Raw genomic sequence first — 57,482 nt, 5'->3', positions numbered from 1 at the left:
CTCCTACGTCGAGCAGATGGCGCTGGTGCTCGGCCGCCGGGTCTGGCGCTCGGCGGGCGCGCCCGAGGTGGATGGCGAACGTCTGGCCGTGGCCATCGGCACCGGCCTCGGCGGCGGCGACGCACTCATATCCGCGGTCGACGCGATGCGCGAGGGCGGGTACCGCAAGGTGTCACCGATGTCGGTGCCCATGGTGATGCCGAACGGGCCTGCCGCCACCGTCGGACTCGAAATCGGGGCCAAGGCAGGTATTTTCGCACCCGTATCAGCCTGCTCATCCGGTTCGGAAGCCATCGCCCACGCGTGGCGGCTCATCGCGACCGGCGAGGCGGACATGGTGGTCGCAGGCGGGGTGGAAGGCCACATCGACGCCGTGCCCATCGCGAGCTTCGCCATGATGCGCGCCATGAGCACCCGCAACGACCAGCCGGAACGCGCCTCGCGTCCATTCGACCGGGACCGCGACGGCTTCGTCTTCGGCGAGGCGGGCGCCCTGTTGGTGCTCGAGTCCGAACGACACGCGCGGGCCCGCGGAGCCACCGTGCACGGCCGTGTGCTCGGCGCGGGCATCACGTCGGACGCCTATCACATCGTCGCCTCCGAACCGGACGGGATCGGCGCCGCGAGAGCCATGCACAAAGCCATCCAGACCGCGGGATTGCGGGTTTCGGATATCCAGCACGTCAATGCGCACGCCACGTCGACGTCCATCGGCGATGCCTCGGAAGCCAATGCGATCGCGTCCGTCGTGCCCGACGCATCGGTCTATGCCCCCAAATCAGCATTGGGCCATTCGATCGGGGCGGTCGGCGCCCTGGAATCGTTGATCACCATGCTCACCCTGCGTGACCAGGTCGTTCCGCCCACGCTGAATCTCGACAACCGCGACCCGGCGATCGACCTCGACATCGTCGCGGGCGCCCAGCGGCCCCAGCGCATCGACTTCGCGCTGAACAACTCGTTCGGATTCGGCGGCCACAACGTCGCCCTGGCGTTCGGCCGGGTCTGACCGCGGCCCGGTCGGGACGCGGACTACAGTCGATACACAGCCGACCGATCGTCCCAAAGAACGGACAACGACGTGAGTGAGCGTCAGCGAGCGAACCGAGGACACAGCGCGCCGTCGCGCACGACGCAGCCGAGCGCCAGCGAGGCGGAGTCGTGAGTGAGCGTCAGCGAGCGAACCGAGGACACAGCGCGCCGTCGCGCACGACGCAGCCGAGCGCCAGCGAGGCGGAGTCGTGAGCGACGCCTTCTACCTGCCCGATCCGGAGCACCCGGACCGATTCGTCTCCACCGACCTCACCCGCGGACCCTGGTCGCCGGACGCCCAGCACGCGGGGCCGCCCTCCGCGCTGCTCGGTCACGTGATCGAGCGATGCGAGCCCCGGCCCGGGTTTCAGGTAGGGCGCGTCGCGGTCGAAATCCTCGGCCCGGTGCCGCTGGCACCACTGACGGCGACAGCCCGCGTCGCCCGCCCCGGCCGCAGCGTCGAGTTGATCGAGGCCACGCTGTCCACCGATCGCGGGCCGGTGATGCGCGCGAATGCCTGGCGCTTCAAGCTGGCCGAGCCGGAATTGCCAGTGCCGGAACGCTTCGTGCCCACAGGCGTGCGCCCAGGCCCCGAGCAGGCGTCTCTGCCCGCACCGTTTCCGTCCGCTCAACTGGTCGGCTTCCACACAGCAATCGAATACCGTTTCGTCACCGGCTCTTTCACCGAACCGGGCCCCGCGATCTGCTGGATCAGGCTCAAACACCCGATTGTCGCCGGCACCGATCCGAGCCCGCTGGAACGCACTCTCGCGGCCGCCGATTCCGGCAATGGCGTCAGCGCGGTGATGGACTGGTCGAAGTACCTGTTCATCAATACCGATTTGACGGTAACCCTGCATCGCCAGCCAGCAGGCGAATGGGTCTGCCTCGACGCCGTCACCTATCCCCAACCGCATGGCATAGGCATGGCCGAATCGTCACTCTATGACGAAAAGGGCCCACTTGGCCGCAGCACCCAAACCCTGTTCCTCGGCACCCGATAGCCGAGCAGCACCGAAACACTCGGCCGCGCAATCGTTTTCGACTCTGATCACCAAATCGATCCGCTGATCGACGGAACAGCGCGGACCGGTTTGCCATCGGCGATTGTCCGTGCCGGATTCGCTCAGGGACGGGTGGAGATCTGTTGGACGGCCCAGCCGTTTCCGTCGGGATCGGTGAAGAAGAAGAAACCGACGTTGTCGAGCGGGTCCGGCATGGGGGTCGGGTTCTCGCCGAGGACCTGGATCTCGGTCACCTCGACGCCGCGGGAGACCAATTCCTTGTGTGCCCTGAGCAAATCGTTGACCACCAGTTGCAGGCCCTGCTGTGAGCCAGGCTCCATGTCCGGCACGGCGCCCGCGCCGATGACGATCGAGCAGCCCGAACCGGGCGGGGTGAGCTGCACGATACGAACGCCGTCGCCGATCCTGGTGTCGTGGTCGACGGCGAAGCCCAGCTTTTCCGCGTAGAACTCCTTGGCTCGGTCGATATCCGACACGGGCACGATCACTACCTCGAGTGTCCAGTTCACGGCGCATCCTTTCGGGGGCGGACAGCGGTATTCGTACCAGTGCAGACCGGACGGCGACGCGAGATTCATCGGCAGCGGCAGGTCGGGGGTGGGTGAATGTCAGCCGACTCGCGTTCCATGCTGTCCACCCAGCCCGGAGTAACCGCCTGTCACGGAGGCCATCCAGCTCCACCGGGACTCCCGCAACGCACCACACAGGTGGAGGTCAGGCCCGAACACCTACCGGCTCGAGGCGCGCCCGAGCCACCCGCGAGGGACGCGGACAGTCTTCGTTCGGGACACCTCATCACCGGCATATTTCGTGATTCGACCGGCTTTTGCCGAAATAGTATCCCGTAAAGCAGAAATTCCAGTCGCGTCCTTCGAGTTTGCGAAACAGATCACCCGGCGCCGAGGATCATTTATCGCGGGATGACGTCGGGGGTCGATCCGTCTGACCTCAACATGCACGCAGGGAATTCGAGACCGTCGTGCTGCCGCCATCCTGCGATATAGACCTGATGAGGAAACCGAGCGATATGTTGTTATTTAGGAAAGCGAAGTACCGACCGGTTCATTCGCTCTGCTGCTTGCAGTCGGAGATAAAGCTCCTGGCTCAGCAGGCAAGCGCTGCGAGGCCTCCGGCAAACGGGGGGTACAGACCAGTTCGACGGGTGTACTAACAATGTTATGGAAGAACAAGAAATCCACCGGATTGCCCCGGCCGACATCGACCAAGGCGGCCAGATCTATTCGGATGATGCGTCGAATCATGTCCTTGGTAATTGCCTTGACATGCGGGCTTCTGCTATTCCTGGAAGGGCCTTTCGATGCGATTAGAGCCGATCCGTCGCTGATGTTGTTGATAGGAATATTTGCAGCGTTGGGTCTGGCAATTCTGCTGCGGATATGTTTGACACTGGACACCGCGGGAAAGGACATCGCGAGGGTAGATCTCCGAGACGCAAAGGACGACGACACGGAGCTTGCCGAGGCCGCGATTCGTGAGTTCAATGCGAAGTTCGCGCACGAAGAGACAATGCGGCTCCTTGATTTCGTAATCGATCCGAGTTTCTACATCATGCGTATCTCGGAGCAGATAGATCTCGGCGACGAGGCTTACGCCTTCAGTACGACACAGACCATCGTGGGCGCCGACGAGGGCGACGTCGACCGCCTGCTGGTGCCTATTCTGACACCGCCAAAAGGTGAACTGGTCGACAACTTGAGAATATCGTCGGGCGAGGGGGCCGTCCGCACGCTTTCGTATCGCGAAACACTGGGGGCGCTGCTGACGATCGGACAGATAATGGTCGAATTGGTGCTCGGTAGATGCCCGGAGGATTTGCGGATCACCATACGGAGTGAAATCCTTCGTGAGACCATGGCCGCCAGTGGGCGCAAGAAAAGCGTGTCGACCGCGCTACACGATGCGACAAAGAAGTTCGACAGTGCCGACAGCCGTATACTTCGTAACTTCTTGCACAATTTCATCTATGACGCGCAGACGATTTTTCCGATCATCGCCGTTGTCCCCGCGCGCAAAGAAGTCAAGCTGAAGGTCGGCTTCACAGAAGACCGGACGCGCGTGGGAGGTCGCCAACCTGGTGTGCCCATAAGCCTCTGGGAGTGGTTCTACTCTTATATCCGGGCATCATTCGGACTCGTACGCCGATCTCATATGATCCGACTGTCGCGAGCGACTCGTGCACAGAGCTACCATCTTCGTACCGAAGCCCCCGAAGGCATGTACGTTTACGATCTCAGTCTCGGAATGACTGAAGTACGAGAAACAGACTCTGTTCAAATTTCGTCCAGTAGCTACACACATCGGCCGATCGATCCCCGGTGGGACTGCGAGGATACGCGCGGCTTGACCTACGTCCATGCCTATGGGCGCGATCTGGATATCGTTGGCGTTTCCCATCATATGCTCCCCGGACCGAGGCGACGGGGATCCGGCACCGGTTCGACGCCGGATGAATTCTCCCTGCGTCCTCATATCCCTTCGCTGACGATCGAATTGAGGGAGAAGCCGCCGGGGCTGATGTTCGTACTGGTTCTGCTTTCCGTGTATCTGATGGCTTTGACCATCGGGGTGGGCTACTGGCACGATTTGATTTTCGGTATTGCTCCGCCATCTCGACTCTGCATGGACTTTCCCGACAGAGTAGGATGCGACCTGCCCCCCAGTCCGCAATCCTATTGGGCGACGATCCTCTTCGGAGTTCCGGCAATCATATCGGGGTGGCTGGTTTCCAGATTCACATCCGACGCCGTGAGTAGAATATCCGTTTCCACCCTGGCGGTAGCGGCCTGGTTCGTCTCCAACTCCGCGGCAGCGATGATCCTGTCCGCGCTGAAGCTCGCGCGTCGTCTGGACACGTCGGGCCCGGTGCCGATACTCGGCACAAACCAACCGCTGTGGAGTATTCTTATGATCAGTTCGACGGGATGCGCGATGATGGCAGTTCTCTTGCTCTCGCTACGCGTTCGACGTTACCGGAGGCGCAGCAGCGGAGCCATCAAACACAAGTTTTCTCGCAAGGATTGACGAGTCCATGTATTACCATATTGCTGAAAAGAATTTATGGGAGATGCTCACGAGTTTCTTGACGAGAGGAGGTCGCGTGCATAATCGCCCCGAGTCGGGAATAATCGAGGTTACGGTTACCCCCGAGGAGCACAGCATCGATGCCGTCGATAGAGCCATTCAACTGGAGGCGGCCAGAACGCTCGGTGAGAATGCCGACTTCTGTGGAGGCATGGAAGCATCTTTCACGATGAACCCGCCCATGAGCGACGAAATGAGGAGAGAAGTTCTGGCCAAGGCCGGCGAAATATTGACTCGGCTTCGCGATCGGCTCGAATTGCCCGATTGATTGATCGCGTCCAATCGACGAACTAGGCCCTCGGCTGTTTTCCTCTTCCCAAAGCAATCCAGCCGAGGGCTTTGCTCATGATCAACCGGAGTCTCGAACCTCGGCAAGGAGCGAGAGCGAACTAATGGGGTTGCCAGCGCCAGGCGAACTCGTCCGGTGCGGGCGGCGGCCCGGGCAGCTCACCGTCCGCGCTGAGCCCGGCCACCAGCATGGCGAGCACGCGACGGCGCAGCTGGACGGTGCGTTCCCGGTTCGGTAGCGCGATCGCGGCGCAGGACTCCAGGATCAGTGCGAGGTCCTGCGGTGTGACGTCCGGACGCAGCTTGCCGGTGGCGTGGGCGCGGCGCACGATCTCCTCGGTCACCTGTCCGGAGTGCTGGACGTCCGGGAGGATGGATTCGTCCGGGGTGAAGGTGCCCGCGAGATGCACGGTGAGCGAGTGCACGTCCGCGTCGACCACCCGCTCCAGGAAGCCGACCAGGCCGCGCCAGCCGTCCGAATCCTCCAGCGCCGCGTCTGCTTCCGTGTTGTACCGGCGAAGACCGTCGTAACAGAGCGTGCGCAGCAACGCCTCCTTGCTCGGATAGCGCCGGTACAGCGCGCTGATCCCGACACCGGCGCGGTCTGCGACGGCGGAGATCGGGGCCGAGGCGTCGGCGAGGAATACTGCGCGGGCGGCCTCCAAGATCAGGCCATCGTTGCGGGCCGCCTGCGCCTTGCGGCCGGGCAGACCCTTCTGAGCTGGGGCGTCGCATGTCTTCGGCATGGTTCTAGAGTAGCACTTGAAACGGAATGATCCGTTCTGATACGGTCTCATCTGAACAGAACAGAGCATTCCGTTTCACCGAGGAGCAGGACATGACCGCGATCACCCCCTTCCGCATCGACGTCGCGCAGGCCGACCTGGACGACCTGCGCGACCGGCTGGCCCGCACCCGCTGGGCCGAGCAGATCCCTGGATCGGGCGACACCTACGGGGTGAGCGTCGAGCGCGTCCGCCACCTGGTCGACTACTGGCGCGACGGGTTCGACTGGCGCGCGGTCGAGGCGTCGCTGAACGCCTACCCGCAGTTCACCACCGAGATCGATGGCCAGAACATTCACTTCCTGCACGTGAAAGCCGAGCAGGACAACGCCTTTCCGCTGATCCTCACGCACGGCTGGCCGGGCACCTTCGTCGAGTTCGTCGACCTGATCGAGCCGCTCACCGCGGCCGGATTCGATCTGGTGATCCCATCCGTGCCGGGGTATGGATTCTCCGGCCCCACCACCGAGGCGGGCTGGAACGACGCCCGGATCGCCCGCACGTGGGCGGAGTTGATGCGACGACTGGGCTACACCCGCTACGGCGCGGTGGGCAACGACGGCGGAGCGATGATCTCGCCGGAGCTCGGCCGGGTGGCGCCGGACAACGTGGTGGGCGTGCACGTCGCGCAGGTGTACTCGTTCCCGTCCGGCGATCCGGCCGAACTGGCCGACCTCACCGAGGACGAGCAGCAGTCGCTGGCCACCCTGGACTGGTTCGTGAAGAACAAGATGGGGTTCAACGTCCTGCAGTCCCAGCAGCCGCAGACGCTGGCGCACGCGATCATGGACTCGCCCGCCGGACTGGTCGGCTGGAACGGCCAATTGCTCGGCCCGGACCTGGACGACGATTTCGTGCTCACCAACATCGCGATCCACTGGCTGACCGGCACCGCGGGTTCGGCGATCCGGCACTACTTCGAGAAGGACAAGGCCGAGCATCCCAGCGCGCCCAGCACGGTGCCGCTCGCGCTCTCCGGCTCCGCCGGCGATTTCCACGGCATCCGGCGCTTCGCCGAGCGCGACCACAACATCGTGTCGTGGCGGACGCACGACGTCTTCACCCACTACCTGCACCATGCGGCGCCCGCGCTGATGGCGCAGGAGATCACGGAGTTCTTCGCGAAGTTGCGCTGACCGGTGCGAGACGGCCGCCGCCCCGGTGTGGGCGGCGGCCTTTGCGTGCACGGAGGCCGAGACAGTCTCTTATGTCATCGAGACTCACGGCCATGGTTCGTCTCGTTTCTCGCTGATGTACTGGATTCACCAACAGCACAACAGCTTTCGAACAAGGAGATGGACACCATGAAAATCGCGGTCTTCGGAGCCACCGGTACCGTCGGACGCCTGGTCGTCGAGCGGGCCCTCCAGGAGGGGCACGAGGTCACGGCATTCACCCGGAACGCGGCGAGCGTAAGGCAGCGGCACGTGCGGCTGCGCGTGGTGGAAGGCGACGTGCTGGACACGCACTCGGTGCAGCGTGCGGTGGAGGGGCAGGACGCGGTGCTGATCTCGCTCGGCAACGGCCGCAACGGCATCGTGCGGGCGAGCGGCACCGAAGCGATCATCAAAGCGATGAACCGCACCGGCGTCAAGCGGCTGATCTGCCAGACCACCCTCGGTGTCGGCGACAGCAAGGGCAACTTGAACTTCCTGTGGAAGTACGTGATGTTCGGGCTGCTGCTGCGTCCGGCCTACGCCGACCATGTCCTGCAGGAGGAATACGTCCGGGCCAGCGACCTGGACTGGACCATCGTGCGGCCGAGCGCCTTCACCGATGGACCGCGCACCGGCAGCTACCGGCGTGGATTCCCAGCGGGCGAGCGCGGTCTCACCCTGAAGATCGCCCGCGCCGACATCGCGGACTTCATGATCGAGCAGCTGACCGACACGACCTACCTCCATCAGTCGCCCGGCATCTCCAACTGAGAACGGCGCACTCGTGCGGCGGCAGTCTGCGGTGCGGCGAGCCCATCAGCACAGCGCACATCGCGTATGACGGGGTCGAGCGCCGCCGGGCGCAGTCATGAGTTCTCAGGTGCGGGGCGGCAGAGCAGCCGTGACCCTGGAGGGTCCCGGCTCAGGCCGGAAAAGACACGGCACGCGCGGTCAGCCCCCGAGGCGGCCCACGCCCCCGGTATCGGGGAAGTGGGCCGCAGCCGTTGCAAGGCAATAGGTTCAGACGTGGTCGTGCAATTCGGCCCAAGCCGGGAACGGGTCGGGGTACTCGGCCCATGCTCCCGCCCCCTCGGCGAACTCCGCGTCAGTGAGCAAGGCCGCGTCCAAGAGCGCGCGCACCGCATCGCAATCCAGCTTGATTCCGATGAGCACGATCTCCTGCCCCGGCGGCACCTCCAACGACGACCACCATGCGGCGGGTTCGAAGACCAGGTTCGGCCCGGCCTGCGACCAGACCGCGGCCAGCGTCGACCGGCTCGCGATCCAGCAGAAACCCTTGCTGCGCAGCAGACCACGCAGCTGGTCCAACGCTTCGGACAAGCGCAGCGGATGGAACGGCCGGTCGGCGGTGTAGGTGAGGCTGCGAATGCCGTATTCCTCGGTCTCGGGCGTGTGCCCGCCGGCGAGTTCCTCCGCCCAGCCCTCAGCTTCGGCCGCGACCAACGGGTTGTAGCGGCCGGTGTCCAGCACCTCCGCCAAGTCGACAACGCCGTTGCTCGTGCGCAGCACCCGGGCGCGCGGATTGAGCCTGCGCACCGTCGCTTCCACCGCACCCGCCGCCGCGGCGCCGACCAGGTCGGTCTTGTTGACCAGCAGGACGTCGGCGAATTCCACCTGGTCCACCAGTAGATCGGCGATCGTGCGGGTGTCACCGTCGCCCGCTTGCAGGTTCCGCTCGGCCAATGCCTGGCCGCGCGCAACTTCGGCGAGGAAAGTCGACGCGTCGACCACGGTCACCATGGTGTCCAGGCGCGCGATATCGCCGAGCCGGAATCCGTCCTCGAACTCCCAGTCGAAGGTCGCGGCCACCGGCATCGGTTCGGAGATACCGGTCGACTCGATCACCAGCTGGTCGAACCGCCCCTCGCGGGCGAGCCTGGCGACGGCCTCGATCAGGTCCTCGCGCAGTGTGCAGCAGATGCAGCCGTTGGTCAGCTCGACCAGTTTCTCCTCGGTGCGATCGAGGTGGCCCTGTCCCGCGACCAGCGCGGCGTCGATATTCACTTCGCTCATGTCGTTGACGATGACCGCCACCCGACGGCCTTCCCGGTTGGCGAGGATGTGGTTGAGCAGCGTCGTCTTGCCCGCACCGAGGAAGCCGGACAGCACGGTGACGGGAAGCAGATCGGAGTCCATGGCATAAATGATAACGATTTTCATTTGCTATCTGAGTGCGGGTTCCGGTTGCCGGTGGCGGCGCGCCCGGACCGCCGTAGGGTTTGTGGCGTGAAACTGCTGCCATTGCCCGCCGAGGGGCAGACCCCCGTCCGGGCGCTCACCATTGCCGGTACCGATTCCGGCGGAGGCGCCGGAATCCAGGCCGATACCCGCACCATGGCGCTGTGCGGAGTACACGCGCTGGTGGCGGTGGCGGCGGTGACCGTGCAGAACTCGGTTGGCGTCAGCGGCTTCCACGAGATCCCGCCGCAGATCGTGGCCGATCAGGTGCGCGCGGTCGTCGGTGACATCGGCGCAGGCGCGGCCAAGACCGGCATGCTGGCCTCCACCGCGATCATCGAGGCGGTCGCGGCGGTGTGCCAGGAGGTCGGTATCGGCCGCGACGGCCACATTCCGCTGGTCGTCGATCCGGTCGCGGCCTCGATGCACGGTGACCCGCTGTTGCACATCGAGGCGCTGGACGCGCTGCGCAACACCCTGATTCCGCTCGCGACCGTGGTCACGCCGAACCTGGACGAGGTCCGGCTGCTCACGGGTATCGAAGTGGACGACGAGGATTCGGCGCGCCGCGCGGCCGAGGCGCTGCACAAGCTCGGGCCGCGATGGACGATCGTCAAGGGTGGGCATCTGCGCTCCTCCGAATACAGCACCGACCTGCTGTTCGACGGCGAGCAGTTCCTGGAGTTCTCGGCGCCGCGCATTGCGACGGGCAACGACCACGGCGGCGGCGACACGCTGGCCGCCGCGATCGCCTGCGCCCTGGCCCACGGCTATACGGTTCCCGAAGCGGTGGAGTTCGCCAAGGAGTGGACCTACCGCTGCCTCGCCGCGTCCTACGATCTCGGAGCGGGCCACGGGCCGGTGTCCCCGCTGTGGCGGCTGCGCGAGAACTGACCAGGCCACCACTCAGCGAGACATCGACTTCCGGCAGGACCGCACAGTGCGGCACGATTTCTTGTCGGTGGGCGCTGCGATACTGAGGTCGTCGCAAACACAGGTGGCTTCAACGGCGAAGGCAATCGGAACAACGGCGTTCGGTGTGTATGCGACAACCGGCCTCGGCGTCCGCCCGGGCGGCGCCACGGTCACCTACGGGAAACGGCAAGGTGCAGCGGACGGCCGGCATCGATGCGGATGCCGTTGAGCCGTGTGTTCGCCGCTACCAGTGCGGAGATGATCTCGGCGAGGTAGGCGACGAACTGCTCGATCGGCATGATCGGTGTCTCCAACCGGTTCGCACCGAGCCACCAGTCGGTGGCCGAGGCCACCGCACCGAAAATCGAATAGATGACCAGTTCCGCGCTCGCGATCGGTACCGACTCGTCGCCGGATGCCCCCGCGAACAGTTCGGCGGCGCGCTTCGCCGACTGCCTGGCCGATTGCACCGCGCGGGCGGAGTCGTCGGATCGTTGCGCGAAGTGGCCGTGCAGGATGAACCGGAAGATGTTCGGGTGCTGTGACACCACCAGCACGTATTCGGACGCCCCGCGGCGGACGAGTTCGCCGGCCGAGTCGTTGGTCAGGTCGAAACTGGCCGTGATCCGTTCCCACAGTAGGTCGCGGATCCGGTCGACGATCGCGTTGTAGAGATCGGCCTTGTCCTCGAAATGGCGATACAGCTTCGGCTTGGCCGCGCCCGCCTCCTTGGCGATATCACCCATGCTGACGCCGGGGCCGTGCGTGTCGAGCGCACGAAATGCCGCGTCGACGAACTCTTCGCGAACTTTCCTGCGATGCTCGCGCCAGCGCTCGGTACGCGCGTCCACGCGTTTGCGCGGCTGGTCGTCTTCCGTCCGGCCGCTGAGCATCACGAATCCGGATGCTACCTGCAACCGGCGTTACCGCTTACCGCCTGTCTGCGTGAGACCGCGCTCAGGCCAGCATGCCGACTCGGTGCGATCGCGATGTCGAGCTTCCGGTGTGGGCGCCTGCCAACTCGGATCCACCAGTTGTCCCACTGAACGGCGTAGGCTGCCGGATCTTCCATCGGTCCTTCTCCGCACCCAGGTTTGTCTACCGCACCGTAGCTTTCGCCGAGTCGCCTGTCAGTCGTGGAGTTCCGTCTTTCGTTGGCAGGAACCTCACAGCTCGGGCCCAGTTTCGCACCAGCGTCGGCGTCGAGGGTGGTGCGCATGACCGAGACTGTGGCCGTCGCGGCGACGGAGCGAACCGAGAACACGGGGGCGCCCGTGCTGGACGTGGTGATACCCGTCTACAACGAAGAGACCGACCTGGGCGTGTGCGTGCGCAGGTTGCATGCCTACCTGCGCGACGGATTCCCGTTCCCGGCGCGCATCACGATCGCCGACAACGCGAGCACCGACGACACGCTCCAGGTCGCACAGCTGCTCGCCGAGGACCTGTCCGACGTGCGTGTAGTGCACCTGGCCGCCAAGGGCCGTGGCAGGGCGCTACGGGCGGTGTGGGAACGCTCCGACGCGCAGGTGGTCGCCTATATGGACGTCGACCTGTCCACGGATCTGAACGCGCTGCTCCCCTTGGTCGCACCACTGATCACCGGGCATTCCGACCTGGCCATCGGCACCCGGCTCGACTCCGCCTCCCGGGTGGTGCGCGGGCCGAAGCGCGAGATCATTTCCCGCTGCTACAACTTGCTGCTGAAAGCCTCAGTGCGAGCGCACTTCTCGGACGCACAGTGCGGATTCAAGGCGATGCGCGCCGACGTGGCGCGTCGACTGCTGCCGCTGGTCCGCGACGGGGAGTGGTTCTTCGACACCGAGTTGCTGGTACTCGCCGAACGGGTAGGGCTGCGCATCCACGAGGTGCCGGTGGACTGGATCGACGACCCGGACAGCCGGGTCGACATCATCGACACCGCGCGCAAAGACCTGCACGGCATCTGGCGGCTCGGACGGGCACTGGCCACCGGCGCGCTGCCGCTGGAGGAACTGCGCCGGGCGGTGGGCCGGGAACCGCTGGTGCCCGGCGTGCCGCTGGGCATGGTGGGACAGCTGGTGCGGTTCGCGATCGTCGGCGTGCTGAGCACGTTGGCCTATCTGCTGCTGTATGTCGTGCTGCAACCGTTCACCGGCGCGCAGGTGGCGAACTTCGCGGCGCTGCTGATCACGGCGGTGGCGAACACCGCGGCCAACCGGGCGTTCACTTTCGGGGTGCGCGGCTCGACCGGGGTCGTCTCGCACCAATTCCAAGGTCTGGTGATCTTCGGGGTCGGGTTGGCGCTCACCAGTGGGTCGCTGTTCGCGCTGCATCAGTGGGCGCCGGGCGCTGCGGTGCATCTGGAGCTGTTCGTGCTGGTACTGGCCAACCTGGTGGCGACCCTGTTGCGGTTCGTCGGTCTGCGGTGGGTGTTCCGCGACAGTGCTGGCGCGGGCGAACAACGCCGCTCCACTCCTGCGCCCGCCGAATCGCCTCGGACAACTCCCGGACGGCCCACCACCGAGCCCGCCCGCATCGCACTCGACCGCGAAGGACACGACCTGTGACTGCGACACTCACGACAACACCGGCCGCGGCCGAACCGCGGCCGAAGCCCGAGCGCCGCTGGGAGTACCCGGCGCTGGCGGTGCTCCTGATCGGCACGACAGTGGCGTATCTGTGCAACCTCAGCGCGAACGGGTGGGCGAACTCGTTCTATTCCGCTGCGGTGCAAGCCGGTTCGGTGTCGTGGAAGGCTTTCTTCTTCGGGTCGTCCGATGCGGCGAACTCGATCACCGTGGACAAACCGCCCGCTTCGCTGTGGTTGATGGAATTGTCGGTGCGGGCGTTCGGACTGAGCAGCGGGAGCATCCTGGTGCCGGAGGTACTGCTCGGCGTTGCCACCGTCGCGCTCGTCTGGGCTACCGTGCGCAGGCCGTTCGGACCCGCCGCCGGATTGATCGCCGGATCGGTGCTGGCGGCGACGCCCGTCGCGGCACTGATGTTCCGGTTCAACAATCCCGAGGCGCTGCTGGTGTTCTTGATGGTCGCCGCGGCTTGGGCGATGACGCGCGCGGTGGAGGACGGCCGCTGGCGCTGGCTCGTGCTGACCGGCGTGCTGATCGGATTCGGCTTCCTCACCAAGCAATTGCAAGTGCTGCTGGTAGTGCCCGCACTGGCACTGACCTACCTGGTCGCCGGTCCGCCGAAGCTCGGCAAGCGCATCGTGCAACTGTTCGCGGCGGGTGCCGCGATGGTGGTGGCCGCCGGTTGGTGGCTGCTGGCGGTGGAGTTGTGGCCCGCATCGTCGCGTCCGTGGATCGGCGGCTCGCACGAAAACTCGATTTTGGAGCTGACCCTCGGCTACAACGGACTAGGACGGCTCAACGGCAACGAACGCGGCAGCGTCGGGCCCGGCGGCGAACTTCCACCCGGCGGCAACGGCATGTGGGGCGACACCGGCATCACGCGGCTGTTCGAACCCGCGCAGGGCGGTCAGATCGCATGGCTCATCCCAGCCGCCCTCGTCGCGCTTGTCGTGGGAATCATCCTGCGCGGCAGGAGCATTCGAACCGATCAGCAGCGCGCCTCGCTGATCCTGTGGGGCGGATGGCTGCTGGTGACCGGGCTGGTGTTCAGCTTCATGGCGGGCATCTTCCACCAGTACTACACCGTCGCGCTGGCCCCGGCGGTCGCCGCGCTGGTCGGCGCGGGAGTGGTGCTGCTGTGGCGGGAGCGCCGCCGGCCGGCGGTGCGGCCGGCGTCGGCGCTCGCGGTGGGTCTCACCACGGCGACGGCATGGATGCTGTTGTCCCGAAGTGCCGAATGGCAGCCGTGGCTGCGCTGGACCGTGCTGGTCGTCGGCGTCCTCGCGACGCTCGCCGTCGCCTTCCCCGCGCCGCGGAAGCTGACCGTGGTGTCGGCGCTCGCGGTGGCGTTCACCGGCTTGGCCGGGCCGGTCGCCTACGCGGTCGACACGATCGCCACCTCGCACGCCGGTTCCATCCCCTCGGCCGGGCCGAACGTCGCGATGCACGGCAATCGACCGCCGTGGGGCGACGTGATGATCGGTATGGGCCCTCCACCGCAGGACGGGCTGGCAAGGAATGGCCGCGCCGGTGCCGGACAAGCGCAGAATGGGTGGCCGCCTGGTTCGGGTCCGCGCGGCCCGATTCCATTGCCCGGCAACGCGGGAACGCAAGGCACGGTACCCGATGGGCAGGCCACACAAGGGATACCGGACGGCGCGACCGGGGACGGTGGTCCAGGCCCCAATGGCGGCGGTGGAATCGGCGGGCTCCTCGGGGCCCGTGAGCCGAGCGCGCAGGTCGTGTCCCTGCTCGAGCAGAACGGCGGCGACTACACATGGGTTGCCGCGGCCATCGGCTCGAACAGCGCCGCGGGTTTGCAGCTGGCCACCGAACTTCCCGTGATGCCGATCGGCGGCTTCAACGGCAGCGACCCGTCACCGACGCTGGAACAGTTCAAACAGTATGTAGCCGAAGGAAAGATCCACTATTTCGTCGGCGGCGGCCGAGGCGGCCCCGGTTCCTCGAGCTCCTCGCCCAGCGCACAGATCACGCAGTGGGTGCAGGAGAACTTCACCGCCACGCAGGTGGACGGCGTCACTCTGTATGACCTGACCGCCACCCACTGACACCGAGAGTGCGGCCCCGCCCCGACACACCGGGGCCGCACCTCTCCCAGCGCGGCGCGGCGTGTGCGGGACCCCGCGCGGTCGAGACCGCGCCACCGCCGAGCGGTGCATCGCCGAGCGCTCCGGTGCCCTATTCGGCTACGCACCGGGCTACGCCGTGTCTGTCGAACAGCGGATTCATTCCGCTACCGATAGACCACGAGCATGTGGTCATGGCTGGAAGGCTTCCCTTGATCCACCGGGATCCCTTCGACCGCATACTGATCGCCCAGGCGCGATGCGCAAATCTCACCCTGGTCACCCGGGACCCGTATTGCCAGAAATACGAGTTAGACGTCTTAGCGGTGTGATCCACTGCGCGCAGGCGTTCTCGGCGGAGCTGTACATCCGGTCGACTACGGCAGTGATGCGGGGCAGCCATGAGTGACATTGCTGCGAGACCGCAAAGATTCGTTACCACGGTGGGTCATTCGGCGGCGGGCTCTTGGCACCCGGCAAAACGCCAGCGATGATGTTCGGTACGTGACGGCTTCGGGTCGGGAGCCGGGGCCCCGGCCACCATCAGGTCACGCGTACACCGCGAACACTCAGGGAAACAGTTGAATGCTTTCACGAAGCTGGCCGTGACGGTGGTCAGCGCACTCGTCGCAACCGCGCTCGCCGTGGGATTCGCATCCACCGCGTCGGCGGCTCCGGTGGACAACGCCGCACCGATCGCAGCGGCGACCAGCGAACCTCCGCAGGTGACCTACATCAAGGCGTGCCTGCCGCCCGGTGACACGATCGAGCTCCGCACCGGAATCGGTGCGGCCGTCGGAGCCGCGATCGGCGCGCTCGTCGGCCTGCCGGTCTTCTTCGTCGGCGCGATCCCCGGCGCGATCATCGTCGGAGTGATCGGGGCCGCGATCGGCGCCTCCTCCTACGCCATCGATTCCGGGCGGCTCGAGCAGCAGGGATTGTGCTGACCACCTGATTCGCTGGACGGCCCCGCTCCAGCCGCGTCGGCAGAAGCGGGGCCGTCGCCATCTTCTGCCCAACGGGTCCGAGACAGCCGCTCGGTCGGCGGCGTATCGCGCCGACCTAACGAGGCGGTGGAGATTCGAGGAGGCGGCGAAGGGCCTCATCGAGTGCGATGTTCTTGCCGTACATTTCCGCGATTATCCGTTGCTGCTCATGCAGCACCTCTTGGGATTTCGTGAAGTACGAGGCGAACACGGCGGCGGTGACGACGTTGAGCGTCAGGAGCGCTCCGCCCGCGATCAGCAGGCGGACACCGAATCGGGCGGACGCCGACTCGGCATCGCTCTCCTTCCAGGAGATGTCGGTGTCGGCCACCACATCATCACGCACCGTGAAAGCCGGTGGGCCATCGGTGATCGCGGTGATGGTGTACCTGCGGTTCCGGCGCAGCAGAACGGGTGCCAGCTCCAGGCCGGACGAGGTGATAGCGATGGGCAGCCGGGTACCGCCGTCGTCCGGAATCACCGCGATCACCGGAGTGCTCACTTCGATCGGCAACGACTGGCCTTGGACGAAGTCGTCCGGCCGCACGTCTTTCTGGCCGCGGTTGACGAGCGTCGCCACCACGAGATGGGGGTTGCCGATCACGGCCGCGCCATAGGAGACCCGCAGCGCCTGAGGTCCCGGTACGCCCGAGATCATGCGCCGGGAGTCGAAGTCGAACCGCACGACATTGCGGCGGCGATTGGCCAGGAAGTAGTAGAACCCGGCAACGACGCCAACGACCGTCGCCACCAGTGCCGCCACCGGTATCCAAACCATGAGTGCAGTGTCCCCGCTCGGCACGCCGACCGGAGGATATTGCGGTGCAGCAATATCCGCAGCGGGTCGCGGCACTGCGTTCGACACGCCGGAACAAGCGATCGGCGATGACGCCGCCCGCGGCGGCTAGCTCTCTTCCGGCCGCTCGAGCAGCGACAACGCGATCGGGACGAGCAGACCGACCAGTTCGGCGGTCTCAGCGCCGACCGTGGAGGGCGGCGTGCAACGTCGCCGCCCATTGGTGCACGATTTGTTTCCGGCGGGCCGAGTCGTCGGTGAGGACATCGGCCAATCCGAGACCGCGGGCCATGTCCAGGGTCGCCTGGACCAGGTGATGGGCAACCGGGTCGGAGTCGTCCACGCCGAGGGCTGCGACCGCGCGGCGGTGTGACGCGCGACCGAAGCGGGCCTCCAGCGGGACGATGCGTTCGCGCAGCGCCGGATCGGCGGCGGCGTGCGTCCACACCTGCAGGGCCGCCTTGAACAGCGGACTGGTGTAGGACTCGACCAGCCCCGCCACCACCGCCTCGGTGCGTGCGGGGCCGTCACCCAGCTCCGTCAGCGTCGCCGCCTCCTGCACGGCCTGCCCGCTGCGCGTGTCGAACATGTACTCCAGCGCCGCGGTGATCAGGTCCTCCCTGGTCGGAAAGTGATGCTGGGCCGCACCACGGGACACCCCGGCGCGCTCGGCGACCACGGCGACCGTCGCGGCCGCCCAGCCCATTTCGGCCAGGCAGTCGATCGTCGCCTCGAGCAGGCGCTGCCGGGTGACTCGGCTGCGGTCCTGCTTCGGTTCGTGGGGTGTCGCCATGGTGGCTATTCTGCCCAGCTCGGCGGGCGACGCTGCAGAAAGGCCAGCATGCCCTCGTGCACTTCGGGGGTGCCGAAGAAGCTCGCCGAACGCTGCGCGAGTTCGTCGGCGGAGGAGTCGAACTGCGCGAGGATGTCGGCGTTGACCAGCCTCTTGGCCTCCGCGAGGCCTTGCGGCGACCCCTTGCGCACCTCCCCGCACAGCCGCGCCACCTCGGCTGCCGGGTCGTCGGCGGTGACCGTGACCAGGCCGATCTCTTGCGCCACAGCGGCGCCGAACTTCTCGCCGGTGAGGTAATACCGGCTGGCCGCGCGCGGGCTGAGCCGCGGCAGCAGGGTCAGCGAGATCATGAACGGCGCCAACCCGATCCGCACCTCGGTGAGCGCGAAACTGCTGCCCGGCCCGGCCACGACGATGTCGCAGGCGGCCACGATGCCCATGCCACCGGCACGAACGTTGCCGTCGATCCGGGCGATCACCGGCTTCGGCGTCTCCACCAGCCTGCGCAGCACGCCGATCATCACCCGGGTGCGCTCGTCGGCGGCCACGGCCGGATCGGCGTCGCTCGCCTCACTGAGGTCCGCGCCCGCGCAGAACGTGTTGCCGGTGTGCGCGAGCACGATGACGCGCACCTTGTCGTCGGCCGCCGCGTCGTCCAGCCCGCGCAGCAGCTCGGCGACCAGCCTGGAGGACAGCGCGTTGCGGTTGTGCGGCGAGTCGAACGTGAGCGTCGCCACACCGCCGCTCACCTCGTAGCGGACGAACGGGCCTGTCTCGGTCATGCGCGTCCTCTCAGTACGACTTCGGCAGGCCCAGCGAATGCTGCGCGACGAAGTTCAGCACCATTTCCCGGCTGACCGGCGCGATGCGGCCGATCCGGGAGGCGGCCAGCATGGCGGCCAGCCCGACATCCCTGGTCAGGCCGGAGCCGCCGTGTGTCTGGATAGCCTGGTCGAGCGCCTTGATGCTGGCTTCCGCCGCCGCGTATTTCGCCATGTTGGCGGCCTCGGCGGCGCCCATCTCGTCGCCGGCGTCGTAGAGGGTCGCGGCCTTCTGCATCATCAGCTTGGCCAGCTCCACTTCGACCTTCACCTGTGCGAGCGGATGCGAAATGCCCTGGTGCGCGCCGATCGGCGTCTTCCACACCGTGCGTTCCCTGGCGTATTCCACCGCGCGGTCGATCGCGTAGCGGCCGAGGCCGATGGCCATGGCGGCGCCCATGATGCGCTCCGGGTTCAGACCGGCGAACAGCTGCATCAGCGCCGCGTCCTCCTTGCCGACCAGCGCGGTCGAGGGCAGCCGGACGTCGTCGAGGAACAGGCTGTACTGGTGGTCGGGCTCGATGATGTCCATCTCCTGCGCCGTCTTGGTGAAGCCTTCGGCGTCGGTCGGCACGATGAACAGGGCGGGCTTGAGCTTGCCGGTCTTGTGGTCCGCGGTGCGGGAGACGATCAGCACGGCCTCGGCCTGGTCCACGCCGGAGATGAAGATCTTGCGGCCGTTGAGGATCCAGTCTTCCCCGTCGCGGCGGGCGGTGGTGGTGATCTGGTGGGAGTTGGAGCCCGCGTCCGGCTCGGTGATGCCGAAGACCATCTTGCCGGAGCCGTCGGCGAGCTTGGGCAGCCATTCCTGCTTCTGCTCGTCGGTGCCGTACTTGGTGATGATGGTGCCGCAGATGGCCGGGGAGACCACCATGAGCAGCAGGCCCGCGCCCTGCGCGGACAGCTCCTCCATCACCAGCGACAGCTCGTACATGCCCGCGCCGCCGCCACCGTATTCCTCCGGCAGGTTCACGCCGAGAAAGCCGAGTTTGCCCGCCTCTTCCCACAATTCGTCGAGCGGCTCGTTCTTGCGCGCCTTCGGCAGCACGTAGTCGCGGTAGTTGTACTTCGCGGCCAGCGCGGCGACGGCGGCCCGCAGCGCCTTCTGCTCGTCGGTTTCGATGAAGCTCATCAGTTCTCCTAGATCTCGTCGTTCGAGGCGGGTTCGACGACCGCCAGCACGGCGCCGACGTCGACCTGCTGGCCGACGGTGACGTTGACGGCGCTGAGCACGCCCGCGGTGGGCGCGGCGATGGTGTGCTCCATCTTCATCGCCTCCAGCCACAGGATCGGCTGCCCCTGTTCGACCTGGCTGCCCACCTCGGCCCCGAGCCGGATCACGCTGCCCGGCATCGGAGCCAGCAGCGAGCCGGTGGCCACCTGGTCGGCCGGATCGCTGAAGCGGGGCAGCCTGCGTACGGCCACCGGGCCCAGCGGCGAGTCGACGTAGACCTGCTCGCCATAACGCGCGACTTCGAACTGCCTGCGCACCGGACCCCGTTCGCCCGGGACCGACAGCACGACGCGATCCGGTGCCGACTCGACGAGGCCGAGCCCGTCGTGACCGTCCACCGTGAGGCCGGTCCGGCCGAATCGGTAGCCCACCTCGTGCGTCCCGGTGGCGCGGCTCTCGTAGGACTTGTTCTGCGACTGCGACGGCAGGTTCCGCCATCCGCTGGGCAGCCCGCCGCCCACCCGCGCGCCGGTGCGGTTCGCCGCGGCGTCGGCGAGTGCGGCGGCCACGATGGACAACACCTCGTCGGATTCCGACACCAGCGGTGCGGCGAGGGTGTCCATGCCGTGCGTCTCGAAGAACGCGGTGTCGGTGTCCCCGGCCAGGAACGCCGGATGACGCAGCACCCGCACCAGCAAGTCCCGATTGGTGACCAGACCGTGGATCTTCGCCCGGCTCAGTGCCGCGGCCAATACTCGCGCTGCGGCACTCCGGGTTTCAGCGTATGAAATGACTTTGGCGAGCATCGGGTCGTAGTGCACGCCGACCACCGAACCGTCCACCACGCCCGTATCCAGACGTACACCGGGCCGGTCGAGCAGATCGAATTCGGCACGCACCGAAGGAATCTCGATCCGGTGCACCGTCCCGCTCTGCGGCTGCCAGTCGTGCGCCGGGTCCTCGGCATAGAGCCGGACCTCGATCGAATACCCGCGCATCGCGGGCGGTTCGGCAGGCAATGCGTCACCAGCGGCGACATCCAGTTGCAGCCGAACGAGGTCCAGCCCGGTGGTGCATTCGGTGACCGGGTGCTCCACTTGCAGACGGGTGTTCATCTCCAGGAAGAAGAACTCGCCTTGCTCGTCGGCGAGGAACTCGACGGTGCCGGCGCCGGTGTAGCCGATCGCGCCCGCCGCCAGCCGGGCCGCCTCGAACAGCCGCGCCCGCATGCCCTCGGTGCGCTCCACCAGGGGCGAGGGCGCCTCCTCGACGACCTTCTGGTGGCGGCGCTGGATGGAGCACTCGCGCTCGCCCACCGCCCAGATCGTGCCGTGGGTGTCGGCCATGACCTGGACCTCGATGTGCCTGCCGGTCTCGAGGTAGCGCTCGCAGAACACCGTCGGATCGCCGAACGCGGATTCCGCCTCCCGGCGGGCGGCGTCGATCTGCGGCGCCAAGTCGGCCAGGTCGCGCACCACCCGCATGCCGCGCCCGCCGCCACCTGCGGAGGCTTTGATCAGCACCGGCAGATGATCCTCGGCGACCTCGGCCGGGTCCAGCTCGGCGAGCACGGGGACACCGGCGGCGTCCATCATCTTCTTCGCGGCGACCTTCGAGCCCATCTGCTCGATCGCCTCGACGGGCGGCCCGATCCAGACCAGCCCGGCGTCGAGCACCGCTTTGGCGAATTCGGCATTCTCGGAAAGGAATCCGTATCCGGGGTGGATGGCGTCCGCGCCGGTGGCGAGCGCGGCCTCGATGATCAGCTCACCGCGCAGGTAGGTCTCGGCGGGCGTATTGCCGGGCAGGCGCACAGCGGCGTCCGCCTCGCTGACGTGCGGCGCGGCGGCATCCGCGTCGGAGTACACCGCGACGGTGCCCACGCCCATGCGGCGGCAGGTGGCGAAGACCCGGCGGGCGATTTCGCCGCGGTTGGCGACGAGGACGTTCGTGATAGCGGGAGCGAGGGGGAAATTGGACACGGCGCGCCTCACATTCGGAAGACGCCGAAGCCTTCGGCGCCCTTGATCGGGGCATTGTGAATGGCCGACAAGGACATTCCCAATACCGTCCGGGTATCACGCGGGTCGATGACGCCGTCGTCGTAGAGCCGCCCGGACATGAACATCGCCAGCGACTCGGCCTCGATCTGCGCCTCCACCATGGCGCGCATCCCGGCGTCGGCCTCCTCGTCGAACGGCAGGCCCTTGGCCTCGGCGGCGGCGCGGCTGACGATCGAGATCACGCCCGCCAGCTGCGCCCCGCCCATCACAGCGGATTTCGCGCTCGGCCAAGCGAAGACGAAACGCGGGTCGTAGGCCCGGCCGCACATGCCGTAGTGGCCCGCGCCGTAGGACGCGCCCATCAGTACCGAGATGTGCGGCACCTTCGAGTTGGACACCGCGTTGATCATCATCGAGCCGTGCTTGATGATGCCCTTCTGCTCGTACTCCTTGCCGACCATGTAGCCGGTGGTGTTGTGCAGGAACAGCAGCGGGGTGTCGGACTTGTTGGCCAGCTGGATGAACTGGGTGGCCTTCTGTGACTCCTCGGAGAACAGCACGCCGCGCGCGTTCGCCAGGATGCCGATCGGATACCCGTGCAGTTCGGCCCATCCGGTGACCAGGCTGCTGCCGTAGAGCGGTTTGAACTCGTCGAAGTCCGAGCCGTCCACGATGCGCGCGATCACCTCGCGCGGGTCGAACGGGATCCTCAGGTCCGACGGCACGATGCCGAGCAGATCCTCGGGGTCGTACAGCGGCTCGATCACCTCGGCGCGCGGTGCGGGCCCCTGCTTGCGCCAGTTCAGCCGCTTGACGATGGAACGGCCGATACGGATAGCGTCCTGCTCGTCCACCGCGTAGTAGTCGGCGAGTCCGGAGATCCGCGCGTGCATGTCGGCGCCGCCGAGCGATTCGTCGTCGGACTCCTCACCGGTGGCCATCTTGACCAGCGGCGGTCCGCCGAGGAACACCTTGGAGCGCTCCTTGATCATCACCACGTGATCGGACATGCCGGGGATGTAGGCGCCGCCCGCGGTGGAGTTGCCGAACACCAGCGCGATGGTCGGAATGCCCTCCGCCGACGCCCGGGTGAGATCGCGGAACATCCGGCCGCCCGGGACGAATACCTCTTTCTGCGTGGGCAGATCCGCGCCGCCGGATTCCACCAGCGAGATCACCGGGAGCCGGTTCTCCCGCACGATATCGTTGATGCGCAGGGTCTTGCGCAGCGTCCACGGATTCGAGGTGCCGCCGCGCACGGTCGGGTCCGGCGCGACGATCATGCACTCGACGCCCTCCACCACCCCGATGCCCGCGATGGTGCTCGCGCCGACGTGGAATTCACTGCCCCAGCCGGCCAGCGGGCACAGCTCCAGGAACGGCGAATCCTCGTCGATGAGCAGTTCGATGCGCTCGCGGGCGGTCAGCTTGCCGCGCTTGCGGTGCCGGGCCAGCTTGTCCGGCCCGCCGCCCGCGATGGCCTTGGCGAACTCGGCCTCGACCTCGATGAGCTTGGCGCTCATGGCTTCCGCGGCCGAAGCGTACTCCGGGGACGCAGTATCCAGGGTGCTTCGCAAGATGGTCATGACTGGTACCCCAATCGTTTCGCCGCCAGTCCGGTGAGTATTTCGGTCGTGCCGCCGCCGATCCCGAGGATGCGCATATCCCGGTACTGGCGCTCGATCTCGGATTCGCGCATGTAGCCGAGGCCGCCGAAGAGCTGGACGGCCTGGTTGGCCACCCACTCGCCCGCCTCGACCGCGGTGTTCTTGGCGAAGCACACCTCGGCGATCAGGTCGGTCTCGCCTTCGGCGCTGCGCTGCACCACATCTCGGGTGTAGACCCGGGCGACGTCGATGCGCCGCGCCATCTCGGTGACCGTGTTCTGCACCGCCTGCCTGCTGATCAGCGGGCGACCGAAGGTCTCGCGGTTGCGCACCCACGCCAGGGTGAGGTCCAGGCAGCGCTGCGCGCTCGAATACGCCTGCACCGCGAGGCCGACGCGTTCGCTGACGAACGCGCCCGCGATCTGGTGGAAGCCGGAGTCCTCCGGCCCGACCAAGTTCTCCGCCGGCACCCGGACGTCCACGTAGGACAGCTCGGCCGTGTCGGAGGCGAGCCAGCCCATCTTGTCCAGCTTGCGGCTGACCGTGAAGCCCGGCGTGTCCTTGTCGACGATGAGCAGCGAGATGCCCGCGGAGCCTGGGCCTCCGGTGCGCACCGCGGTGACCACGAAGTCGGCGCGGACGCCGGAGGTGATGTAGGTCTTGGCGCCGTTGACGATGTAGTGGTCGCCGTCGCGGCGGGCGGTGGTGGTGAGGTGCCCGACGTCGGAGCCGCCACCGGGCTCCGTGATCGCGAGCGAGCCGATCTTCTCGCCCGCCAGCGTGGGCTTCACCCACCGCTCGATCTGCTCGGCGTTGCCCGTGGCGATGATGTGCGGCACGGAGATACCGCAGGTGAACAGCGAGGCGAACAGCCCGCCGGACGCTCCGGCCTGATGCATCTCCTCGCAGACGATCATCGCGTCCACGCCGTCGCCGCCGGAACCGCCCGCCGATTCCGGGAACTGCGCGCCGAGCAGGCCGAGTGCGCCCGCCTTCTGGTGCAATCCGCGCGGGATCTCTCCGGCGCGCTCCCACCCGTCCAGGTACGGCAGGATCTCGCGTTCCACGAATCCACGGACCGTGGAACGCAATTCGCGTCGTTCCGGCGTGTCCCAGGGTTTGGTCATGCGGTGTCCTTTCTCGCATGATCGGGGGCGCTGCGTGGTGACGCGAGCTGCCGCCTCCGGGCCTGACCGATCATGCGAACAGCTCCACGGGAATGTCGAGGTGACGGGACCGCAGCCATTCGCCGAGTCCCTTGGCCTGCGGGTCGAAGCGGGCCTGGTAGGCCACCCCTCGGCCGAGCAGGCCTTCGATGATGAAGTTCAGCGCCCGCAAGTTGGGCAGGACGTGCCGGGTGACGGTGAGCGAAGCCGCCTCCGGAAGCAGCTCTTTGACGCGCGCCACGGTGAGTGTGTGCACCAGCCAGCGCCACTGCTCGTCGGTGCGCACCCACACGCCGACGTTCGCGTCTCCGCCCTTGTCGCCGCTGCGCGCCAAGGCGATCGCGCCCAGGGGAACGCGGCGCGTCTCCCCGGCGGACAGCGGCTCGGGTGCGGGTGGCTCGGCCACCTCGGCGAGTTCGGCAGTGTCGGTGGACGGCGCGATATCGACACGGGTGCCATCCGGAAGCACCGCGGTGTGTGGCACCTCGGCGGCGTCGACGAACCCAGGCGTGAACACGCCGTACGGAGACCCGTTGCCCGGCAAGGTCGTAAAACTGCATCCCGGATAGCTGGCCAATGCCAGCTCCACCGCCACGTTGGAGAACGCGCGGCCGACCTTGTTCGGATCAGGATCGCGGACAACGCAGCGCAGCAGCGCACTCGCCTGCTCTTCGGTCTCGGCGTCCGGCCGGTCCAAGCGGGCCAGCGTCCAGGTCAGCTCCGCGGGACGGGTCGGCAGCCAGGACTCCAGCTGACGTCGCGCCAGCTCGGCTTTCGCCTCGATGTCCAAACCGGTGAGCACGAACTCCATCTCGTTGCGGAAACCGCCGAGGGTGTTCAGCGAGACCTTGAGCCGAGGCGGCGGAGCCTCGCCCGTGACATCGCTGATCAGCACCCGGTCCGGACCGTCCTGGTCGAGCTGGATGGTGTCCAGGCGTGCGGTCACGTCGGGTCCGGCATAGCGGGCGCCTTGGATCTCGTACATCAACTGGGCTTCGACCGTGTCGACGGTGACCGCGCCGCCCGTGCCCTGGTGCTTGGTGATGACGCTGCTTCCGTCGGAGCGGATTTCGGCGATGGGGAAGCCCGGCCTGCCCAGGTCGGCGAGTTCGGTGAAGAAGGCGTAGTTGCCGCCGGTGGCCTGGGTACCGCACTCGATGACGTGCCCGGCCACCACCGCGCCCGCCAGCTGGTCGTAGTCGGCCCGGCCCCAACCGAAGTGCGCGGCGGCCGGGCCGACGATCACCGACGCGTCGGTCACCCGTCCGGTGACGACGATGTCCGCGCCCGCGTTCAGGCATGCCACGATGCCCCACGCGCCGAGGTAGGCGTTGGCGGTCAGCGGTGCGCCGAAACCGAGGTCACCGGCGCGCGCGACCAGGTCGTCGCCCTCGACGTGCGCGATCTTCGCGTCCAGTCCGAGATCCGCGGCGACCTTGCGCAGTTTTTCGGCGAGACCGGCCGGGTTGAGGCCGCCCGCGTTCGCGACGATGCGCACCTTGCGTTCCAGCGCGAGCCCGAGGCAATCTTCGACCTGCTTGACGAAGGTCTTCGCGTAGCCGAGGCTCGGGTCCTTCATCCGGTCGCGGCCGAGGATCAGCATGGTCAGCTCGGCGAGGTAGTCGCCGGTGAGCACATCGAGCTGCCCGCCTTCGAGCATCTCACGCATGGCACTGAGCCGATCACCGTAGAAGCCGGAACAGTTGCCGATCCGGAGCACGTCCGGGTCGGCGGCCAGCATACTCATCAGCGGGAATGCCTCCTGTACGGCGGACCGTCAGGATGGGCCGCATGCCGCATCCGTGGAGTCCGCGTTCCGCGACCAGCATCACACTCGCGGCAGAAAAAAGCAAGCATGCGTGCTTGTTAATTGCACGCTGAACCACCGCCGCCACCCGCGACGCGATGACCTGGCCGCGTGGAGCAAGATGAACACGGTGTCCAGCGACATCACCGTGATCGTTCTGCTCGCCCTCTCCGGGTTCCTGGTCGGCGGCGCCTACACCACCTGGAAGACCGCCCGCCCACTGTCCATCGCGCTGGCGGTGTGCGCCGTTCTCGCGGCAGGTGGCGCCCTCGCCTGGTGGCTCGCATAAGGGCGCAGCCGGACGAAATCCGTCCATAGCCCGCGCCGGGCCGAGCGAAGGCAGCCGCTCAGCTCCTCGACAGACGGAAGATCCGCAAGTCGTCCGGCACTCCATTGAGCGGCGCGGCGAACAAGCTGCGGCGATACGGCTTGACCGCGAAACCGAGCTCGTCCAGCGTCTCGGGCCGCAGTGCTTGCAGCGTCGCTTCGGACAGCATGGTGTGCCCGTTGCCACCCGCTTCCATCACCCGGGCCGCGATCGTCACGTCCACGCCGAGCCAGTCGCCCCCGATCTCGCGCGGAGAACCGGTGTGCAAACCGATTCGCATCCGCGGGCGATAGCCACGCACGTGTACCTCGGCGAGGTTGCGCTTGGCGTTCACCGCGGCGCGCACGGCCCGGTCCGCCGAGGGAAAGACCGCCATCACGCCGTCGCCCATGCGCTTGACCACCTGGCCGCCGCGCTCGCCGATCGGGGGCTCGATGGCCTTGGCAACCTCGCGCAGCAGTTCGAGGGTGGCCTCGTCACCCGCCGACAACGACCACCGGGAGAACGCCACCAAATCGGTGAACATCACAGTTATCTCCTGGCTACCTTTGCCGCGGCCAACGCGCTCCAGCATCGCCTGCCAGACCTGCAAGGCGCCGAAGCCGATTTCCCTGGCCGCGCTGGGAGCGTCGCCGACAAGTTTGTCGGCGGCTCGCGCGACCGCCCGCGCACCGCCAGGACCCGAAACCGACAGTGGATCACCGAAAGCGGGATCACCGGGCAACTGCTCACGGGCCTTGCGCAGTACACCGATCAGGTCGGCGCGCTGGTTGGCGGCGTTCATCAGCGCGGACAGCTGGCCACGCCGCGATCCGCCGGGACGGCGAGCAGACTCGAACTCTTCGGTCGGCTCCAATGGAATGACCATTTCGGGCGGTATGTCGCCATCGGCCTCCGGCCCTGGCGCCGACTCGCCGCCGCCGGAAGGTGTTTCGCTCACGTCCCGAGGGTATCGCAGCCGATCCGAGCTCGGCCGGTTAGCAATCATCGCCATCTCTCACCTCCGCGGTGAACGTCAGCGAGCACGTCGTCGGGCCCCGCGATGGATAACGAGCTGGTTGCTGAACCGAGGCTACTCGGCCGAGAACGGGTCCTGGAAGCGCGGGCGGCATAGTTTCCGGGATGTTCACACGCAGCTGTGCCGACAGCGATCGGCCCGGCGCGAAGACTCGCACCGGGCCGATCGCCCCACCGTCCGCCGGGCAGTGGCAGGCGGTGGACGGAGCCCCGGACCTCCCGACAAGGTCGGCGCTCCACAACCCGAGTGGCGAGGGAAGGCGACTCGGGTAGCTACGCGTCGCGCTGGTTCACCGAGATCAGGGCCGCGCCGAAGACGATCCCGACGAATGCGGTGAAGTAGAGCAAGCTGGCCCACGGCCCCCAGTGCCAATTGGCGGTGGACGGGGCCGCGCTGAAGAAGTGGTTCGCGTTCGCGAACGGGAGGAACGGGGTGACGTTGCGGCCGAAACTGCCGAACGCGCCGAGCAGGCCCTCGATGAGCAGCGGCCACAGCACGATCAGCGATATGGCGGCTGCGGACTGCCGCACCAGCACGCCGACACCGACTGCGAGGACTATGCACAGGAAGGCGTAGATCGGGATGCCGTAGACCTCGCGCCAGTCCTCCGGACTGGACAGCGTCAGGGTCGTGCCCGCGTCCGGGCCGCTGAGCGCCTTGGCCACCAAGTAGGCGAGGAACACCAGCACGGTGGTGAGCAGCGCGCCGTACACGCCGACCAACCCCGCCTTGGTGAGGATGACCCGGTCCCTGTGCGGCGTGGCCTGGTACGTCGTCCGGATGATGCCGAAGCGATATTCACTGGTCACGGTCAATGTCGCCATGATCATCAGGACCATCACGCCGAAACCGCTGATCCCCGCCACGGCGGTGGAGACGGTCAGGTTGATCGCGCCTTCCTCACCGTAGGTCGTCCGTGCGACCCAGGCGAGCAGGGCGGCCATGCCGAGCGCGAGGGCCACCACGATCGCCGAGCACCACCAGGGCGACCTGGTCGAGGTGAGCTTGATTCGTTCCGCTGCCAGCACGCCCATCAGAGCGCACCTCCCATCACCTGGTCGAAGCCTTCGCCGTGGTACTGCACGGCGCCGCCGGTCATCCGCATGAACGCCTCCTCCAGCGAAGCGCGCTGCGGGGCCAGCTCGAACAGCGTGATGTCGTTCGCGGCGGCCAGCTTGCCGACCACGTCACTGGACACGCCCGCCACGACGAGCGCCGGGCCGTCGGCGCCGGCGCCGTCCTCGCGGACGGTCATGCCGTTCGAGGTGAGCACGCTGCGCAGCTGGTCGAGCTGGGGGCTGCGTACCCGCACCGACTGCTCCGAGGCGCGCTCGATGAACTCCTGCGTGGTCGAATCCGAGATGAGTTTGCCGCGGCCGATGACGACCAGGTGCTCGGCGGTCTGCGCCATCTCCGAAAGCAGATGGCTGGAGACCAGCACCGTGCGGCCTTCGGCGGCCAGTCGCTGCAGGAACCGGCGGATCCACAGGATGCCCTCCGGATCGAGGCCGTTGACCGGCTCGTCGAACAGGAGCACCTGCGGGTCGCCCAGCAGCGCGCCGGCCAGGCCGAGCCGCTGCGACATGCCGAGGGAGAACCCGCCCGCCGACTTGCCCGCCACCTCCGACAGCCCGACCAGGCGCAGCACCTCCTCCACCCGGGACTTGGGGATGTCATTGGACGCGGCCATCCACTCCAGGTGGGCGCGCGCGGACCGGTTCGGATGTACCCATTTGGCGTCCAGCAGCGCGCCGACGGCGCGCAGCGGATGGTCCAGCTCGTGGTACTGCTTGCCGTGGATCAGCGCGGTACCCGCGGTGGGCTTGTCCAATCCGAGGATCATCCGCATGGTGGTCGACTTACCCGCGCCGTTCGGCCCCAGGAAGCCCGTCACCTGCCCCGGTCGCACGGTGAAGGACAGATCCTGCACCGCGACGGTCTGCCCGAAGTGCTTGGTCAGGCCTCTCAGCTCGATCATGCTGCCCAGCATTCCGCAAAACGCGCCGGCGCGCGTCGGTAAATGGTGTCGAGTTCGGTCATCCTCGAGGATGAGGGCGGATGAGGGCGATCCCCCGTTCCCCGGCGGCCATCTGCCCAGCGATACCCATCGGTCGACCGCGAACGGCGTCGCCGCCGCACCTGAGTCATCCGCACAGGACACGGGCGGTTTCGACCGAACACGGTGTGGAAGTCATCGATGACCGAAGATCAGCGCAGGACGTTCCGGTTTCGGCCCGCGACCAGCTCGGAACCTACCTACCCCAGAAGGAGGATCGTCGGCATGCCCGCACCCGACTCGCAACCGCACCGCCCGTCCTGGGTGCCCGACCAGCTCTACCCGTTCACCGACCACTACCTCGACCTCACCGAGGCCAGGGTCCACTACATCGATGAGGGCGATGGGCCGCCGTTGCTGATGTTGCACGGCAACCCCACCTGGTCGTTCCTCTACCGCAATATCGTCATCGGCCTGCGTGACCGCTACCGCTGCATCGCGGTCGACTACCCCGGATTCGGTCTTTCCTACGCGGCGCCCGGCTACCGCTTCACTCCTGCCGAGCACGCCGGCATCGTGGGTCAACTGGTCGAGCGGCTCGATCTGCGCGAGATCACCCTGATGGTGCAGGACTGGGGCGGCCCGATCGGGTTCGCCACCGCCACACGTCATCCGGACCGGTTCACCGCATTCGTCATCGGAAACACCTGGGCATGGCCCAAAGCCGACTTGGGAACACAAGCGTTCTCGCGCTTTCTCGGCGGACCGATCGGCGGCTGGCTGATCCGGCAGCGCAATTTCTTCGTCGAACGCATCATCCCCGCCGGAGTCCGCCGCACGAAGCTGGACGACACCGTGATGAACGCCTACCGCGGGCCCTTCCCCACCCCCGGCTCTCGCGAGCCGGTGCACGTGTTCCCCCGCGAGATCCTCGCCAGCCGCGATCTGCTCGCCGACATCGAACGCAAACTACCGACGGTGACCGGCCGTCCTGCGCTGATCGTGTGGGGCACCAAGGACGTCGCCTTCCGCGCCGCCGAACTTCGCCGGTGGGAGGAGCTTTTCCCGCAACATCGCACCGTCCCTCTTGTCGGAGCCGGTCATTACATTCAGGAAGACGCGTCCGACGAGATAGTCGCTGCGATCCGCTCCTGGGCAGCCGCCTGAACCCTGCGCGGCGTCGGGCGGTGGGCCACCTTCCGCGCTGAATGCGCAATGCCACTGCCCACCAGGGTCACTGGACTGTCGAGAGTGGACACCGCACGACAGGCCGCTGAGCCCGAGCGAAGCTCGTTCAGCGGTTTGCCCCGAGTGCAATCACGGCACCGAGTGCGGCGGCCGCGTCGAGGAGAGCGCGGGAACGAGCCGTGATGCTCGCGTCCCGGGCTGCCAGCGCGGCTGTGAGATCTTCGGATCGGTTTCCGCGCGGCAGGTCCGGCATCAAGGTCCGGAGCGTGTCGATGCGGTATCCGGCGCCGCGCAGCTGGTGGACGATCCGCGCATCCCGGACCTGATCCGGCGAGTACCGCCGTATTCCTTGCGCGGCGATGCGATCCGGAACGACGAGACCCTCGGCGTCCCAATGCCGCAAGGTCGACGGGCGCACTCCGAGTGCGGCGGCGAGTTCGGACACGCTCATCGAATCCGACGCGCGGACGTCCTCGATCGGCTCGGCGGAGATCGCCTCGGCCGCCCGCCCGGCCAGCACGAGGTCGGCACGCTCACGATCGAGCCGGGCGTGCGCAGCGTCGAGCAGCGCTAGCACCTCCGAGATCGGGCGATCATGCACCGCGCGAACGATCCGCTTGGCCTCGACCGGGCCGACGCCCGCCGCCAGCGCCCGATAGGCCAGCGCGGAACGCAGGTGGATCTCGCCGTATCTGCGATAACCCGCGGCTGTGCGCTGCGCGGTCGGCAGCACCCCGTCCCGCTCCAGGTTGCGGATCTGCTGCACCGAGTAGCCGGCGCGCCGCGCGACATCGACCGTGCGCATAGCGGAGTTGAGAGTCGACACCCTTCCATTCCTGATCTTCCGCCTCGAAGTCTCCACAAGCACATTAATGTGACGCTGGAGCACATGACCATCGACGAGATCATCGGCTCGGTATCCCGCCTCGACGGAGTCCTGACCCTCCAGCCTGGACCCGGCGACGGCTCACCCGAGATCAGCTGGGGCGACACGTTCTTCTACTACTCGCCGAGCGGGGAAGTGCCGCAAGCAACTCAGCCCTTCGCAACGATCGTGACGAAGAACTATCCGGGCGACGAAAGCTCCTGCCTGGACCGCCCGGATACGTTTCGCGTCAACATCGCCGCCGGAAAGGACGCCTTCGTCCACTGGACCGGCCACGCACCACGCGAGCGAGCTGTCGATGACGACCCCAGCGTCACCGACACCGTGATCGCCCACCCCGTTTACGGCTCCGCCGGCTGGCTCGCGGTGGTCAATCCAGGCCACCGCACCGAGGAGGCAATCCGCGAACTGATCGGCACAGCGTATGAGCGCGCACGCTCCCGCTATGAGAAACGTGCCGCATCCGCGCACCAGGCCACTCGGTCTCACCGGTCGGGTGAACGGACCGCCTGATCGGGTGCGGAGGGTACGACACCCACGAGTTCGATCAGGAAACGTTCGACCTGCTCGTCCAACGGCGGCCACCGGTGATCGGGCTGGTTCAGCCGCATCGACACCGCGCCGTGGACGGCGGCTCGCAGATCCAGCGCGACAGCGGCGGCGTCGTCCGGGATCGCCCCGCTGTAGCGCTACAGCCGTAGCGCTACAGCTGTTCAGTTGGAAAGGGCGATCATGGACATCTTCCGGCTCGACGACGGCAAACTCGCCGAGCACTGGGACGTTCTGCAGGACATCCCCACGGAGGCCCTGAACCAGAACGGAATATTCTGAGTCCGCATCGCTGTCCGCCCGCGTGGTCCGATCAGTCCAGGCGATGCAGATCGAGTCGGACCGGAACGAAAATGCCCCGGAGCCGGAATGTCCTCCGGCACCGGGGCATTACGGATGTCGCGACGTCAGCCCACCGGGGTCGCAGCCGGCCGTGGGTTGTCGATCTCATCGGGCACCGGCATGGAGTAACCGATCGCGGCGCCCAGCAGCGCACCGAAGACTGCCCCCGGGATGATGCCGATCAACAGCGGTAGCCCGATCAGCGCACCGATCAAGGCGCCGATGCCGGCAGCCTGACCGGCCCGCTGCAAGCGGTACTGATCCCCCGCGTAACTGATGTCCGTACCGGTCGGCACGGCGGAGTTGGTCAACTCCAGCCGACGGCCCTCGTCGGCGACCACGGGCGCGAGCGCGACCCGCTGCTCCCCGATCTGGTGCGCCAACGGGATGGTGGCGACCGGCGCGCCGTTCGCGTCGGCGAGGGTGACGGTCTCGCCGGTGAGCGAGAATTTGCCGTTCGCCACCGTGGTCACGAGGCGGGCGTCGCTGTCCAGCACCGACTGGTACCCGATCCCGTGATCGATCCCCTGGTCGGTCAGCACCGGTGCGGTCGTCGCGGCGGGTGCTGCCGAGGGCGACCCGTAGGCCGTCCCTGCCGTGACAGCCGTAGCGCCGATCGCCAGCATCGCCGTCGCGACATACTTCCTGATATTCACTTCTCAATCCCCTAGCTGTCCGGTCACCTCGACCGGAACAGGCCACCATATCCGAATTCGGGCAAGCCGGAAAAGTTGGGGCACTGAGTATTTCACTCCGATCGAGGAGCGGACCCGGCACTCGCATTCGCTGTCCCCAGGCCGATGTGACAATCCCACTCTGGTCGTCGGCTCGGCACCAGGCCACATCTCTGCGCGCGTTACAGCGCGGGGGAGGACGCCTGTGCCCAGAATCGCTTCGGAATGCGCCCGGCCAACCGCGCCGCATATCCGGCGCGGACTGCGTCCGCCATGGCCGCCGCCATCAATTCGGGGCGGTGCGCCCTGGTCACAGCGGTTGCCAAAAGCACTGCGGAGCAGCCGAGTTCCATGGCTAGCGCGGCGTCGCTGGCGGTGCCGATGCCCGCGTCCAGGATGACCGGGACCTTCGCGGCGGCGACGATCATCTCGATGTTGTGCGGGTTGCCGATGCCGAGGCCGGTGCCGATGGGTGCCCCGAGGGGCATGACCGCTGCGCAGCCCGCGTCCTCCAGACGACGCGCCAGGATCGGATCGTCGTTGGTGTAGGGCAGCACGACGAAACCGTCGTCGACGAGTTGTTCGGCGGCGGTGAGCAATTCGATGGGGTCGGGCAGCAGGGTGCGCTCGTCGGCGACCACCTCGAGCTTCACCCAGTCGGTGTCGAGCGCCTCACGCGCCAGCTGGGCGGTGAGCACGGCTTCGGCGGCGGTGCGACAACCCGCCGTGTTCGGCAACGGCGCGATGTTCAATCGCTTCAGCAAGTCGAGCACACCGGTGCCGCCCGCGGCGTCGATTCGCCGCATCGCCACGGTGGTCAGCTCGGTGCCGGAGGCGATCAGCGCTTCCTCCAGCACGGCGAGGTTCTCCGCGCCGCCGGTTCCCATGATCAGGCGGGAACCGAACGCTCGGTCGGCGATCCGCAGCGGGGCGTCGATCTCCGAGCGCACCGACGCGGCCGATTCCTCAGCCACCTTGGACCGCCGTCAGCACCTCGATCTGCCAGCCACGCCCCACCGGTTCGTCCCAGCGCGACTTCGGGAACACCGCCCCGTCCACCGCGAGCGCGACGCCCTTGCACGGCAGGCCGAGACGTTCCAGCAGCTCGCGCACGGTGAGCGGTTCGGCGAACTCGTGCTCGTCACCGTTCACCGTGACACCGATGGGGACGGATGACAGCGTCATCGTCTTCCTCCTACAGTCGTCGAAAATCGTTGCGGGTCGGCGGCTTCCGCTTCGGGCAGCGTTGCCCCGCCGAGCAGGCTCGCCACCGCGTCCGCGGTGAGCGGCACGGTCAGCATGCCGTTGCGGCCGTGCCCGGTGGCCGCGACGATCCGGTCGGTGAGCCGGCCGATCAGCGGCAGGTTGTCGGGGCTGCCCGGCCGGGAACCGGCGCCGGCCTCGGCGAGTTCGTATTCGCCGATGCCAGGGAATACCGCCTCCGCGTCGGCGATCAGGTCGCGAACGCCTGCGACGGTGACCGCGGTGTCGAAACCGGCCTCGTACTGGGTGGCTCCGACGACGATTCCGTCGGCCCGCGGCACCAGGTATACCTGTCTGCCGTGCACTCGGGCTCGGATCACCCGCCGCGGCGCGGGAGCGACGCCCGGCCGCTGCCGCAGGCGCAGGATCTCGCCTTTGACCGGGCGGACCGGCAATTCGGGCCACAGCGCGGCCGACGCGGCGCCCGCCGCGAGCACGATCTGATCGTGCGGGAGGTCAGTCAGCGAGGCTACGGATTCGGCGCGAACCACCACGCCCGCCCCCTCGGCCGCCTGACGCAACGCGGCGATCAGCTTGCGGTTGTCGATCGCGGGTTCGGTGGGCGCGAGCAGCGCGGCACGCACCGAACGGGCCAGCGTGGGTTCCAGCTCGCGGACTCCGGCGCGGTCCAGGATGCGCAGCCGGTGGCCGCGTCCGCCGACCCAGTCGGCGACGGTGCGCAGGTCGGCGGCGTCGGCCGCGTCCAGCGCGACGGTCATGGTCTCGTCCGCGACGAAGACCGAGACCCCCGTCGCGGCTTCCAGCCGGGCGGCGAACTCGGGCCAGCGGGCCAGCGAGGCGGCGCCGAACTCGAGCACCCGCTCCTCTCCCGGCCAGCCTTCCGACAGCGGTGCCAGCATGCCCCCGGCCACCCAAGAGGCGCCGCGGGCCACCGCCGGATCCAGCAGGGTTACCGACCAACCGGCCTCGGCGGCCCGCCAGGCCACAGCGAGCCCGATGGCGCCGCCACCGACGACCGCCAGAGTCCGCATCCGCTCCACCTGCCTCCTATTTCGCATCCCCACGGTAGCGCGGCTACCGTCGAAGGCGTGCAACCCTCCCACCCGAACCGACTCGCTTCGCCGCGGGAGCGTCTGGCACGCGCGCGGCTGTATCTCTGCACCGACGCACGCCGCGAGAAGGGCGATCTGGCCAGGTTCGCCGAGGCGGCGTTCGCAGGCGGAGTCGACATCATCCAGCTCAGAGACAAGGGCTCACCGGGCGAAGCGAAGTTCGGTCCCCTGGAGGCCAGGGCCGAACTCGGCGCGCTCGCCGAATTGAAGGCGGCCGCGCGCAGGCACGGCGCACTCGTCGCGGTGAACGATCGCGCGGACATCGCGCTGGCGTCGGGCGCTGACGTGCTCCATCTCGGGCAGGGCGACCTCCCGCCCTGGTACGCGCGCCGGATTCTCGGCCCCGACGTGGTGATCGGACGATCCACGCACAACCGCGCGCAGGCCGGCCTCGCCGCGATCGACGAGCACATCGACTACTTCTGCACCGGACCGATCTGGGCGACCCCGACCAAGCCGGGCAGGCAGGCGGCGGGACCCGAGCTGATCCGCTCGACCGCGGACGCCCACCCGACCCGGCCGTGGTTCGCGATCGGCGGGATCGACGCCGAGAACCTGCCGCAAGTGCTGGAAGCCGGGGCGACGCGGGTCGTCGTGGTGCGTGCGATCACCGAGGCACGGGATCCGGAAGCCGCGGCGCGGGAGCTGAAAACGGCGCTGCTGGCAAACGCTTAGGCGGCTGCCTCGCCTCCGCTCGGCCCGGCGCGGGCAATGGACGGACTTCGTCCGGCAGCGCCGTTTCTGCGGCTGCCTCTGCCTCCGCTCGGCCCGGCGCACAAGCGGCTGCCTCGAGCCTCCGCTCGGCCCGGCGCACAAGCGGCTGCCACGCCTCCGCTCGGCCCGGCGCGGGCTGACGACGGACTCCGTCCGGCTGCGTCTTTTCTGCGTCAGGAAAGCAGCTGCCCCCGGGTGAACGAGAGTGCGGTATTCACCGCGGTGCTCCCGTTCGCGGTCGGCTCGGCGGCCGGGAGGCCGGGCCCGTCGACGACCGTGGCGTAGTCGCCCGGTCCGTCCGGATCCGAATGCAGCCAGACGAAACCGACATCGGCGAGGTCGATCGTGCGGGGCAGCGCCGCGGCCAGCGCGTGGTCGATCCCGGCGAGCAGCACCCGCGCGGGCGCGGCGCGCAGGGTGGGCCAGGAGGCGGCGAAACCGGGGTGCAGCGGACGGGCGTCGACTTCGTGTTCGGGGACCCAGGCCAGCTCGGTGCTCTCCCGGTTGCCGACGGTCGGGAGGATCGTGACCGCGTCGGCGACCACCGTGGTGTAGGTCCAGCCACTCAGAGCCGAGGCGGTCACGCGTGCGCCGCGCACCCGGACGTCGGCGGGATCGATGCCCGCCTCCTCCCAGGCCTCCCGGACCGCCGCGTGCTCGGGCGTCTCATGACTGTCGCGCGCGCCGCCGGGTAACGCCCAGGTCCCGCCCTGGTGACTCCACGGTGCGCGGTGTTGCAGCAGCACCGCCGAACCGCCGTCGGCGAGCGGAGCGCGCAGGAGCAGTCCGGCGGCGCCGAAGCGGCCCCAGTGCCGCAATCCGTCCGGGCCGCGCGACCAACCGTCGCCGTCACCACGCATCTCGTACCATCCTCATCCAGCTACGACTGTGCTCCCCCGCCCGCCCTTTGCTCCCAACCGGGGGTGTTTCACACGCCGCGGCGTTCGTACGACCACAATAAACTCCGCACCGATACGCGCGGAGTGATCGAATATGCGGTCCGGCCGTGAGAAATCCGCGCGCGCGGCCCAGACTGGGGAGGTGGACATGGCTAGCTCCGAGCCGACGACGGCCGAACTCACGCCGCCGTCCGCGCCCGCCGGCCGGGAGAATCCCGGTGGGCTGAGCGTCGCTGTGGTACGCGAACGTTTCGACCTGGCCAACCTACGTTCGTTCGCCAATTCCTCCCCGGGGCGGTTGATCGCGCTCGGGCTGCTGCTCATCGGCCTGTGCTTGGCCGCGGGCTCGATGACCGCGGCGACGGTCAGCGAACGACAACAGGGCCTGGACGTGCTGCTCTACGACACCGAACCGAACGCGCACTCCGCACACCGGCTGTATACCTCGCTCTCGATCGCCGACGCCGCGGCGAGCACCGCCTTCATCTCGGGCGGACTGGAGCCGCAGGAGGTGCGCGATCGCTACACCCAGGCCATGGGCGAAGCGGCCACGGAATTGGTGACCCAATCCGACCGCGCCGTCGGGGCGCACGCCACGGGCGGTTCGGATGCCCGGCTGCGGTCCGGCATAGTCACCGGCCTGCCGGTGTACTCGGGTCTGGTGGAAACCGCACGGACCAACAATCGCATCGGGTACCCGGTCGGCGCCGCGTACTTGAGCGAGGCGTCCAACCAAATGCAGACGACGCTGCTACCCATGGCCGAGGAACTGCAGAATCACCGCTCCGCCGCGGTGACCGCCGCGCAGCGCAATCACGTGCGCCCACCTTGGTCCGCCATCGGCCTGCTGATCCTCACGCTGGGCGTGCTGTTCTGGGTGCAGCGGGATCTGGCGCGGCGCTGGCGCCGGGTGCTCAATCCCGGTCTCCTGCTCGCCTCTGCGGCGATGCTGATCCTGCTGGCGTGGACGGTGATCGCGGGCGCGGTGTCGGCGACGTCGATGATCAGCGCACGCGACAACGGCGTGGTACCGGCGTCACGGCTGACCGAGAGCCGGATCCTGACCCAGCAGGCGCGCGCCGCGGAGACATTGAAGCTGGTGCGCAGGGACGCGACCGGCGATTACGACCGCACGTACGACGTGAATATCGAGCGCTTGGCCGATCTGCTCGGCAAGTACCCCGGTTCCGCGCCCGCCACCGACGACGTGCGCAATGCCGTGCCCGCGCTGGAGCGTTGGCGGGTCGCGCACCAGCGCATGAACGATGCGCTGGCCAAAGGCGATTTCAACGGCGCGGCCGCGGTGACGACCGGTCCCGGCCCCGCAGACGCCACCGCGCAAGTGGATGCGCTGGACAGCGCGCTGGAGCAGGGCATCGCCGAGACACGGGACACCCTGCGCGGAGAGATCTCGCAAGCGGCCCGCGTACTGGACTTCCTATCAGCAGGAGCGATGGTGCTCGGCATTCTGGCGGCAGGCTATGTCGCATTCGGCATATGGCCCCGGCTTCGGGAGTACCGATGAGATCCCCGCGCGGCATTCTGGTTGTCGTCCTCGTCGTGGTGGCGCTGGCAAGCGGCTGCGCGAGCGAGGCCAGCACGCCGCTGGCGACCAAGACACCCAAGTACACCGATCCCCCGCTGCCCGCCAAAGCGATACCGGTGCTGACGGATTCGCCGGTACCGCCGCCGCCCGGCGCACCGCGCTGCGGAGACCCGACCGCGAGTCTGCGGCCGACCGGGGCGGGCGCCGCCGCGCGCGGACCGGTGATCGACGCGATCCGGGCGCGGGGCAGGCTGCTCGTAGGGCTGGATACCGGCAGCAATCTGTTCAGCTACCGCGACCCGGTCTCCGGCTCCGTCGTCGGTTTCGACGCCGACATCGCCAGGGAGGTCGCTCGTGACCTGCTCGGCAGCCCGGACTCGATCGAATTCCGCAGCCTCGGCTCGGCCGAGCGCGAGACCGCGTTGCAGAACCACACCGTCGACTTGGTCGCCAAGACCATGACGATCAACTGTGAACGGCGCGAAAAAGTCACCTTCTCCACCGTCTACCTGCACGCGAATCAGCGCGTGCTCGCGATGAAGAACTCCGGCATCCGCAGCCTTGCCGATCTGGCGGGTAAGCGGGTGTGCATCGTATCCGGCACCACCTCGCTGGACCACATGCGCCGCTATCAGCCCGCCGCGGCCATTCTCTCCGTGCCCACCTGGGCCGATTGTTTGGTCGTCTTACAGCAGCGGCAAGTCGACGCCGTCAGCACCGACGACGCCGTCCTCGCGGGTCTGGCCACGCAGGACCCGTACACCGAGTTGGTGGGCGGCAGCATCGCCGAAGAGCCGTACGGCATCGGCATCCCCAAGGGCCACGACGATCTCGTCCGCTTCGTCAACGGCACGCTGGATCGCATCCGCAGTGATGGCACCTGGCCCCGGCTGTACCAGCAATATCTGACGGCACTCGGCCCTGTTCCCGCTCCACCCGCTCCCACGTATCAGGACTGACCGGAGATGACCACACGGCACGTCCCCGAGCCCGACCCGGACGAAACCGCCCCGGGACAGCCGGGGGCGGCCGATTTACTCGAGGGCGGGTTCACCGGACTGGTCGGGCGTCATCCAGGGGCAGCGGGAAAGAAACCTCAGGCGGCCGGCGGCGATCCGGACGAAACGCCGTCGTGCGCAGGCGGACCCACCGAACACGACGACGACGCGACCCGGCGAACCCAGGCGGCGGGCGAGGCGACATCGGACGTGCCCGGCCGGCACCCAGCTCCGGCCGATCCGAAATCGGAAGCGGGCGAAGCCGACTCACACGCACACCGCCGCCCGGATACCGGCTCGGGCACGGTGGCATGGAGCCGGGAATCGAATACTGACGACTCGCCTGTGGGCGAACGGGAATCAGGGGCGTCCGAGGCCACCCGCAAGCACGTCGGCCAGCCGGAGACCAGCTCCTACACGGTGGCGTGGAAGCCGGCATCGGACGCCGAGGACTCGGCTGCCACCCGACAGCAACGACCCGACGAAGGCCCCGCCACGCAACTAACAGGTGACGAATCCGGGTCGGCGCACGAAGGTGCGCGGCCGCACTCGGGACCGGACTCGTCGCCGCGCACTACGGGACGCAGCGTGCGTTCCCCGCGGAGCCGTCCGGCGGTGCGACGGCTCGGCATCGGCTTGGTGCCCATTCCGACGGTGCCGCCCACCGACCCGCGCGATGCCGTGCTCGCCGACCCGGTGGTGTCCGAGCGCAGACGGTTCTGCTGGCGCTGCGGCAATCCGGTCGGCCGGGCGACGCCGATGCGGCCGTCCGCCACGGCGGGCACTTGCGCGACGTGTGAAGCCCCGTTCGATTTCCGGCCGTCGCTGCACGCGGGGGACATGGTTGCGGGGCAGTACGAGATCCAGGGCTGCATCGCCCACGGCGGGCTCGGCTGGATCTACCTGGCGATCGACCGCAATGTCAGCGACCGCTGGGTGGTGCTGAAGGGCCTGCTGCACACCGGCGACGCCGAAGCGCAGGCGGTGGCGATGGCCGAACGCCAATTCCTCGCCGAGGTGACTCATCCCAGTATCGTCAAGATCTACAACTTCGTCGAGCACCCCGCGGCCGACGGCACGCCGGTCGGCTACATCGTCATGGAGTACGTGGGCGGCTGTTCGCTGTGCGACATTCTCGACGGCTACGAACGCCCGCAGCGCATGCCGGTCACCGAGGCGATCGCCTATCTGCTGGAAATCATGCCCGCGCTGGAGTACCTGCACTCGACCGGGCTGACCTACAACGACCTCAAGCCGGACAACATCATGGTCACCGAAGACCAGGTCAAGCTGATCGACCTCGGCGCGGTCGCCGCCGTCGGAGCATACGGAAACCTCTACGGCACCAGGGGATTCCAGGCGCCGGAGATCCCCAAGACCGGCCCGACCGTGGCCTCGGACATCTACACCGTCGGCCGTACGCTGGCCGTGCTCACCCTGCACATGCCAGTGCAGCGCGGACGCTATCTCGACGGCATCCCCGACCCTGCCGACGAGCCGGTGCTGGCGCGCTACCAGTTCTTCCATCGCCTGCTGCTCTGCGCGACCGACCCCGACCCGGAACGTCGCTTCCCCTCCGCCCGTGCGATGGCGACCCAGCTTGCGGGAGTGCTGCGGGAGATCCTCGCGCTGGAGACCGGTAACGAGCACCCGCAGCTGTCCACCGTATTCACTCCGCCGCGCGCCAGTTTCGGTACCGACGAACTGATCAGCCAAACCGACGCCTACATCGACGGCCGCTCCCGCAGCAGTCAGCTCGACCCCCTCGAGGTGGTGGCGGGACTGCCGGTTCCGCTGCTGGATCCGGCCGACCCGTCCGCGCCGTTGCTCGCCGCCGCGGTGCATCCCGAACCGGCTCAGGCGCTCGATGCGCTGCGCGATGCGCGCGCCCGAGCCGAGGCCGATCCCGAGAAAGCGCCGGAAAATCTGGATTCGGAGCTCACCCTCGCCGAGGCGCGGGTGCGGATCGACCTGCGCGAGTCGAGCACCGTCCTGGAACTGCTCGCGCGCTTGCCCGAGCGGGAATGGCGGGTCAGTTGGTATCGCGGTGTGGCGGAACTGCTCGACCGCGAGTACGAGCGCGCTTTCGCCAATTTCGACGAGGTCTTCCGGGTGCTGCCCGGCGAAATCGCCCCCAAGCTCGCCCTCGCCGCCACCGCCGAACTCATTCTCCAGCACTGGGACACGCCGGATCCCGAACAGTGGCGCGCCTATGCGGAGACGACGTACGAGACCGTCTGGCGCACCGACCGCGGCGTGGTGAGCGCCGCCTTCGGGCTGGCCAGGCAGCTGGCCGCGAACGGGAGGGTGACCGAGGCCGTGCAGGCGCTCGACGCCGTGCCCGCGGCGTCGCGGAGTTTCACCACCGCGCGGATGACCGCCGTGCTGTTGATGCTGACCGCCGCGCCGGTGGCCGAACTGGATGAGTTCACCCTGCACATCTCGGCCTCCCGGGTGCGGAGCCTGCCGAGAGGCGAGAGTCGTGCGATACAGATGCGGGTGCTGGTGCTCGGCGCGGCACTGGCCTGGCTCCAATCGGGCAACACTCCGAAGCGCCCCGACGCGACGCTGTTCGGCGCGCCCTTCACCGAACGCGAACTGCGGGCGGGCACCGAGGCGGGGCTGCGTGCCCTGGCTCGCGGCGCGCCCAACCGCAAACACCGCTACGCGCTCGTCGACCTGGCCAACGCGATCCGCGCCAAAAGCTGGATCTAGTAGGTCGATCGGCGGCCCGCCGCGCACGGCCGAGCAGCAGCACCACCGCCGACGCGGTCATCCCGCTCCGGCCGCGGACCCGGCCCGACAGCATCAGGATCGACCGAGTTCGAGTTCGGCGACCACCTGCCGCGCGGCGCGCGCGATCGCCAACTCCTCGTTGGTCGGCACGACCAGCACAGCGATCGGTGCGTCAGGAGGGGAAATACGCCGGGCACCATGGCCTTTCGCGGAATTCTCGGCCTGGTCCACTTCGATGCCGAACCGAGCGAGATCGGCGAGGGCGTCGGCGCGCACCTGCGGGCTGTTCTCGCCGACCCCGGCGGTGAAGGTGATCGCGTCCACGCCGCCGAGCTCGATCAGGTACGCCCCGAGGTAACGCCGCAACCGGTGGATGTACACGTCGTAGGCCAGCCGGGCGGCCTGGTCCCCACTCTCGATGAGGCGCCGCAACTCGCGGAAATCGTTCACGCCGGACAGCCCCTTGATCCCGGAATCCCGGTTGAGCAGGGTGTCGACCTGGTCGATGTCCAGATGCGCCGACCGCACCAGGTGCGGCACGATGCCCGGATCCAGATCACCCGACCTGGTGCCCATCACCAGCCCTTCCAGCGGCGTGAGGCCCATCGTGGTGTCGATCGGGCGACCGCCGCGCAAGGCGGAGGCCGACGCGCCGTTGCCCAAATGGAAGATGATCTGATTCAGCTCGGCGGAGTCCCGCCCGAGCAGCTCGGCAACCCGGCCGGACACGTACTCGTGGGACGTGCCGTGGAATCCGTACTTTCGGATACCGTGGGCGGCGGCGACTTTGGCGTCGATCGCGTAAGTCTTCGCGGCGGCAGGCAGGCTGTGGAAGAACGCGGTGTCGAATACCGCGACCTGCGGCACCCCCGGCAATAACGCACGGGCGCTCTCGATACCGGCCACATTGGCCGGATTGTGCAGCGGCGCAAGCACGGAGAGATCGGCGATCGCGGCGACTACCGCGTCATCGATCAGTGTGGGCTGGTAGAACACCTCGCCGCCGTGCACCACCCGATGACCGACCGCGCGCACCCCCTCCCCCACCAAATCGTGTCCCGTCGCGGAGAACGCGTCGAAGACCAAGCGCAGTCCCGCTGTGTGGTCGGCGATCCGCCCGGGACGCTCGGTGGTCTCGCCGTCGGCGTGATGCTCGATCCTCCCGTCGTCTTCGCCGATCCGCTCCACGATCCCGGACGCGGCGACCACGCTCGACTCCGGGTCGAGGAGTTGATATTTGATGGACGACGAGCCGGAGTTGATCACCAGCACCAGGTCCTGCTCCATCACCCCTCCTGTGCCTGGATGGCCGTGATCGCCACGGTGTTGACGATGTCGGCCACGAGGGCGCCGCGGGACAAGTCGTTGACCGGCTTGCGCAGACCTTGCAGCACGGGTCCGATCGCGATCGCACCCGCGCTGCGCTGTACCGCCTTGTAAGTGTTGTTGCCGGTATTCAGATCGGGAAACACGAACACCGTCGCCCGGCCCGCGACCTCGGAGTCCGGCAGCTTGGCGTCGGCGACGGTCGGCTCGATCGCGGCGTCGTACTGGATCGGGCCTTCCACCGGCAGTTCCGGCGCGCGCTCACGCACCAGCTTGGTCGCGACGCGCACCTTGTCCACGTCCGCGCCACTGCCGGATTCGCCGGTCGAGTAGGACAGCATCGCCACCCGGGGCTCGATACCGAAGCGGGCGGCGGTCGCCGCGGACGAGATCGCGATATCGGCCAGTTGCTGCGAGGTCGGGTCCGGCACGACGGCGCAGTCGCCGTAGGCGAGCACCCGGTCGGCCAGGCACATGAGGAACACGCTGGAGACGGTCGCGACGCCCGGCACCGTCTTGATGATCTCCAACGACGGCCGGATGGTGTGCGCGGTGGTGTGCGCCGCACCGGAGACCATGCCGTCCGCGATCCCCCGGTACACCATCATGGTGCCGAAGTACGAGATGTCGGCAATGGTTTCACGGGCCCGCTCCAGCGTCATGCCCTTGTGCTTGCGCAGCTCCGCGTACTCGGCGGCGAACTCGTCCAGGTAGCCGGAGCTGCGCGGATCGAGCACCTGCGCGGCCGAGATGTCCACGCCGAGTTCGGCGGCGCGGGCGCGCACCGCGATCTCGTCGCCGAGGATGACCAGGTCGGCGATCTTGCGCTGGAGCACCCGGCCCGCCGCGCGCAGGATGCGGTCGTCGTCGCCCTCGGGCAGCACGATGCGTTTGCGGTCGGCCCGCGCGCGCTCGATGAGCTGGTATTCGAACATCTCCGGAGTGACCACCGAGCTGGGCGGAATGTCGATGCGCCGCAACAGTTCCTCCGCTTCGACGTGCTGCTCCATCAGCGCGAGCGCGGTGTCGACCTTGCGCGGGTTGCCCGCGGACATGCGGCCGCGGGTGCGGTAGGCCGCGCCCGCGGTGTCGTAGGTGCCGAGTTCGGTGGTGAGGATCGGCAGCTTGGGCTTGAGGCCGGTCATCAGCCGCGCCACCGCGGGATGCGGCAGCAGGCCGCCGTTCATGATGATGCCCGACAGCGACGGAAAGCCTTCCGCCTCATGCGCGTTCACCACGCTGAGCAGCACGTCCGACCGGTCTCCCGGTGCGATCACCACGACGCCCTCGGACAGCCGCTCCAGGATGTGCTCGGCCGTCATGCCGCCGACCATGATCTGCAGCGCCTCACGGTGCAGCAACTCCGGGTCGCCGCTGTACATTTCGCCGTCGATCGCCGCGCACAGCTCGGCCATGGTCGGCGCGATCAGCAGCGGGACCTCGGGCAGGGTCCAGGACGGGACGTCGAACCCGCGCAGCGACGCGCAGACCTCCGCCAACCGGCGCGGGTCGCAGCGGTTGGCGATGATGGCGACCAACTGCGCGTGCTCGTGGGACAACTCGGCCGCGCACAGTTCGGCCAGCTGCTTCACCTCGTCCGGGGTGCGGCCCGCGCCGCGCACCACCAGCAGCACGGGGGCGCCCAGGTTGACCGCGATCCTGGCGTTGAAACGCAGCTCGCTGGGGCTGGCCACGTCGGTGTAGTCGCTGCCGACCACGACCACCGCGTCGCACATCTTCGCGACCTCGTGGAAGCGCAGGACGATCTCGCTGATCGCCGCGTCCGGGTCGGCGTGCACCTGCTCGTAGGTGGTGCCGATGGCCTGCTTGTAGTCGACGTCCGCGGTGCTGTGCTCGAGCAGCAGCTCCAGGACGTAGTCGGGCTCAGTGGTCGAGCGCGTGATCGGCCGGAACACCCCGACCCGTGCCGTGGTGGCGCACAGCATCTGCAGTACTCCGAGAGCCACCGTCGATTTGCCCGTGTCGCCTTCCGGGGACGCGATGTAGACGGCTGAGGGAGCGTTGTCGGCCATGTCCGTGAGCTTAGTGAACACACGGCTATCCGACTCGGTCGCGACCGAACGATCGCCGGTCAGGGCGAGGATGCCACCTACCCGCCGACGTCACGCGGGCACCGGTCCAGCCGAGTTGCCCGTCACACAAGCCGAGCGTTCTCGCCACTTTCCGCCCACCGGAGACCCTGCCCGCTATAGTCCGGGCATGGCTGAGCAGTTCCCGGATCGGCAGTGGGGTTCGAACACCAACCTTTTGGCCCGCGCGGCAAGCCGATTGGCGGCGACGAAGCCGGGTTCCCGGTTCATCCGCGCCATCACCCCGCTGGACCGGGCGATCCTGGAACGCACCGACGCCAAATACACCCTGCTCGGCCCGATCGGCGCGCCGGTCATCCTGCTCACCACCATCGGCCGCAAGTCCGGTCAGCCGCGCACCCAGCCCCTGCTCTACGTGCACGACGGCGACACGCTCTACGTGGTCGGCAGCAATTTCGGCCAGGCACACCACCCCGCCTGGACCGCCAACCTGCTGGCGAACCCCACCGCGACGGTGGCGATCGCGGGCCAGCGCATCGACGTCACCGCCACCCCCGTCGACGGACCCGACAAAGACGCCATCTTCAGCCGTTTCGTGGAAGTCACCGCCGCCTACGCCGCCTACCGCTCCCGCACCACACGCGACCTGCGCATCTTCGCCCTCCGCCGGGCATAACCGGCCCAGCGAGAGCGCTTCGTCCGATCGAGGGTAGTGAAATAGCGGCTCGAACCACCGCTACAACCGCCATTCGACTCCCCTCGATGCCAGTTCTATAACGCAACCACAGCCGGCTCAGGCGAGGGCGCGCAGGCGGGGGGCCAAGTCGCGCTGGAAGAGGTCGAGGAAACGGCGCTGGTCGTGGCCGGGGGCGTGGAACACGAGGTGGTTGAGGCCGGCGTCGAGGTAGGGCTTGATCTGTTCCACGGCCTGATCGGGGTCACTGGCGACGATCCAGCGCTTGGCGATCTGCTCGATCGGCAGCGCGTCGGCGGCGGCTTCCATCTCGATCGGGTCGGTGATGCTGTGCTTCTGCTCCGCGGTCAGCGAGAGCGGGGCCCAGAAGCGGGTGTTCTCCAACGCCAGTTCCGGATCGGTGTCGTAGGAGATCTTGATCTCGATCATCCGGTCGATGTCGCCGACGCTGCGGCCCGCCTTCGCCGCGCCCTCCGCGACCGCGGGCATCAGTTTCTCGGTGTAGAGGTCCATGCCCTTGCCCGAGGTGCAGATGAAACCGTCACCCGCGCGTCCGGCATACCGCGCGACCAGCGGACCGCCCGCGGCGATATAGATCGGGATGCCGCCCTTGGGCACGTCGTAGATGGACGCGCCGACGGTCTTGTAGTACTCGCCGTCGAAGTCGACGCGGTCGCCGGTCCACAGCGCGCGCATCAGGTCGACGGCCTCGCGCAGGCGGGCGAAACGCTCCTTGAATTCCGGCCACTCGCCGGTGTACCCGGTGGCGATCTCGTTGAGCGCCTCGCCGGTGCCCACCCCGAGCATGACGCGATCCGGGTACAGGCAGCCCATGGTCGCGAACGCCTGTGCGATCACCGCCGGGTTGTAGCGGAAGGTCGGGGTGAGCACCGAGGTGCCCAGCAGGATGCGCTGGGTGCGCTCGCCGACCGCCGCCATCCAGGCCAGCGAGAACGGCGCGTGCCCGCCCTTGTGCCGCCACGGCTGGAAGTGGTCGCTCACGGTGGCGCTGTCCAGGCCGTGTTCCTCGGCCAGCACCGCGATCTCCACGAGTTCACGGGGGCCGAACTGCTCCGCCGATGCCTTGTATCCGAGCTTGAGTTCGCTCATCTGCCACGCTCCTCGCGTATCGTTTCGCCGCCATCGCGATCCGCCCTCGACAGTAGCCACCCGGTCGTCGTGCGGTGCGGACGGCCTGCCGTGGATGATCTTCGCCGTCGCCAGGTGATGCTCCCGCCGTGCCCGGCCGCAGCATGAGAGCGCCATGGCCCGGGCGCGGTATTTCGCCGGAATCGCCCGGCGCGGCGGCATGTTGATCGTTCCCGTTTCGGTTGCGGGCCGATAGCGGATAATGGCCGCGTGACTGCTGAAGACGAACCGATCCTGTCCTACCTGACCGATATGGACGGGGTGTTGGTGCACGAGGACCACCTCATACCCGGCGCCGACGAGTTCCTTGCCGAGCTGCGTGCCAACGAGACGCCGTTCTTGGTGCTGACGAACAATTCGATTCGCACGCCGCGGGACCTCCAGGCGCGGCTACGACACACCGGGCTCGACATCCCGGAGGAGGCGATCTGGACCTCCGCGCTGGCCACCGCCACCTTCCTGAACGATCAGCGCCCCAACGGAACCGCTTACGTCGTCGGCGAATCCGGGCTCACCACGGCGCTGCACGAGATCGGCTACGTGCTCACCGACAGCCAGCCCGATTACGTGGTGCTCGGCGAGACCCGGACCTACTCCTTCGAGGCGATCACCACAGCGATCCGGCTGGTCGAGCGTGGCGCCCGTTTCATCGCGACCAACCCGGACCCGACCGGCCCGTCCCGCGAGGGCTCGCTGCCCGCGACCGGGTCCGTGGCGGCGCTGATCACCCGCGCCACCGGCCGCGAGCCGTATTACGTCGGCAAGCCGAACCCGCTGATGATGCGTTCCGCGCTGCGCCGCATCGGCGCCCATTCCCAGTCCACCGTGATGATCGGCGACCGGATGGACACCGACGTCATCTCCGGCCTGGAAGCAGGGATGCGCACCATCCTGGTCACCTCCGGCATCTCCACCCGCGCGTCCTTCGAGGCATACCCCTACCGCCCCACCATGGTGGTGGACTCCGTCGCCGACCTGATCGGAAAAACCAAGTCCCCGTTCACGGCTTGACCGGGCCGCATCGAGATGTCCGCCGGGGTTACAGCTGGAAGCGAGCGGCTACCTGAGTTCGCAGTACCGGAGACGGTTTCGACCACGAGTGCAGCATACTTCCAGCAAGGCTGGCCGCGGCCATCTCGAGTGTGAGATCGCCGGTGAGTAGTGCGGGCACACCAGCCCGGATCACCAGAGCCAGGTGGCGCATGGCGCGCCAGGCCCACATGAGTGCGGGGATCATCCACACCCAGTAGTGGGTCCACGAAATCGGCGAGCAGAGTAAGGCAACTGCCGCGGCGAGCCAGATCAGTCGTCGGGGCCGTGCAGTGGCAAGCACTGCTCGGCGGCCGAGCTCGGTCGGCCACGAACCAGCCGTCGCACCCGCTAGGTCGTGTCTCGAAGTCGGGTGAGGAGTGTCTCCGGGTTGTTTTGGCGCGGATCGGCGTCCTTGAGATCGACGCACTGGTGGATGCGCCAACCGCGAACCCGCCGAAGGCGCGGCATCGTGGCCGTCAACGACGCCGAAGCCCTCGGCAACACCGCCCGGCAGACAACCTCGTCGGCCAGCAGATAGCTGCCCGCCGCCGCTGGTCGGCCGCCAAGGGACTGCTCACCAAAGCCCAGGAAGGCGGGGACGCGGCCGAGATCGCGTCGGCGCGAGGAGGAGATCTACCGCGAATTCCAGTCCGTCTCCAAGATCGTGAGAGCCGGACTGGCCAACCCGCGCCAAGACAGTCACGATCGTCTCGCGCGACTGCTGGAGCAGAAGAAGCGCACCGATGCCGCCTCGGCCGCGCCGGACGCGATCCGGCTGCTGGTCGATCTGCTCTTCGCCGAGAAGGACGCCGACCTGACCGAGGCCGGCATCGTCCGCACGCTGTACGACTCCACCGCGCGGCGCGGACCGTGATGACCTGACCGAGGTTGTACAGACAGTGCAGGCTGTGATCATTGGGTCGGCCACCACGTGAGGTTGCGCGCGAAATATGCAGTGCGCCCGTGCGAGTTCTCGGTGCGAGGCACCTCTGCCACCGAGTGCACCCGCGCGCCTCAACGTTTCGGGTAGCAGGCCAACGGGTTCGGCCACGAGTCGCCGAACTCGGCGATCTCGGTGCCAAGGAGCATCTTCCCTGTGTGAGGGTGACGTGCACGTGACATCGCGACCTTCGATGGATGTTTATCTGCCACCGTCATCACAGTCCACCCGCCCCCGGTTACACACCCTGCTGATTCCCGAGCAGGACGGAAATGACCACTCGGCACGAGACCGACGAGAGGCAATCGACGGATGGAGGACTCGTCAGCGGCTGGAAAGAGCCGTGCCTACTCGCGGCGGGTACGCGGTGGGGCGGGGATGTGGCTGGGTCGCGAAGCAATGACGACGTCGGTAATGTGGGGAAGCTTGATCAATGCGTTGCGGGTGGTTCCGTGTTCCTGTACGGAGCAGGATTCGTCGTAGATGAACACGGCGAGCTTCTTGTACGGATGGTTGTCGGTGAGGTATGCGACGTAGTCCTCGGCAATCTCCTTCTCGAAATCTTTGAAGTCTGATGCCCTACGTGCGTACTTGACTTCGATGAGCAGTCCGAGGGAAGGAATCGCGAAATCTGCTCGATAGGTGCTGTGTCCGAATTTTCGAAGTGTCTCTTCGTCGATTAAATCATCGAATACGGGCCGGAGGATCAACCAGAGAATGTTCTGAACCTCGCGTTCCTGGGTAATCGGCCATCGGATGGGATTGGTGAGGTTGTCGCCGTCGTAACGCCATTGGCGCATGGCGTCGCTGAATCGTCCCAGCAGCACGCCGACATGGCTGGTACTCAATACGAAGTCATAGACACTCGTGGTGACGATGCGTGACACGGCCTCCAACAGAAGAGCGGCACGCGTTGCCGATGCCGACTCGGCTCCACTGAGAATTAGTCCGCTGACTAGGCGCGATCGAACGTCCTGAAGCTCCTCGGCGTCTTTCAGGACCCGGCTTTCAGGATGGGTTGCCAGCCAGTGCCATCCGGCCAGTTCCACAGGATCAGAGATGGCACGAAAGTGAGGATTGAAATCGCCCGGTGCCTCGATAATCTGGCGGGCGCGTTGCTGGAATATCCCCAGTAATGGTGTGGCTGGTCTCAGTTGAGGATCATGAAGCACTCCGGCAAGCCAGGCGCGTGCCTTGGGCAGGTCCTCATGGACGGCGTTGACAGCGAGAGCGATTCCGACGACCTGGCAGGGATCGTTCACAAAGGTGACACCGTCGGCTTCGAAGGGATTCCTGCGCATGAGGTTGGGCAGGCCGTCTTTCAGGTGTTGCCGACCCGTTGCGGACTCGATCGACGAGAACCCGGTGAGCCCATAGCCGAGAATCGCCAGACCTGCGGCGAACACCAGCCGGTCCTTGTTGTCTGCCAACCACTCCGGGGTCATAGGGTTCACGTTCCATGCGATGCTGCCGTAGCGATCGCTGAGGATGTGGTGAGCCAGCAAGCCGTCGAGGTTCCCGGGCAGGTTCGCGCGTTGGACGATGTCCTCGAGGTTCGCGATCCGGGTACCGAGGAGTTCTCCGGTGATATCCGAGGGGTTGTGACGCCCCGAGGTCGTCACAGGAACCACCTGCTGGTGCGCAACGTGGTGGCGACAGCGTCGGCATTCCAGTTCCGGACATGTCGCAGGTGGCCGAGAAGATCGGCAATCAGGTCGGAGTACAGGATCGTGACCGGTTCGTTGGAGGGGTACATGGTGCGCCACGACATCGAGGTGAACCGGAAAACCTGCCGCGCCAGGTACTCCATGTCGGTGAACGTGGACTGTCGGTGAAGGTGAAGCAGCAACGGTTTGGGTACAGCATGAACCGCACTCTTCAGATCCATCGGCCCGGTGACCGACAGCAGCATGTCAGTTGTTCCGATAGGCACGGCGAAGCCGCGATCCGGTACGTAGTAGCCCTTACTCTGACCGCCTGTCCGCTGGTACACGTTGCCTGAGCTAGCGCGATCGAACATCACCCACTCGTGTTCGGTGCTCACATGCACGAACGCGAACTCGACCCGGGCGTACTGCCGGGTCAGGCTGTCGACGAGTTCCTTGACCGCATCGGCCTCAATATCCTTCAGGGGCTTGAAAACGTGGAACACCAGCCGAAGTTCATCGCCCCGCTGCCAGGCATTACGCCTCTTGATGTCCTCGATGCACTCGGTCAGTGAGCGTAGGAGTTCTCGGGGGTAGTCGTCGTAGTTCGCCTCACGGGAGGTATTCGACAACAGGTAGTTACCATCCGCGCTGAACACAGTCGTGATACCTACGACCCGCTCCGGCTCGGACAGTCGACTCGCCTTGACATGAGCCTGCCGATACCGATCACCAACTCCTGCGCAAGAGGGCGCGGAGCAGCGATCACGAACGGAACGCCACCAAGCTTGGCGTAGCACGCCAAAGCGATGCTGTTGAGAGGGTAGGCGAGCTTGCTCAGCCGCGCTGTTTCGATCTTCACCTCCTGAACTGGAACGCCCTGGCCCATGAAGGTCGACTTGGCGACGAGGTAGGGACTGTCGTCGCCACTCAGATGCACCTGAGCTTCGCTTGTGATCACTAAAGCGAGATCGACGTCGCCCGCTCGGAGGGCGCCACGGCACGCCTCTCGGTATGCACCAGCGTCCGTGACGGCTCCATCGAATGCATGCATGGTCGGGATGCAATCGCCCAGACGGTATTTACGGACGAAACCCTGGCTGTACACACGTTCGCCCTGCACCCCATGAAGGAACTTGTTCACGAAGTTCTCCACGATGCCCTTGTGGACCCGGGGTGTGATGATCGCGATCCGGGGCTTCTTCTTGGCAAAGAACTCGACGTCGAAGGGCCCGTACTCATCGAGGCCACGGTCTGCGGATCGGTCCGTCTTGTCCCCCGATTGGTCGAACTGGAATACCGGAGAATCGTAGAAGCTCCACTGGACCGCCCGGCCACCGTCGTTACTCGATCCGACCGGCCGCTCGAGAACCACTGACAGACCGCGCGCGATACTCAGCGGCCCACGCCTTGCGAGGCGACCCGCGATGTCAACAGTCTTCTCGTAGCGGCCGAACGCCCCCAGTAAGTCGAAGGTTGCTCGTTCCAGCTCTCGTGCGATCCGCGTACCATCTGCCCCCGCGAGAGCAGTCAACACCGTGGTGAAGACGTCGCGGCGGCCCTCCAGCCACGCCTCAGCCGCTGGGACGCGTCCAATCCGGGGCGCATCACGAAGCACTAGGTCGGTGCCGTCGACATGATCTACAGCACCTACGTTTCTCCGGGACGCATACTGGTCCATCCACGAAAACGACTCGCGTGTGCTGTCTTCGGCGAGTACATACAAGCCCTCTACCGAGAGGCCGCGTTCGATCAACTCCGCCACCGTCATGTCGATCTCATACCGAGTCTTCAAGCCGATGATGATCCCTGGACGGTTCGACGGACCGACCGCCCTGCTGTCCAGAACCCACTGGGGGAACACATGGAGATTCCCGAGAAGGTCCTGAACTCGACCACGCCCCTGCGGTTCGAGCAGGTCCTTGCGCTGCATTCGCGACACGAAGGTCGGCGGGACGCGCCTGCGCAACCTGTAACCCCAATCCAGAACCGTCCTCAGCAGCGCCTCCTGCACCAGACGCATTGTCAACCTCTGGTATTCGCGGGTTACGAAGGTGGTCGGTGTGCCGTGCAAGTCGGCGTCGTCATCTATCGGGATACAAGCAATCCCGCCCCGGGTCCTGGAAACTACATGTGTGCCCTCCAGCTTGACGCGGAGGCTGTTCAGTTGATCATGTGACTCGTACTGGACCAGCCCTCCATCGAACTGCTCTGCCGAGAATCGGACCGGGACGAAGTTGAACGCCAGCTGCGGTGAGCCTGTTCTACGCATGTCAAATCCCGCCTCGCTCTGTCGCGCCCACCATGACGGGGCAGCTTGCCTGTGTCCGAGTGGCCTTAGAGCTCACCACGAAGGCGATCATTCCACTCAGGTGCGACACCGAACGAAGAGCGACTACACCTGGGAGCCTTCGGAGGCAACTGCCCATTCACGGCTACAGCATGCGCAATGCCTTGCCTGCACCAGTCCTGCCCGGTGAGCAGCGGGCAATTCACGCCTGGGCCAGCAAGCCGAGCCATGGGACATCCGAATCAATCCGGCGCGCCCTCCACCTCGCAACCGGCCTGACCTCGACCGTCCTTATTGCGCGGAACTACCGAAAGAACAGATGATCCCAACCACGAGGACGGCGGGCGCTGGAACAAAGCCCCTGGTCCCGGCGGGCCCGGAGTTGTCGGCGTCGGTGGTGGAGCGATTGTCCCTGACCCCGGGGCCCAGCAAGCGGGGGGCGTCTTCACCGCGCACAACGCGGCGCAACTCCGCCTGATCCCGACCGTTCAACTCGACGACCCGGTCGGGATCGTCGACGGCAAGCCGGTGACCTCCTGGTCACCAGCAACTCCGACAACCTTGCGAACCTGTGGTTCCTTCAAAGGAACGGCAACCAGGTCCTGGGTGAAAATTGTTTGAACCCGCACCGGGGCAAGCGGTGCGCTCGGGACTTTCAAGCTCGCGCCGAAATCACCTGCGCGATACGGGATGCTCCGGCCTGTGCTGGCGAGTCACCGATCGCGCCGGTCCCAGCCCGCCGCCCAGATCCACCGGCCAGCTCGAACATCGGGCCGTGGCGATCAGATTCGACGAACTCGCCGTCCGGTACCAGGCCACGCTCCACATCGCCGCCATCAATCTATAGGTCGGTAACGGTTGAGGGCGGGCTCACGCCCGCCCTCAACCCCTGCTCGACTTCGAGACACTGCCTAGTCGTCGGCCGTGGTGATCGCGTCCATGGCAACGGAGAGCTTGGTGAGTACATCGACGGTCAGTGCGAGTTGTTCGGGGCCGAGTTCGGCGGCGAGGCGTTTGGACATCGCCGCGTGTTGCGGGTTGATGCGCCGGACCGCGGCAAGGCCCGCGTCGGTGACTGCGACGAGTTTCGCGCGGCGGTGGGCGGGATTGGGCCGGTATTCGGCAAGTCCCTTGTCCACCAAAAGGTCCGCGATGCGCTGCACGCTCTGGCGGGTGATGCCCATTTCGCGGGCGATCCCCGCGACGGGCAACGGCGTGCGCAGCACCGCGCCCAGCACCTGCCACCAAGCGGCGGTCAAACCCGCCGGTCGCGCCAGTTCCTCGGCCACCGCGAGGAACTGGCCGTTCAAACGGAACGACGTGATCGCCGCCGTGGCGAACAACTCCTGTTCACGGTCCATGCTCCACCTCCCTGCCGACCGGGTCGTGCGCAACGGCGCGCTGTGTCCGTTGTTCGCTCGCGGGCGCTCGCTCACGCATGCTGCGCGTCGTACGCCTCGAGCACCGCCCATCCTTCCGGATCGGCGTGCGCGAACAGCCGGTACCAGCCGTCCAGCACATGCGGCTCGTACACCCCGAGCCTGCCCAGCACCTCGCGCGCGAACTCGAACGGCGCGCTCGCGCTGGCCGTGATCACGTCACCGTCGGTGACGGCAGGCTCCTGGACATAATGCTCGGCACCCGAATACCCGCTGTAGAGCAGGAATTCCGCGACATTGCTGGTGTGCCTGCGGTTGTCGAGCAGGCCCTGCTTGGCCAGCCCGAAAGTCGCGCCGCAGATCGCGGCGACCGGAACGCCCGCGGCCACGAACTCGCGCGCCTTCTCCCCGAACGCGTCCAGCTCCGGCCCCATCCACGTCTCGGCGCCCGGCAGGATCAGCATCGCGCTGTCAGCGGGCGTGAGATCGGCGAGCACGACATCCGGCACGATCCGCATCCCGCCCATCGTCGTGATCGGCTCCTCGGTCAGCCCGACCGTCTTGACCTGCCAGGTTCCCGGCTCCCGATGCCAGCTCGGCTTGTTGATGTGCGCGGTGGCCGCGCCCACCTCCCAGTCGGCGAGAGTGTCGTAAACGGCCATGTGCACTGTCTTCGTGGTCATGACAGTATCCTGTCATATTTGACAGCATACTGTCAATTCTTCCGGTCCAGCGCCGCCCGATGACTGCCGCTCCGCTGGACCGGAACCTTCGCTGTGCGCGGACAACGCCGGTGCGCCACAATCCCAGCAGCGCGAGATTCGCGGGAAACGGGAGGAACCGTCAGTGAGCGTGTGGGGTGAAGTGGTCGTCGGCCTGGTGATCCTGGTCGGCCTCATCGGGATCGTCGTGCCGATCCTGCCGGGTGTCATCCTGATCTTCGGCGCCATCGCGGTCTGGGCCTTCATGACCGGCGGAGCCACCGCGTGGACCGTTTTCGCGATCAGCACGTTGCTGCTGGCGCTTTCCGGGGTCGTCAAATACACCTGGCCGGGACGCAAGATGAAGGAAGCGGGGGTGTCCAATCGCGCGATCTTCCTCGGCGCGATTCTCGGCATTGTCGGGTTCTTCGTGATCCCGGTCGTCGGCCTGTTCGCCGGCTTCGTTCTCGGCGTGTATCTTTCGGAACTCCACCGGCTGCGCGTCAACCAAGAGGCGTGGCGGGCAACGGGTCACGCGCTGAAGGGCGTCGGCCTGTCCATCCTCATCGAACTCTTCGGCGCGTTACTTGCCACCGGCGTCTGGGTCGCCGGCGCGATCGCCGCCTGAACGTCAGCGGTCGATGGCGGGGAACGGAATCGTGTCTCCGGCTCGGCTGCCGGGCAATTCGTCGCGGCGCAGCCGGAGTGTCGGCGGTTCCGGGCGATGCAGCGGCAGCGTCGGGGCCGGGTCGATGGTGACAGTCCGCTCGCGAGCGGGAAGCCGGTAGAACGCGCGCGCGTTGTCCTCGAGCACCGCATGCATGTCGGCGCCGACCACGTCACAGAGCAGATCGACGTCCGAGTCCTGAAACGGGCGTCCCGCCCGGGTGCCGGGCAGATCGCTGCCGAACATGAGCGCTTCGGGGTTCACCGCATGGACACGGCGCAGCGTGTTGGCGACGTTCATGGCGACCCGGCCGAAACCCGTTGCCTTGACCCGCGCACCGCGATCGACGAGATCGAGCAGGAACGGCAGCCCCTCCTCGGACATGCCGAGATGGTCGACCGACAGCGCGGGCAGCTTGGAGATGACGGGTTGCAGTGACGCGAGCATCGTGCCGTCGATGTAGACCTCGACGTGCCAACCGGCCAATTCATGCGCTCGCAGCGCTTGCAACGTCATCCCGGTGATGTCGGCGGCCGCGCGTTTGAGGTTGAACCGCAACGCGCGCACGCCGATGCGATCCAGCTCGATGATCTCCTCGTCGGTGGCGTCCAAGTCGAGACGGGTGACGCCGACCCAACCCTCGCCCAGCTCGGCGAGGGCGGCCTTCAGGTAGCTCTGATCCGTGCCCTGGAACGACCCGCTGACCACCGCGCCGCCACTGATGTCGAACCGCGACATGCGCTTGCGGTAGTCCGCGACGGTGAACGGCTCGGGCAGGTAGCCCTCGTTCTCGGCCAGCGGGAACCGCGGGTCGAAGATGTGCAGGTGGGCATCGAACACTTGTACAGAATGCCTCAGTGTCGGATTTTCCGCTGCCACAACGACCATCACCGGGGATGCTGCCGCGGCAGCGGAGTCGGTCGCCGCGGGACGATCAGACCTTGTGCGGCTCGCTGGCGCGCAGCATGTCTTCGCGTTCGACGACCTTGACGCGCTCGCGGCCTTCGGGTTCGCCGAGGGAGCGTTCGTGGGCGTCGAGGCGGTACCAACCGGCCCAGGTGGTGAAGGGGATGCCTTTGCCTTC

Annotated in this window: 54 protein-coding genes and 1 pseudogene (1 of these 55 running past the window's edge); 23 read left to right on the top strand and 32 right to left on the bottom strand. The window is 67.2% G+C overall.

What is annotated here, in order from left to right; all coding sequences use genetic code 11:
* Both IU459_RS09700 and IU459_RS09695 read left to right on the top strand, forming a co-directional pair.
* Positions 1–1,009, top strand: partial view of a KasA/KasB family beta-ketoacyl-ACP synthase gene (locus tag IU459_RS09700; RefSeq protein ID WP_195129150.1) — the 3' portion only. It extends 236 nt beyond the left edge of the window; 1,009 of the gene's 1,245 nt are visible here — the last part of the coding sequence; its start codon lies off the left edge, out of view; it ends in the stop codon at positions 1,007–1,009.
* 232 nt (positions 1,010–1,241) lie between these two features.
* Positions 1,242–2,036: a thioesterase family protein gene (locus IU459_RS09695; protein WP_195129149.1), complete on the top strand. Its 795-nt coding sequence runs from the start codon at positions 1,242–1,244 to the stop codon at positions 2,034–2,036.
* 122 nt (positions 2,037–2,158) lie between these two features.
* On the opposite strand, the gene IU459_RS09690 is transcribed toward IU459_RS09695, so the two are convergent.
* Positions 2,159–2,566, bottom strand: coding sequence for a VOC family protein (locus tag IU459_RS09690; RefSeq protein WP_195129148.1), 408 nt, complete (start codon positions 2,564–2,566; stop codon positions 2,159–2,161).
* 751 nt (positions 2,567–3,317) lie between these two features.
* Between IU459_RS09690 and IU459_RS09685 the strand changes: the two genes are divergently transcribed.
* Both IU459_RS09685 and IU459_RS09680 read left to right on the top strand, forming a co-directional pair.
* The gene (locus IU459_RS09685) at positions 3,318–5,099 is read left to right on the top strand and encodes a hypothetical protein (RefSeq protein ID WP_195129147.1); all 1,782 of its coding nucleotides are present in this window, start codon (positions 3,318–3,320) and stop codon (positions 5,097–5,099) included.
* 7 nt (positions 5,100–5,106) lie between these two features.
* The gene (locus IU459_RS09680) at positions 5,107–5,427 is read left to right on the top strand and encodes a hypothetical protein (protein ID WP_195129146.1); all 321 of its coding nucleotides are present in this window, start codon (positions 5,107–5,109) and stop codon (positions 5,425–5,427) included.
* A gap of 121 nt (positions 5,428–5,548) precedes the next feature.
* On the opposite strand, the gene IU459_RS09675 is transcribed toward IU459_RS09680, so the two are convergent.
* Entirely contained in the window at positions 5,549–6,193 is a 645-nt protein-coding gene (locus IU459_RS09675) for a TetR/AcrR family transcriptional regulator (protein ID WP_195129145.1), read from the bottom strand.
* A 92-nt stretch (positions 6,194–6,285) separates the two neighbouring features.
* Here IU459_RS09675 and IU459_RS09670 point away from each other — a divergent pair, with 92 nt between their 5' ends.
* Together IU459_RS09670 and IU459_RS09665 are read left to right on the top strand one after the other, a co-directional pair.
* Positions 6,286–7,368, top strand: a complete 1,083-nt coding sequence (locus tag IU459_RS09670) for an epoxide hydrolase family protein (protein WP_195129144.1) — start codon at positions 6,286–6,288, stop codon at positions 7,366–7,368.
* 159 nt (positions 7,369–7,527) lie between these two features.
* Positions 7,528–8,160, top strand: a complete 633-nt coding sequence (locus IU459_RS09665; protein ID WP_228837670.1) for an NAD(P)-dependent oxidoreductase — start codon at positions 7,528–7,530, stop codon at positions 8,158–8,160.
* Between the two features lie 249 nt (positions 8,161–8,409).
* Here IU459_RS09665 and IU459_RS09660 read toward each other — a convergent pair whose 3' ends face one another.
* Entirely contained in the window at positions 8,410–9,546 is a 1,137-nt protein-coding gene (locus tag IU459_RS09660; RefSeq protein ID WP_195129143.1) for a GTP-binding protein, read from the bottom strand.
* A 90-nt stretch (positions 9,547–9,636) separates the two neighbouring features.
* On the opposite strand from IU459_RS09660, the gene thiD reads away from it, so the two are divergent.
* The gene (gene thiD / locus IU459_RS09655) at positions 9,637–10,482 is read left to right on the top strand and encodes a bifunctional hydroxymethylpyrimidine kinase/phosphomethylpyrimidine kinase (RefSeq protein ID WP_195129142.1); all 846 of its coding nucleotides are present in this window, start codon (positions 9,637–9,639) and stop codon (positions 10,480–10,482) included.
* A gap of 191 nt (positions 10,483–10,673) precedes the next feature.
* Here the strand turns inward: thiD and IU459_RS09650 are convergent, their stop codons facing one another.
* On the bottom strand, positions 10,674–11,396 hold the full coding sequence (locus IU459_RS09650; RefSeq protein ID WP_195129390.1) for a TetR/AcrR family transcriptional regulator: 723 nt from the start codon (positions 11,394–11,396) through the stop codon (positions 10,674–10,676).
* Positions 11,397–11,720: 324 nt separating this feature from the next.
* Here IU459_RS09650 and IU459_RS09645 point away from each other — a divergent pair, with 324 nt between their 5' ends.
* From IU459_RS09645 to IU459_RS09630, 4 genes are all read left to right on the top strand, one after another.
* Positions 11,721–13,052, top strand: a complete 1,332-nt coding sequence (locus IU459_RS09645) for a bifunctional glycosyltransferase family 2/GtrA family protein (RefSeq protein ID WP_228837669.1) — start codon at positions 11,721–11,723, stop codon at positions 13,050–13,052.
* The gene (locus tag IU459_RS09640; protein WP_195129141.1) at positions 13,049–15,142 is read left to right on the top strand and encodes a glycosyltransferase family 39 protein; all 2,094 of its coding nucleotides are present in this window, start codon (positions 13,049–13,051) and stop codon (positions 15,140–15,142) included. The genes IU459_RS09645 and IU459_RS09640 overlap by 4 nt, the downstream gene beginning before the upstream one ends.
* A gap of 8 nt (positions 15,143–15,150) precedes the next feature.
* Entirely contained in the window at positions 15,151–15,492 is a 342-nt protein-coding gene (locus tag IU459_RS39635; RefSeq protein ID WP_324198809.1) for a type II toxin-antitoxin system VapC family toxin, read from the top strand.
* 249 nt (positions 15,493–15,741) lie between these two features.
* Positions 15,742–16,107: a hypothetical protein gene (locus tag IU459_RS09630; RefSeq protein ID WP_195129140.1), complete on the top strand. Its 366-nt coding sequence runs from the start codon at positions 15,742–15,744 to the stop codon at positions 16,105–16,107.
* A gap of 115 nt (positions 16,108–16,222) precedes the next feature.
* On the opposite strand, the gene IU459_RS09625 is transcribed toward IU459_RS09630, so the two are convergent.
* The 8 genes from IU459_RS09625 to IU459_RS09590 form a co-directional block, all read right to left on the bottom strand.
* Entirely contained in the window at positions 16,223–16,924 is a 702-nt protein-coding gene (locus IU459_RS09625) for a hypothetical protein (RefSeq protein WP_195129139.1), read from the bottom strand.
* Positions 16,925–17,120: 196 nt separating this feature from the next.
* A complete protein-coding gene (locus IU459_RS09620; protein ID WP_195129138.1) occupies positions 17,121–17,735 on the bottom strand; it encodes a TetR/AcrR family transcriptional regulator in 615 nt (204 codons plus the stop codon).
* 5 nt (positions 17,736–17,740) lie between these two features.
* Complete coding sequence (locus IU459_RS09615; RefSeq protein ID WP_195129137.1) at positions 17,741–18,517, bottom strand: enoyl-CoA hydratase family protein; 777 nt, start codon at positions 18,515–18,517, stop codon at positions 17,741–17,743.
* A 10-nt stretch (positions 18,518–18,527) separates the two neighbouring features.
* Positions 18,528–19,688, bottom strand: a complete 1,161-nt coding sequence (locus tag IU459_RS09610) for an acyl-CoA dehydrogenase family protein (protein WP_195129136.1) — start codon at positions 19,686–19,688, stop codon at positions 18,528–18,530.
* A gap of 8 nt (positions 19,689–19,696) precedes the next feature.
* The gene (locus tag IU459_RS09605) at positions 19,697–21,712 is read right to left on the bottom strand and encodes an acetyl/propionyl/methylcrotonyl-CoA carboxylase subunit alpha (RefSeq protein ID WP_324198808.1); all 2,016 of its coding nucleotides are present in this window, start codon (positions 21,710–21,712) and stop codon (positions 19,697–19,699) included.
* Between the two features lie 8 nt (positions 21,713–21,720).
* Positions 21,721–23,319: an acyl-CoA carboxylase subunit beta gene (locus IU459_RS09600; RefSeq protein ID WP_195129135.1), complete on the bottom strand. Its 1,599-nt coding sequence runs from the start codon at positions 23,317–23,319 to the stop codon at positions 21,721–21,723.
* A complete protein-coding gene (locus IU459_RS09595; protein ID WP_195129134.1) occupies positions 23,316–24,467 on the bottom strand; it encodes an acyl-CoA dehydrogenase family protein in 1,152 nt (383 codons plus the stop codon). The genes IU459_RS09600 and IU459_RS09595 overlap by 4 nt, the downstream gene beginning before the upstream one ends.
* A gap of 70 nt (positions 24,468–24,537) precedes the next feature.
* Entirely contained in the window at positions 24,538–26,253 is a 1,716-nt protein-coding gene (locus IU459_RS09590; RefSeq protein WP_195129133.1) for an acyclic terpene utilization AtuA family protein, read from the bottom strand.
* A gap of 181 nt (positions 26,254–26,434) precedes the next feature.
* On the opposite strand from IU459_RS09590, the gene IU459_RS09585 reads away from it, so the two are divergent.
* Positions 26,435–26,602, top strand: a complete 168-nt coding sequence (locus IU459_RS09585) for a hypothetical protein (protein WP_195129132.1) — start codon at positions 26,435–26,437, stop codon at positions 26,600–26,602.
* A gap of 58 nt (positions 26,603–26,660) precedes the next feature.
* Here IU459_RS09585 and IU459_RS09580 read toward each other — a convergent pair whose 3' ends face one another.
* The 3 genes from IU459_RS09580 to IU459_RS09570 all read right to left on the bottom strand — a co-directional run bounded on the left by IU459_RS09580 (position 26,661) and on the right by IU459_RS09570 (position 29,637).
* Complete coding sequence (locus IU459_RS09580) at positions 26,661–27,425, bottom strand: adenylate/guanylate cyclase domain-containing protein (protein WP_228837700.1); 765 nt, start codon at positions 27,423–27,425, stop codon at positions 26,661–26,663.
* Between the two features lie 506 nt (positions 27,426–27,931).
* Positions 27,932–28,693 carry an ABC transporter permease gene (locus IU459_RS09575; RefSeq protein ID WP_195129131.1) on the bottom strand — a complete coding sequence of 254 codons (762 nt, stop codon included), beginning with the start codon at positions 28,691–28,693 and terminating at the stop codon, positions 27,932–27,934.
* A complete protein-coding gene (locus tag IU459_RS09570; protein WP_195129130.1) occupies positions 28,693–29,637 on the bottom strand; it encodes an ABC transporter ATP-binding protein in 945 nt (314 codons plus the stop codon). Before IU459_RS09570 ends, IU459_RS09575 begins: the two co-directional genes overlap by 1 nt.
* 303 nt (positions 29,638–29,940) lie before the next feature.
* Here IU459_RS09570 and IU459_RS09565 point away from each other — a divergent pair, with 303 nt between their 5' ends.
* On the top strand, positions 29,941–30,822 hold the full coding sequence (locus IU459_RS09565) for an alpha/beta fold hydrolase (protein ID WP_195129129.1): 882 nt from the start codon (positions 29,941–29,943) through the stop codon (positions 30,820–30,822).
* Positions 30,823–30,949: 127 nt separating this feature from the next.
* Here IU459_RS09565 and IU459_RS09560 read toward each other — a convergent pair whose 3' ends face one another.
* Entirely contained in the window at positions 30,950–31,669 is a 720-nt protein-coding gene (locus IU459_RS09560; RefSeq protein ID WP_324198807.1) for a MerR family transcriptional regulator, read from the bottom strand.
* Between the two features lie 63 nt (positions 31,670–31,732).
* Here IU459_RS09560 and IU459_RS09555 point away from each other — a divergent pair, with 63 nt between their 5' ends.
* The gene (locus tag IU459_RS09555; RefSeq protein WP_195129128.1) at positions 31,733–32,242 is read left to right on the top strand and encodes a DUF6194 family protein; all 510 of its coding nucleotides are present in this window, start codon (positions 31,733–31,735) and stop codon (positions 32,240–32,242) included.
* 204 nt (positions 32,243–32,446) lie between these two features.
* Entirely contained in the window at positions 32,447–32,560 is a 114-nt protein-coding gene (locus IU459_RS40480; RefSeq protein ID WP_440446475.1) for a nuclear transport factor 2 family protein, read from the top strand.
* A 125-nt stretch (positions 32,561–32,685) separates the two neighbouring features.
* Here IU459_RS40480 and IU459_RS09550 read toward each other — a convergent pair whose 3' ends face one another.
* From IU459_RS09550 to thiO, 4 genes are all read right to left on the bottom strand, one after another.
* On the bottom strand, positions 32,686–33,276 hold the full coding sequence (locus tag IU459_RS09550) for a hypothetical protein (RefSeq protein WP_195129127.1): 591 nt from the start codon (positions 33,274–33,276) through the stop codon (positions 32,686–32,688).
* Positions 33,277–33,476: 200 nt separating this feature from the next.
* On the bottom strand, positions 33,477–34,268 hold the full coding sequence (locus IU459_RS09545) for a thiazole synthase (RefSeq protein ID WP_324198806.1): 792 nt from the start codon (positions 34,266–34,268) through the stop codon (positions 33,477–33,479).
* Positions 34,261–34,479, bottom strand: a complete 219-nt coding sequence (gene thiS, locus IU459_RS09540; protein ID WP_040784432.1) for a sulfur carrier protein ThiS — start codon at positions 34,477–34,479, stop codon at positions 34,261–34,263. Before thiS ends, IU459_RS09545 begins: the two co-directional genes overlap by 8 nt.
* On the bottom strand, positions 34,476–35,549 hold the full coding sequence (gene thiO / locus IU459_RS09535) for a glycine oxidase ThiO (RefSeq protein ID WP_195129126.1): 1,074 nt from the start codon (positions 35,547–35,549) through the stop codon (positions 34,476–34,478). The genes thiS and thiO overlap by 4 nt, the downstream gene beginning before the upstream one ends.
* Before the next feature lie 57 nt (positions 35,550–35,606).
* Between thiO and thiE the strand changes: the two genes are divergently transcribed.
* A complete protein-coding gene (thiE, locus tag IU459_RS09530; RefSeq protein ID WP_195129125.1) occupies positions 35,607–36,305 on the top strand; it encodes a thiamine phosphate synthase in 699 nt (232 codons plus the stop codon).
* A gap of 212 nt (positions 36,306–36,517) precedes the next feature.
* On the opposite strand, the gene IU459_RS09525 is transcribed toward thiE, so the two are convergent.
* Positions 36,518–37,204, bottom strand: a complete 687-nt coding sequence (locus tag IU459_RS09525; protein ID WP_195129124.1) for an NUDIX hydrolase — start codon at positions 37,202–37,204, stop codon at positions 36,518–36,520.
* 187 nt (positions 37,205–37,391) lie between these two features.
* On the opposite strand from IU459_RS09525, the gene IU459_RS09520 reads away from it, so the two are divergent.
* The 3 genes from IU459_RS09520 to IU459_RS09510 are packed head-to-tail and all read left to right on the top strand — an operon-like array spanning position 37,392 to position 42,502.
* Complete coding sequence (locus IU459_RS09520) at positions 37,392–38,768, top strand: hypothetical protein (protein WP_195129123.1); 1,377 nt, start codon at positions 37,392–37,394, stop codon at positions 38,766–38,768.
* Entirely contained in the window at positions 38,765–39,748 is a 984-nt protein-coding gene (locus IU459_RS09515; RefSeq protein WP_195129122.1) for a glutamate ABC transporter substrate-binding protein, read from the top strand. Before IU459_RS09520 ends, IU459_RS09515 begins: the two co-directional genes overlap by 4 nt.
* Positions 39,749–39,754: 6 nt before the next feature.
* Positions 39,755–42,502 carry a serine/threonine-protein kinase gene (locus tag IU459_RS09510; protein WP_228837667.1) on the top strand — a complete coding sequence of 916 codons (2,748 nt, stop codon included), beginning with the start codon at positions 39,755–39,757 and terminating at the stop codon, positions 42,500–42,502.
* Between the two features lie 93 nt (positions 42,503–42,595).
* On the opposite strand, the gene IU459_RS09505 is transcribed toward IU459_RS09510, so the two are convergent.
* Positions 42,596–43,810, bottom strand: coding sequence for an acetate kinase (locus tag IU459_RS09505; protein WP_195129121.1), 1,215 nt, complete (start codon positions 43,808–43,810; stop codon positions 42,596–42,598).
* Positions 43,810–45,882 (bottom strand): phosphate acetyltransferase, encoded by a 2,073-nt coding sequence (gene pta, locus IU459_RS09500; RefSeq protein ID WP_195129120.1) that lies wholly within the window; start codon positions 45,880–45,882, stop codon positions 43,810–43,812. The genes IU459_RS09505 and pta overlap by 1 nt, the downstream gene beginning before the upstream one ends.
* 187 nt (positions 45,883–46,069) lie before the next feature.
* On the opposite strand from pta, the gene IU459_RS09495 reads away from it, so the two are divergent.
* Positions 46,070–46,576, top strand: coding sequence for a nitroreductase family deazaflavin-dependent oxidoreductase (locus IU459_RS09495; protein WP_195129119.1), 507 nt, complete (start codon positions 46,070–46,072; stop codon positions 46,574–46,576).
* A gap of 117 nt (positions 46,577–46,693) precedes the next feature.
* Here IU459_RS09495 and fgd read toward each other — a convergent pair whose 3' ends face one another.
* Positions 46,694–47,704, bottom strand: a complete 1,011-nt coding sequence (gene fgd, locus IU459_RS09490) for a glucose-6-phosphate dehydrogenase (coenzyme-F420) (RefSeq protein WP_195129118.1) — start codon at positions 47,702–47,704, stop codon at positions 46,694–46,696.
* A 249-nt stretch (positions 47,705–47,953) separates the two neighbouring features.
* On the opposite strand from fgd, the gene IU459_RS09485 reads away from it, so the two are divergent.
* Positions 47,954–48,754 (top strand): HAD-IIA family hydrolase, encoded by an 801-nt coding sequence (locus IU459_RS09485; RefSeq protein ID WP_195129117.1) that lies wholly within the window; start codon positions 47,954–47,956, stop codon positions 48,752–48,754.
* 28 nt (positions 48,755–48,782) lie between these two features.
* Here IU459_RS09485 and IU459_RS09480 read toward each other — a convergent pair whose 3' ends face one another.
* Positions 48,783–48,980 carry a hypothetical protein gene (locus IU459_RS09480; protein WP_195129116.1) on the bottom strand — a complete coding sequence of 66 codons (198 nt, stop codon included), beginning with the start codon at positions 48,978–48,980 and terminating at the stop codon, positions 48,783–48,785.
* A 459-nt stretch (positions 48,981–49,439) separates the two neighbouring features.
* Between IU459_RS09480 and IU459_RS09475 the strand changes: the two genes are divergently transcribed.
* Positions 49,440–49,649 carry a hypothetical protein gene (locus IU459_RS09475; RefSeq protein WP_195129427.1) on the top strand — a complete coding sequence of 70 codons (210 nt, stop codon included), beginning with the start codon at positions 49,440–49,442 and terminating at the stop codon, positions 49,647–49,649.
* Between the two features lie 413 nt (positions 49,650–50,062).
* Here the strand turns inward: IU459_RS09475 and IU459_RS39295 are convergent, their stop codons facing one another.
* From IU459_RS39295 to IU459_RS09450, 5 genes are all read right to left on the bottom strand, one after another.
* Positions 50,063–51,337 (bottom strand): hypothetical protein, encoded by a 1,275-nt coding sequence (locus IU459_RS39295; RefSeq protein WP_195129115.1) that lies wholly within the window; start codon positions 51,335–51,337, stop codon positions 50,063–50,065.
* Positions 51,334–52,020 (bottom strand): hypothetical protein, encoded by a 687-nt coding sequence (locus IU459_RS09465; protein ID WP_195129114.1) that lies wholly within the window; start codon positions 52,018–52,020, stop codon positions 51,334–51,336. Before IU459_RS09465 ends, IU459_RS39295 begins: the two co-directional genes overlap by 4 nt.
* 11 nt (positions 52,021–52,031) lie before the next feature.
* Complete coding sequence (locus tag IU459_RS09460) at positions 52,032–53,633, bottom strand: hypothetical protein (RefSeq protein ID WP_195129113.1); 1,602 nt, start codon at positions 53,631–53,633, stop codon at positions 52,032–52,034.
* A 929-nt stretch (positions 53,634–54,562) separates the two neighbouring features.
* Positions 54,563–55,012 carry a MarR family winged helix-turn-helix transcriptional regulator gene (locus tag IU459_RS09455; protein WP_195129112.1) on the bottom strand — a complete coding sequence of 150 codons (450 nt, stop codon included), beginning with the start codon at positions 55,010–55,012 and terminating at the stop codon, positions 54,563–54,565.
* A 71-nt stretch (positions 55,013–55,083) separates the two neighbouring features.
* A complete protein-coding gene (locus IU459_RS09450) occupies positions 55,084–55,713 on the bottom strand; it encodes a type 1 glutamine amidotransferase family protein (protein WP_195129111.1) in 630 nt (209 codons plus the stop codon).
* A gap of 163 nt (positions 55,714–55,876) precedes the next feature.
* On the opposite strand from IU459_RS09450, the gene IU459_RS09445 reads away from it, so the two are divergent.
* Positions 55,877–56,359: a DUF456 domain-containing protein gene (locus tag IU459_RS09445; protein ID WP_195129110.1), complete on the top strand. Its 483-nt coding sequence runs from the start codon at positions 55,877–55,879 to the stop codon at positions 56,357–56,359.
* A 3-nt stretch (positions 56,360–56,362) separates the two neighbouring features.
* Here the strand turns inward: IU459_RS09445 and IU459_RS09440 are convergent, their stop codons facing one another.
* Both IU459_RS09440 and IU459_RS09435 read right to left on the bottom strand, forming a co-directional pair.
* Positions 56,363–57,238, bottom strand: a complete 876-nt coding sequence (locus tag IU459_RS09440) for an amidohydrolase family protein (RefSeq protein ID WP_195129109.1) — start codon at positions 57,236–57,238, stop codon at positions 56,363–56,365.
* A gap of 94 nt (positions 57,239–57,332) precedes the next feature.
* Positions 57,333–57,482 (bottom strand): annotated as a pseudogene (locus IU459_RS09435) (pyridine nucleotide-disulfide oxidoreductase); the annotation flags it as partial.

It is taken from the genome of Nocardia amamiensis (assembly GCF_015477605.1).
GTDB lineage: Bacteria > Actinomycetota > Actinomycetes > Mycobacteriales > Mycobacteriaceae > Nocardia > Nocardia amamiensis_A.
The sequence above is the reverse complement of the archived record's forward strand: the minus strand, read 5'-3'. Positions and strand labels throughout refer to the sequence as shown.

Coding starts and splice junctions, on each gene's coding strand:
- IU459_RS09620 (WP_195129138.1), bottom strand. CDS start 17,735: ATGGCGACACCCCACGAACCGAAGCAGGACCGCAGCCGAGTCACCCGG.
- IU459_RS09675 (WP_195129145.1), bottom strand. CDS start 6,193: ATGCCGAAGACATGCGACGCCCCAGCTCAGAAGGGTCTGCCCGGCCGC.
- IU459_RS09525 (WP_195129124.1), bottom strand. CDS start 37,204: ATGCGTGGTGACGGCGACGGTTGGTCGCGCGGCCCGGACGGATTGCGG.
- IU459_RS09585 (WP_195129132.1), top strand. CDS start 26,435: ATGAACACGGTGTCCAGCGACATCACCGTGATCGTTCTGCTCGCCCTC.
- IU459_RS09570 (WP_195129130.1), bottom strand. CDS start 29,637: ATGATCGAGCTGAGAGGCCTGACCAAGCACTTCGGGCAGACCGTCGCG.
- IU459_RS09580 (WP_228837700.1), bottom strand. CDS start 27,425: ATGAACGCCGCCAACCAGCGCGCCGACCTGATCGGTGTACTGCGCAAG.
- IU459_RS09610 (WP_195129136.1), bottom strand. CDS start 19,688: ATGAGCTTCATCGAAACCGACGAGCAGAAGGCGCTGCGGGCCGCCGTC.
- IU459_RS09455 (WP_195129112.1), bottom strand. CDS start 55,012: ATGGACCGTGAACAGGAGTTGTTCGCCACGGCGGCGATCACGTCGTTC.
- pta (WP_195129120.1), bottom strand. CDS start 45,882: ATGGCCGACAACGCTCCCTCAGCCGTCTACATCGCGTCCCCGGAAGGC.
- IU459_RS09625 (WP_195129139.1), bottom strand. CDS start 16,924: ATGGTTTGGATACCGGTGGCGGCACTGGTGGCGACGGTCGTTGGCGTC.
- IU459_RS09565 (WP_195129129.1), top strand. CDS start 29,941: ATGCCCGCACCCGACTCGCAACCGCACCGCCCGTCCTGGGTGCCCGAC.
- IU459_RS09600 (WP_195129135.1), bottom strand. CDS start 23,319: ATGACCATCTTGCGAAGCACCCTGGATACTGCGTCCCCGGAGTACGCT.
- IU459_RS09595 (WP_195129134.1), bottom strand. CDS start 24,467: ATGACCAAACCCTGGGACACGCCGGAACGACGCGAATTGCGTTCCACG.
- IU459_RS09575 (WP_195129131.1), bottom strand. CDS start 28,693: ATGGGCGTGCTGGCAGCGGAACGAATCAAGCTCACCTCGACCAGGTCG.
- IU459_RS09555 (WP_195129128.1), top strand. CDS start 31,733: ATGACCATCGACGAGATCATCGGCTCGGTATCCCGCCTCGACGGAGTC.
- IU459_RS09615 (WP_195129137.1), bottom strand. CDS start 18,517: ATGACCGAGACAGGCCCGTTCGTCCGCTACGAGGTGAGCGGCGGTGTG.
- IU459_RS09480 (WP_195129116.1), bottom strand. CDS start 48,980: ATGATCCCCGCACTCATGTGGGCCTGGCGCGCCATGCGCCACCTGGCT.
- IU459_RS09660 (WP_195129143.1), bottom strand. CDS start 9,546: ATGGACTCCGATCTGCTTCCCGTCACCGTGCTGTCCGGCTTCCTCGGT.
- IU459_RS09520 (WP_195129123.1), top strand. CDS start 37,392: ATGGCTAGCTCCGAGCCGACGACGGCCGAACTCACGCCGCCGTCCGCG.
- IU459_RS09590 (WP_195129133.1), bottom strand. CDS start 26,253: ATGAGTATGCTGGCCGCCGACCCGGACGTGCTCCGGATCGGCAACTGT.
- IU459_RS09685 (WP_195129147.1), top strand. CDS start 3,318: ATGTCCTTGGTAATTGCCTTGACATGCGGGCTTCTGCTATTCCTGGAA.
- IU459_RS09495 (WP_195129119.1), top strand. CDS start 46,070: ATGGCTGAGCAGTTCCCGGATCGGCAGTGGGGTTCGAACACCAACCTT.
- IU459_RS09650 (WP_195129390.1), bottom strand. CDS start 11,396: ATGCTCAGCGGCCGGACGGAAGACGACCAGCCGCGCAAACGCGTGGAC.
- IU459_RS09680 (WP_195129146.1), top strand. CDS start 5,107: ATGTATTACCATATTGCTGAAAAGAATTTATGGGAGATGCTCACGAGT.
- IU459_RS09450 (WP_195129111.1), bottom strand. CDS start 55,713: ATGACCACGAAGACAGTGCACATGGCCGTTTACGACACTCTCGCCGAC.
- IU459_RS09510 (WP_228837667.1), top strand. CDS start 39,755: ATGACCACACGGCACGTCCCCGAGCCCGACCCGGACGAAACCGCCCCG.
- thiS (WP_040784432.1), bottom strand. CDS start 34,479: ATGACGCTGTCATCCGTCCCCATCGGTGTCACGGTGAACGGTGACGAG.
- IU459_RS09460 (WP_195129113.1), bottom strand. CDS start 53,633: ATGCGTAGAACAGGCTCACCGCAGCTGGCGTTCAACTTCGTCCCGGTC.
- fgd (WP_195129118.1), bottom strand. CDS start 47,704: ATGAGCGAACTCAAGCTCGGATACAAGGCATCGGCGGAGCAGTTCGGC.
- IU459_RS09505 (WP_195129121.1), bottom strand. CDS start 43,810: ATGGAGCAGGACCTGGTGCTGGTGATCAACTCCGGCTCGTCGTCCATC.
- thiO (WP_195129126.1), bottom strand. CDS start 35,549: ATGCGGACTCTGGCGGTCGTCGGTGGCGGCGCCATCGGGCTCGCTGTG.
- IU459_RS09645 (WP_228837669.1), top strand. CDS start 11,721: ATGACCGAGACTGTGGCCGTCGCGGCGACGGAGCGAACCGAGAACACG.
- IU459_RS09670 (WP_195129144.1), top strand. CDS start 6,286: ATGACCGCGATCACCCCCTTCCGCATCGACGTCGCGCAGGCCGACCTG.
- IU459_RS09515 (WP_195129122.1), top strand. CDS start 38,765: ATGAGATCCCCGCGCGGCATTCTGGTTGTCGTCCTCGTCGTGGTGGCG.
- IU459_RS09665 (WP_228837670.1), top strand. CDS start 7,528: ATGGACACCATGAAAATCGCGGTCTTCGGAGCCACCGGTACCGTCGGA.